Source organism: Acetobacter malorum (assembly GCF_001580615.1).
GTDB lineage: Bacteria > Pseudomonadota > Alphaproteobacteria > Acetobacterales > Acetobacteraceae > Acetobacter > Acetobacter malorum.
Genome location: NZ_LHZC01000049.1, coordinates 57,672 through 115,342, shown reverse-complemented (window position 1 = coordinate 115,342; position 57,671 = coordinate 57,672). Strand labels below are relative to the sequence as shown.

Below are 57,671 nucleotides of genomic sequence, written 5' to 3'. Positions count from 1 at the left end.
TTGATTCTGAAAATCATCCTGAATGGTTTTTTCAATACTACTCTTCTTGTCCGCCAGACGTTGTTCAAGCCACACCAGAGCAGGATCTTTCTCCAGATCCAACCCTCTGGAGCGATGAACCAGACGGGCAACAAAGGCCGGGGTCAGGCTTTCTGGCTCAACGAGCGCCAGAACCTTCTGGATAGAGAGTTCTTCGTCTTTACGGGTTTTTTCAAGTCTGTCAGCAAAAAGATCAGCCGCTCGGCGACTGTTGTTATTGTTGATGATGGCATGAGCGGTCCGGCGCAGATTTTCAATCAGCACAATCCGCAAGGTCATGGGGACAGCCCAGAGTTCTCCGATTGTGAGAGGCGTAACGCTTTGATAGGCCAGCAGATAGCGGCAGAGAATATCCTGATGCAAGTGGCTGTCAGTGTGCGCGACAAGAGCCCATATCACGCCAAAAATTCGGGGTAACCCTTCAAACGGTCCGTTTGCCAGCTTGGGAAGGCGCGCATAATAACCGGGTGACAGGTCAAGGCTCGTTTCCCTGATCTGCATATCAATCAGCGCATAATTGTCGGCAAGCCATTGGGCGGCAGGTGTTAACTGTTTCCCGGCCTGGAGCGCTTCTGTAATAGCGACATCTGTTTTACGGAGAAAAACGCCATTTTCTGCCAGACGATGTTTTAAAGGATAACTGCTTGTCTTGCTTTTCTGAGTAATTGTCTGAGCAACGGCCAGACTACGGGCATGTGCCTCAAGGCGCTCAATGCCGAAAATTTCGCTTTTTACCGGAGCTCCATCGTTCTGCCAGTAAAAGGATGTATCGGGCTTGAAGAGACGCCGCCACAAAGATGAGCGGGCTGATTGGCCCGTTGCATGGCGAGGAAAATCCGTAGAGCCGTCCATGCTGTTGCTCCGTCTTAGCGCTGTGAAGAGGAAAAGATTTCTGCGTAATTGGGCTTCTGGTTTTAGAAGATTTTCTTGTAAACCCCTTTGCTGTTTGCGGCCGCCTAGGACGCAGTCCAGCGGAGGGGAGGCCGGAGAGTCATGGTTTTCTCCTTGATCGCTAGGTATCACAGAAGAACTAAAACACGTGTTTTCTATCGAAAAATGCCCATCTGCCTCCTGTCTTTTGCGAGGGAGGGGATGGCGCGCTACGACTATTAACGTAGGAGAGAGGAAATTGTTCCCCGCTCTCTGTGCGGGAAGATTACTTCAAATATGCCGGGTCGCCAGAGCCGACCTCAACTGTGGCAGGCTATAAACGGCTGTGTCTCTTTACCGCCCTTTGTTTTCTTTCTCTAAAAAAGCGTAAAGACGGGCGTGGTTGGAATGGGTGACGTTAAAGCGGAACCATTGTGAATCCGAGCGTTCCGGGCGGAACAGAGAGCCGGGTGCCAGCAGGATATCGTCCGCAGCGGCACGTTCTGCAACGGCATGTGTGGAGACGTCTTTCCCAAAGCGTGCCCATGCAAACAGGCCGCCCATAGGGCGGAGAGAGAGCGTCATGCCAACATTCACCAAAGACTGGCAGACAGTTTTCTGGGCCTGAAACAAGCGTTCTCTCAGGTCCGTCAAATGGTGTCCGTATTGGCCGGTTTTTATAATACTCAGAACCGTTGCTTCGTTTAACCCCGCGCTGGTCAGGCTGGCGGCCATTTTGTAGCGCAGGATACGCTTGCCAACCTCAGGCGCGCAGGCCAGATAGCCAACGCGCAGGCCGGGGGCAATGGTTTTTGAAAAACTGCTAATATGAATGATATTCTGGAGTTTATCGTATCGTGCGTGGCAGGGCTGGCTTTCGGGCGTTAAATCCAGAAAGATGTTGTCCTCAATAATGGCAACGCCATGTTGAACGGCGAGTGCGTGAATGGTCGCCACATTGTCGCTCGTCACACAACTGCCTGTCGGGTTGTGGAGTATGGAGGTTGTGACGAACAGTTTGGGCTGATGCGTCTTGACGGCCCGTTCGAACAACTCGGGGCTGGGACCGGCAGGAGTGCGGGCGATCCCGATGACTTTGAGGCCGAGACTTTGAAGAAGCGGATACAGGTTGCAGTACCCGGGGTCATCCACCAGCACGGTGTCATCTGGTTGTGTTAAGGCCCGCAGGACCAGTTCCAGTGCCTGACTGGCGCCATGCGTCAGAATAATGCCGTCTTCAACGCAGGGAATATCCCGTTTTGCTAAGAGCCGCCGAATGGAGCGACGGAGTTCGGTCAGGCCATAAGGGCTTCCATAGTCCAGCATGGAGGCCAGATTGGGGGATTGCTTAAGCGCTTTCAGCCCTTGTTTTACGGCATTGGTAAAAATGTAGGGCTGGGCCAGCCAGCCGCATCCGGCTTTGATGATGGGGGCGTTGTCCTCATACGCATGTTGCAAAAGCCAGAGTGAGTCGATTGGCGGGCGTTGTGTTGCCAGAAGCGGTGAGGCCTTGACGTAATAGCCACCTCGGTCGCGCACATCGAGCAGGCCGGCGGACACCAGCCGGGTATACGCATTGGCGACCGTAATGGGACTGACGTTGCAGAGTGCCGCCATGCGACGAATGGACGGAAGCCGCTCCTGTGCCAGAAGGGTGCCATTGTGGATCTGCTCGGTCATAGCCTCCACAAGTTGGGAAATGAGGGGTGTCGGCTGGCTTGGATCAAGCACAATGGAGGGGGAAACGGTCTTAACCATTAGAATGCAGTACAGTTTCTGAAAAATATGCGCAACTGTACATAGGACAGAAAGAAGGAAGCCGTTACTGTTTGTTATCGAAAACGCCTGTGCACTATGCTGGCGGTGATAAGAGGGACAGTAGTCGATGCCGAATGTGACGGGAAACTTTGACCCAGTTGCCACTGCGGAAAAGGGAACATACTGGCAGCCTTTTACGGCCAGCCGGGTGTTGCAGGCTAATCCGGTGCCCCGAACGCTGGTCTCCGCCAAAGGAGCGTATTATCAGACGCTTGATGGTAACAAGGTGTTTGATACGCTATCTGGCTTGTGGTGTACGCCTTTGGGGCATGGACACCCGCTGATTGCAGAGGCGGTCAAGGCGCAGGTTGAGAAGCTTGATTTCGCTCCGTGTTTTCAGTTGACGCATGAAGGCGCGCTGTCTCTGGCTCAGCGTATTGCCGACATGGCTCCGGACGGCATGAACCATGTGTTTTTTGCCAACTCCGGATCTGAAGCCGTCGATACAGCCCTGAAGGTGGCTTTGGGCTATCACCGGCTTAAAGGCGCAGGCAACCGCTTCCGCATGATCGGACGTGAGCGTGGGTATCACGGCGTCGGGTTTGGCGGCATGTCGGTGGGGGGGATTCTCTCCAATCGGAAAATGTTTGCTGCGGGCATGATGCCGGGTGTTGACCATCTGCGTCATACCTATGAGCCCAAGCATATGGCGTTTACGCGTGGGCAGCCCACATGGGGTACGCATCGGGCAGAAGATCTGGTGCGGCTGGTGACGCTGCATGATGCCTCAACCATTGCCGCGGTGATTGTGGAGCCTATCCAGGGCTCAACGGGCGTGATTGTACCGCCGCTTGGCTATCTGGAGCGGCTGCGCGAGATCTGCACCCAGCACGGTATTCTGCTGATTTTTGATGAAGTGATTACCGGCTTTGGGCGTATGGGCGCGCCTTTTGCGGCGCAGCGTTTTGGGGTGAAGCCGGATATCATCACATTTGCTAAGGCAGTGACCAATGGCGTTGTGCCAATGGGCGGCGTGATTGTGACGGATGAAATTTACAAGACCTTCATGACAGGCCCGCAGAGCGCCATCGAATTCTGCCACGGCTATACCTATTCCGGTCATCCACTTGCTGCTGCCGTGGGGCATGTGGTGCTGGACGTTATGGAGAGTGAAGGACTGTTTGAGCGTGCCCGTGCGCTGGAACCGGTGCTGGAAGATGCTGCCCATAGCCTGAAAGGCCTGAAAAATATTGCAGATATTCGCAATATCGGCCTGACGGCTGCGGTTGAACTGGAACCCGCAGAAGCCGGAGCCGGGGTGCGTGGCACAGCGGTGTTTGAAGAAGGGCTGCGGCAGGGGCTTCTACTGCGGGTTACGGGAGATATCATTTCTTTTGGACCTCCCTTCATCTCCACAGAGCAGGAGTTGAAAGACATGATGCTCACACTCCGGAACGTGATTGAAGCCGTTGGTTGAGTTTTGCGTTTTTACGAAGTCTTTCTGAAAAAAGGATTGTTTTTTATGCCTCTTCTGCATTTTCATATTGTCAAAGGTAGCCGGAACGCGACCGAAATTCGTGAACTGCTGGATTCCGCTCACGCAGCTATGCTGGAAGCCTTCAAAGTGCCGGAGCGTGACCGGTATCAGCTCGTTTCCGAGCACGATAAAACCCACATGATTATTGAAGATACGGGGCTGGATATTCCCCGGACCGATAAGGTGGTGCTGCTTCAGGTTGTGTCGCGTCCACGCTCAAAGGAGCAGATTACTGAGTTTTATCGCCTTCTGGCAGAAAAGCTGGAGAAAGACTGTGGCCTGAAGCCGGCTGATCTCATGGTGTCCATTGTGCAGAATTCTGACGAACACTGGAGCTTTGGTCTGGGCCGCGCACAGTTTCTGACAGGCGACCTCTGACATCAAACATCAGCCATTATGTTTCTATAAATATAGTTCGTGATGGCTGATGCACTCTCGCTCGAACTTTAAGAAATTAAAATGGATTTTCGGCAGGAGATAAGGAGAGGGAGGCGTAATAAGGCTGCTGACGCATGTGTGTATTAGATCTCTCTAACAAAATATCGTCTGAAAAGACTGATGCGTGCATTTTTAGTGCGCTCTCTGGCTGAAAATGGGGTAGCCTGTCTGGCAGATATCCAACACACTCGCAGTAAGGCCGGGCTCGCATGAGGTTTGATCTCAAAATCAATAGTGTATTACGCGAGGTCGATGTGCCGCCGGATATGCCGGTGCTCTGGGTGCTGCGCGATATTCTTGGTCTGACGGGCACAAAATATGGGTGCGGTGTTGCACAGTGCGGGGCGTGCACGGTGCATCTGGATGGGCAGCCTGTAAGAGCCTGCTTGCTGACAGTTGCCGCCGCTGCCGGGCATGACATTCTGACCATTGAGGCAGTTGAACACACAGAAACCGGCGCAAAAGTGCAGCAGGCCTGGCTGGATGAGGAAGTCATTCAGTGTGGCTATTGCCAGTCCGGGCAGATTATGGCTGCAACGGCTTTGTTGCAGCAGACCCCGCAGCCAACCGATGCGGATATTGATGAGGCTATGGCCGGCAATATCTGCCGTTGCGGAACCTATGTGCGTATCCGTAAAGCCATTCATAAAGCCGCCTCCCATGACGCGTAAAAATTTGTCCACATCCCGTCGGGCTTTACTGGGAGCAGCGTTGAGTGGTGGCGGTGGATTTCTTTTGTCCGCCTTTCTGCCGGGGCTGCCGCTGTTAAAAGCTTCCCATGCGCAGGACACAGCGACAGGTGTTGTGTTCCGGCCTAACGCGTTCATTCGGATTACGCCGCAGGGCAGTGTGACGCTGATTATGCGTTATGCAGAAATGGGGCAGGGGATCTACACCGGTATTTCCATGCTGCTGGCAGAAGAGCTGGGCGTGACGCTGGATCAGGTGTCTGTTGAGGCCGCTCCGGCTGACCCCGCCTATGTTGATAGCGTGGCAGGTGAAGAAGAAACGGGCGGATCATCCTCAACGCGGGATAGCTGGATCCCCCTGCGGGAAGCCGGAGCTGCGGCCCGCATGATGCTGGTTTCTGCTGCTGCGCAAATCTGGGGTGTGCCGGAAAATGCCTGTCAGGCAAGGGACGGTCGGGTTTTCCATTCAGCGAGTGGGCGCAGTCTGTCTTATGGAGAGCTTGCGGGGGCAGCGACGCATCAGCCGGTGCCCGCAAAAGTGTCTCTTAAACCCGCTTCTGATTTTACTCTGATTGGGACAAGCCCCCGCAGGCTGGACACAAAAGCCAAAACAAATGGAAGCGCGAAGTTCGGTATCGATGCGCAGATACCGGGGATGAAGATCGGGTGTATCATTGCCTGTCCGGTCAAGGGTGGCCATTTAAGCGGGTATAATCGGGCTGCAGCACTGGCTGTTCCGGGTGTCGTGGATGTGGTGACATTGCCGGATGCCATTGCCGTCATAGGTGAGCATATGTGGGCGGCCATCAAGGGGATGGAAGCGGCCTTTCCGCAGTGGGAGTATGGCCCAAACGCGACAACCTCCACTGCTGATATTCTAGCCCAAATGAAAAAGGCTTCAGAACAGTCTGGTGTTGTGGCCGTCAAAAACGGCAATGCGCAGGAGGCTCTGAAGCAGGCGCACACGCGGATTGATGCTGTTTATGAGCTTCCGTTTCTGGCGCATGCGCCGCTGGAGCCGATTAATACAACCCTGCACATCAGGCCAGACGGAGCGGATGTCTGGGTAGGGACGCAGGTGCCCGGGCGGGCGCGGCAGGAAGTGGCCGATGCAACGGGTTTACGTCCGGAGAGTATTGCTGTGCATAATCACCTGATTGGGGGTGGGTTCGGTCGAAGGCTGGATTCCAATTCCATCGGTCAGGCCGCTCGTTTTGCAAAACAGGTGCCTTATCCTGTGAAGCTGATCTGGACGCGGGAAGAGGATATAACGCAGGATCAGTTCCGCCCCTATTATTATGATCGGATTTCTGCAGGGCTGACGCAGGATGGTGCGATTAGTGGATGGCATCATCGCACGACAGGCTCATCCGTCACGGCGCGCTGGTATCCGGAGGGGATGCAAAACGGGCTGGACCCGGATGCTGTGGAGGGTGCCGCCCAAACCCCGTATGCCATGCCGGATCAACTGGTTGAATTTGTCCGTGATGAGCCTGACGCGGTGACGACGCTCTGGTGGCGTGGGGTCGGCCCAACACATAACGTGTTTGTTGTTGAGAGCATGATTGATGAACTGGCGCATCAATCCGGGCAGGATCCGCTGGCGCTCCGTAAAAAGCTGGCGGCTCACCAGCCCCGCGCGCTGAAAGTGCTGAACGAAGTGGAAAAGGAGTCCGGTTGGGGCAAGGCGCTCCCGGCTGGGCACGGGATGGGCATTGCGCTCCATTATTCTTTTCAGACATGGGCGGCCACTGTGCTCGAAGTCGCTGTTGAGAAAAATGGGCAGATCCGTCTTGTTCAGGCACATACGGCTGTGGATTGCGGGCCGATTGTTTTTCCCGATGGCATTGTGGCGCAAATTCAGGGCGGCCTGATTTTTGGGCTGACCATGGCGCTCTATAATGAAATCACGTTGAAAGACGGACGGGTTGAGCAAACTAACTTTCACAATTATCGCATGATGCGTCTGAATGAGGCGCCGGATATTCAGGTGCATCTGGTATCCGACCCTGATGCGGAAATTGGCGGAATTGGGGAGGTGGGCACTGTTGCAGCGGCTCCTGCGCTGGCAAATGCCCTTTTTGCCGCAACTGGGAAACGCCTGCGCAGTATTCCCTTTGCCAAACAGCTTGGCGGAGAAAAGGCATGATGTCGCTTCGCTCTTTAAAACATGTTCTGCTCGGGGCGGTAGCCGTCACGCTGAGTTTCTATAGTGGCATGGCGTTGGCTGACAGTGCTCCAGGAACTCAGGCCGATACGCGGCCCGAGCTCATCAAGCGTGGCGAGTATCTTTTCCGGGCGGCGGATTGTGCGGCCTGTCACGTGGCCCCTAAAGGCGGAAGTCTGACGGGCGGCCGGTCTTTCGTGTTGCCTTTTGGTACGGTTTTTGCCGTCAATATTACGCCAGACAAGCAAACCGGGATTGGCAATTATACGGATGCCGAGTGGCTTAAAATGTTGCGGGAAGGCGTAGGGCGCGGAGGAAAACATCTTTACCCCGTCATGCCTTATACGGCTTATACGCTGCTGAGTGATGCAGATGCACTGGCCATCAAGGCCTATTTGTTTAGTGTGGCGCCTGAGAATGCACCTGCTCCACAAAACAGGTTGCATTTTCCATTTAACCAGCGCTGGGGCATGATCGTCTGGAACTGGCTGAATAACCCGAACAAACGCTTCCAGCCTGATACGGCTCAGTCCGAACAATGGAACCGGGGGGCTTATCTGACGGAAGCGTTAGGCCATTGCAGCCAGTGCCACACCCCTCGCACCATAACATACGGCCTGAGTAGCAAAGCCTATGCCGGGGCTGTGCAGGTTGGCTGGCGCGCCTATAATCTGACATCAGACAAGCAGCACGGTTTGGGAGCCTGGACAGACGAACAACTGACGTCCTACCTCTCAACCGGTAAAGCCAGCGGCAAAGGTGCGGCGTCAGGCCCGATGGCGGAAGCTGTGGAACATGGTCTGCGCTATATGACGCAGGCTGATATTGCGGCCATGGTTACGTATTTGCGCAGTCTGCCGCCTATTGCAGAAGGGCCGGTTGCGCAGGCTATGCCGCCTGAGGCAGACCACGCTTTGAGTGATGTTGCACGCAGAGGGCAGGGGCTCTTTGCCCAGGCCTGTGCAGGGTGCCATTTGCCGGATGGACGCGGCCGACAGTCTGAATGGGCCGCTCTTGCCGGGGCACATAGCGTGTCAGATCCTGCTGCGGATAATCTGGTGCAGGTTTTGCGCAACGGCACGGCGCTTGAAACGGGGCAGGGACGCGTTTTTATGCCAGGTTTTTCAAAAGCCTATACAGAAGAAGAGCTTGCGGCCATTGCCTCTTACGTGCTGGCCCATTTTGGCAACACGCAGACAGATATCAAACCATCTGCTTTTAAAAACTAGGGGGCGTTGCAGCACTGACAATGTGGCAGGGTTCCTTGCTAATGTTGCGAAAGCGGTGGGGCAGATTGCTGTCAAAATAATAAGCGTCGCCGGGGCCGAGAATGGCGCGCTGGTCCGCAACTGTGACTTCTATTTCCCCACTGATGACCACGCCGCCTTCTTCCCCTGTATGGTGCAGCATGGTTTTACCGGTATCCGTACGGGGGGCGTAGACTTCATCCAGCATTTGCAAGGCGCGACCATTCAGGTTCGTGCCAATCTGGCGGTAGGAAATCCCCTTGCCGCCAATCTCCCGCAGTTCAGATGCGCGATAGAAAAGCTTACGCTCTTCCAGATGCTCAAACGCGAAAAATTCCGATAAATTCATTGGCAGAGCATGAACAATCTGACGCAGCAATCCGACTGAAGGATTGATGGCGTTGGATTCAATCAGTGAGATTGTGCCATTGGCAACGCCACATCGCCGCGCCAGTTCTCGCTGGGACAGGCCGCGTTGCGTGCGTAAAGCGTAAAGTGTGCCGCCAACATCCATGACATTTGATTCTTTCGCTGCTCTCTATTTTTTAATCGTAATGAAAAACCAAGGGCTCTGGCAAGGGCGGGACGTCGGAGACACACGATATCTTTAGCGTTCTGTTGGTGTTTGAAGTGTTTTTTATAATGAACACATGGTGTGGCAACTGTTGAAGGGTGCGGAGATTAAAAAAACCCACAAAACTGTTGCGATAAGGCATTGTTCTCCATATCATCACATAAAAGAAACGTTTCTTGTGAGGTCCGTAAGATACTGCTGATACCGAATCTGTTTTGTATCTGTGCAAGAAAGTTCACATCACGAGGCGAACGGCGCAGAGGTTTTCCGGGCAGCTTTAAGTCTTATGTCTCCATAGAACTCGGGCTCATCTGAACGCAGAAAAGCGTTTTAACGCGTGCCTTTTTCGGCATTTTAAAGTGGAAGAAACAGACGTGAGCAGAAAAACGAAACTCGCAGAGATGGTCACTTCCCGCCGCAAACTGCCTCTTCGATGTGCATTGTCCCTCTCGGCCTTAACAATGCCTGCGCTTCTTGCCCCCGATAGTGCAAAGGCCGCGGCAGGGCAGCTTTCTGCTCCTGTATCCACACAGGCGCATCATGTTGCCCGCAGAAAGCCTGCGGTGCGGACTGCATCGGGGACCTCCCGAAAGGCGTCCGGGCGCGTGGCGCCTGCTGTTCGGCATCGTGATCATGGCCCTGTACAAGGCGGGAGTGAGGCGCTGGAAGTCAGTTCGCACCGCAGTGTCTCACGGGGGGCGGATAACGTTGTCTCCAAAGCCATCATGGAGCAGTTCACGCCGGGGACATCTGTGCTGAAAGCGGTTGATCGCCTGCCGGGTGTGAGCTTCAGTTCCACAGATCCAATGGGGCTGGATCTGTGGGGCTCCAGCATTTACGTGCGCGGCTTTTTTATGGATCAGCTGGGTGCAACTCTGGATGGCATTCCGCTTAACGATATGACGTATCAGAGCACTAACGGATACAACATTGTTCAGGCGGCTATTTCAGACGATATTGAGCGCACAATTGTGTCCGAAGGGCCGGGCGGTGTTGCTGTTCCCTCGACCTCCACGCTGGGTGGAACGATGCAGTTTGAGACCGGGGACCCGAAAGACCAGCTGGGCGGCAAGATCTCTCAGGGCTTTGGGAGCTATAGCTCTTATCGCACGTATGCGCGTTTCGACAGTGGTAAGCTGAATAGTACCGGTACCAAGTTCATGACGGCCTATTCCCGGTCTGATGAAGGATTGTGGGCTGGTGGCGGGTCCCAGTTTCAGCAGCAGGTTGATGCCAAGCTGGTGCAGCCGATTGGCAATAACAGTGTCATGAAAGCCTTTTTCAACTGGAGTGATCTGCAGGAATGGGGATATTGGGATACCTCTCTGGCCATGCTGGATGGTCTGGGCTGGCGCACCCCGCATCTCTACCCCAATTACGGACTGGCCTATAACTACGCTGCGGGCAACGTCACGCTTCCGACGACGGATGCGATTAATGCCAATGGTGACTCTCCGTATCTTTATGACGGCGGTCAGCATGAAGTTGACTATACGGGCGGCCTGAATTTTGACCTTGAACTAACGGATGCGCTGCGGTGGCGTACGACGCTGTATGGCACCAGTCAGACTGGTTATTACACGTATTCCGATGCAACCGTACCGTCTGAAGGCACCGGCGCACCACTTTCGGAAGAAGTGTGGCAGAACCGTCAGGAACGGTATGGCTTTACGACAAGCTTTCTCTATAAAATTGCTAATCATACCATTGATACAGGCGTCTGGTATGAAAACAACAATCAGGATGCCGGGCTTTTCTGGTATAATGAACCAGCTTTGGGGGAAGGGGCACCGCTTAAAACTGTTGGGCCGTATAATGTGTATGGCCGTGCCTTCCGGCAGGGGTATGGGTTTAGCTGGCGTACCAACAACTTCACCTATCATTTGCAGGATACCTGGCGGCCCATTACCAACCTGCGGATTACTGCCGGGTTCAAATCCATGCTGGCAACGACGGCGGGTGGCGCAAATTACAATAACTCGGACTATACCGGCGTAGATGCGCTTCCTAACGGCGGCATGACGGCAGCAAGTGCCTTCCTCCCGCATGTTGGGGCGAGTTATCGCTTCCTGAAGAACCATGAATTCTACTTTGATCTGGCCGAAAACATGCGGACTTATCAGGTTACGGCAAATGGTGTCGGGCAGTCTCCATGGTCTGTGCAGGATCAGGATACGTTCCGCAGGTTGCAGCGTAACCTCTCACCAGAAAAGGACTGGGTCTATGCGGTGGGATATCGGTATACAGACAAGCTGATTCAGGCCAGTCTGGCAGGGTATCATGCGGATGCCAGAAACCGTTTGCAGACGGCAACGGAAGGCACAATTCTGGCACCGGTCAATACTGTGGTACCCACAACGGTGCATACCAACGGTGTTGATGCAGCAGTGACCCTTACACCGATCAAGGGATTGGCGATCTATAATAGCGTGAGCTACAACCACTCCACATATGGCGGGAATATTAATACGTCAGAGGGTGTTTATTACACAAAAGGGAAGAAAATCGTTAACTTCCCGCAGTTTATGTATAAGGCCAATCTGTCTTATCGCTGGAAGGGGCTCGAAACACATTTTGACGTGCATTATTATTCAAGGCGTTACTTCAGCTATGTGAATGATACCTCAGTGCCCGGATACTGGCTGGCAAGCACAGGTGCGCGCTATAATTTCGGTAAAGTTGGTTTTGCGAAAAACCTTTCTGTCGACTTTAACGTCTATAACCTCTTTAACTCCAAATATATCTCCATGATGGGCCAGAACGGCAACCCGATGTCGGGGGATTATCAGTCTCTTGAGCGTGGCGCAGTGCGTGAATTCTTTGGAACGGTCAGCGCGGAGTTCTGACCTTACAATTCTGTCTATCCTGCACACGTCATACACTGAGGTCAGAATGCCAGCACGCATCACACGTCGAGATTTTGTTGGGGGGATATTGGTTTCCACCGCGCTGAGTGGGGGTGTGAAGGGATTTTCGGCTTCCGCGCAGGCGGCGTCCGCAGAGGGTTTTGTGCCTCCCCCTTTGCGCACGGGTTTGCGGGGGAGCCATCCCGGGGCGTTTGAAGCAGCTCACGCGTTGCGGGATGGCACCCTTCAGGAAAAAAATATCAAAGAGACCGATGAAGTTTATGATCTTGTTGTGGTGGGCGGTGGACTGAGTGGTCTGGCCGCAGCGCATTTTTATCGCAAATATGCCGGGCCTGACAAAACTGTTCTGATTATTGAAAATCATGATGATTTTGGTGGCCATGCCAAGAGGAATGAGTTTTCTGTTGATGGACACAGACTTGTTCTCAACGGTGGCACGCTGGAGATGGAAGCGCCGGAACGCTATAACCAGTGGGCGACGATGATCCTGTCCGACATTAGTGTGAATATAGACGCGTATAAAAAGGAAAATCTTAAAACAAACCACCTATATGAGCAGATGGGGCTGCGTTCAGGGCTGTTTTTCAATCAGGAAATCTGGCCACATGATTATCTGATGCCTAAAAGCAAAGAAAATGCCGCTTCGCAATGGCGCTATATTTCAGAAGAGGCATTGAAAAATGCACCGCTCTCTGAAAAAGCCCGGCAGGATCTTGTCAGGATTGTCTCCCCAACGCAGCCTGATTATATGACAGGCCAAAGCGCTCCTGAAAAAAAGAAGTCGCTGGCAACCCTCTCTTACAAAGAGTATCTGCTGACTATTGCCAAGGTTGATCCCACAGCCGTCGCCATATTTCAAAAAACAGGCGCAGGTATTTTTTGCGTTGGGGGTGATGCTCTGCCCGCGCTGTTTGCGTGGGTCATGGGGTATCCGGGTTTTTCCGGTCTGGGGCTGGGGGATGTGCCAGATGGCCTGCTGTCGGATTTGCAGGGTGGCCAGCATGGGCGGCAGAAAGATTCCGAAGAGACTGTTCACTTTCCTGATGGCAATGCGACATTGGCTCGGCTTTTGGTCTCACATCTGGTGCCGGGGGCGACAAAAGCGCGGTCTCAGGATGATATGGGTCTTGCCGGGTTTGCTTATGAAAAACTCGACCAGCCAAACCAGCCTGTTCGGATCCGGTTAGGCACGCTGGCGCTGCATGTTGCGCATGATGGTGCGCCGGAGACGGCACAAACAGTTTCAGTTCTCTGTGCCCCTGCCGGAGAGGCCGCTCCGGCGCAGATCAGCAAAGTGCAGGGGCGGCAGGTGGTGCTGGCTTGCTGGAATATGATTATTCCCTACATGGTGCCCAGCCTGCCTGCTCCGCAAAAAGAAGCTCTGGCTTATGGTGTTAAAGGGCCGATTGCTTACGTCAATGTTGCCTTAAAAAACTGGCGTGCATTTAAAAAACTGGGCGTGGCAGAAATTTCCTGTCCCGGAATGTTTTTTGAAGAGGTGCAACTGGCGGAACCGATGTCTCTCGGCGGACTGAAAGCCCCCATGGACCCGGAAAAGCCGATTGTCGTCCGGATGATCAAGACATTCGGGATGCCCGGTCTTTCCAAGCGTGAGCAATATCGGGCCGGACGCAGCGTGCTCTTGGGACTGACGTTTGAACAGTTTGAAAAAGAAATCCGCAGCCAGTTACAGCGTATTCTAGGGCCGGGCGGCTTTGATGCCACGCGGGATATTGCAGCCATAACAGTCAATCGCTGGCCTCATGGTTATGCGTATACGTATAATAGTCTGTACGAGCCACTGGACTGGGTTTTTACAGAAACGTCTGAGCGGCCCTGCGTTAAGGCGCGTCAGCCTTTTGGCCGGATTGCTATTGCAAATTCGGATGCCGGGGCCAGCCCGCATACCGATGCCGCGTTTGAACAGGCGCACCGTGCTGTTGTAGAACTGCTGGAGCGGCAGACGTTCCCGTTTGTTTCAGCAATGCCGGGGGGAAGTACTCTGTGACGGCGCAATCTTCTGGCCCACAGTTGGCTAAAAGCCTGAGGCCGCGTCATATCACCATGATTTCTCTTGGTGGTGTGATTGGCGCGGGGCTTTTTATTGGGTCCTCTGGGGCTATCCTGACGGCAGGGCCGAGTGTCCTGATTTCTTATCTCCTCTCCGGCCTGATGGTTTTTCTGGTCAACATCATGCTGCGGGATATTGCCTTGCATGCGCCGGGGCATGGGTCTTTTGTCAGCCAGATCCGCCATGCGCTGGGGTCATTGCCCGGTTTTGTGGCCGGATGGGTTTACTGGATGGTATGGGTGACAACGCTTGGTGTGGAAGTGATCGCTTCGGCGTCTCTCATCGCGCCGTATGTGCCTGTGCCGTATGCGGTGATTGAAATTGTCATTCTCGCTGTTATGACAGCCATTAATCTGATGTCTGTCAGAAATTATGGTGAATGTGAGTATTGGTTTGCGCTGATCAAGGTTGCGGCCATTTGTCTGTTTGTTGTGATCGGCTGTGTGTTGCTGGGCGGCCATTCTGTGCCGGTTGCAGACAATTTTCTGGGACATGGTGGCTTTATGCCGATGGGGGATTTTGCCTTTCTGGCTGCGGTGCCTACTGTTCTGTTTTCCATGACGGGCAGCGAGATTGCGACCATTGCTGCTTTGGAATCAGATAACCCGGACCGCAATATTGCCCGGATTACGCGCACGGTCGCACTGCGTTTGCTGGTCTTTTATCTGACGTCAATCACCTTAATTCTATGCCTGCTGCCTTGGTCGGACACTGTGCGTGGGATTTCTCCGTTCCTGATGACGCTTGAGCGCTTCCATGTGCCCTATGCCAGTGTGGTGATGACGCTGGTCATTCTGTCCGCAACATTATCCACGCTCAATTCCGGTTTATACGCGACATCGCGCGTGGTGTATGAAATGGCCCGCAGGGGGGATGCGCCACGCGCCTTGCAGGTCATGGCACCACAGGCGCATCTGCCGCGCCGGGCTGTGCTGGCCAGTGCTGCTGTGGCGTTGCTGGTTTCTGCCACGGCCGTGCTCTCTCCGGGGGTGGTGTTTGCCTTTCTGGTTGCCACAACCGGGGCATTTATCATGGTCTATAATATCCTCATTGTCTGCGCGCGGCTGCGGTTGTATCGGCCGGGCGCATGGAAGGGCTGGCTGGCAATCGTCATGCTCGTGGGGGTTCTGCTTTCCATGCTTGGTGCACCGGAAACACGGCATGAGCTGGCTGTTGGGGCGGTCGCTCTGTGCCTTGTTACGCTGGGTGGCTGGATAAAACTTCGTTCCGGTGGCGTTGCATCCGGAGCCAGAGAATGACACTCTTTTTCTCCCTGCGCAGTCCTGCTGCGTATTCATCTGCTCTATCAGCCAAGGGGTTTGATTTTATGCGCTATTCCACAGCTCTCCGGTCCGGCACGGCGGCTCTTGTGCTGGGTCTTGTGGCACTGGGAGCGTCTTCCGTGGCGTCCCTTAAAGCGTGGGCAGATGAGCCGGTTGTGCAGGAAGAAGAAAGCGACATTATCAAGCTTTCCCCGGTCACGCCGCATCGTATTCTGGTGCAGGATACTGCGGGCACCCATGCCAAGGACGGCCGTATTTACGTTGTGGATGCGGACAAGGGCAAACTGCTTGGCATGGTGCAGGCGGCCTATAACGGCAACGTTGTGCAGGACCCCAAAGGTCGGGCGTTTTATGTGGCGGAGACGGTTTGGTCACGTGGTAATCGCGGGGATCGTCTTGACCTTCTGCCCGCGTATGATCCGCAGACGCTGACTATTACGAATGATGAAGTGCTGCCGGGCAGGGCGCTGGTCACGCCCAAGAAAAACGATCTTGCCATTAGTCAGGATGGCGGGCGCGTGTATGTGTTTTCCATGGTGCCGACCAACGCGGTGCATGTTGTGGATACGGCGACGCATAAGGTTAGCCAGACGGTTGATCTGCCCGGTTGTGCACTGGCCTATCCGTGGGGGAATAACGGGTTTACGTCCATCTGTGCGGATGGTGGCCTTGCCAATGTCAGCCTGACGGACGGTAAAGCGGACGTTGCACATACCAAGCCGTTTTTTGATCCGGAAAAGGACGCTGTTTTTGAGCACAGCCCAACCCGGCGGTCTGATGGCAAAACGTGGTTTATTTCCTATAGCGGCCTTGTTTATCCCACCGCTCTTTCTGCCGACAGCAAGGTGGAAGCACCCTGGTCTATTCAGGAAGCGGATGGCATGAAAAAAGCACCGGCTGCTGAAGCACCTTTTGCTAAAACATGGCGTCCGGGCGGCTGGCAGCTCTCTGCTCTCCATTACGCCAGCGGACACCTGTTTGTGCTGATGCATGAAGGTACGTTCTGGACCCATAAAAAAGCGGGCACGGAAATCTGGGAGCTGGATACCGCAACGCATAAACTGGTGCGCCGTATTCCGCTGCCTGTGCCCGCCACGATGGTGGGGGTCACGCAGGATGACAAACCGCTCCTGTTTACCAACGACAATGAGGGTGATTTGTTTATCTGGGACATGAAAAGCGGCAAGCAACTGCACAAAATGCCCCATCTGGGTGATGACCTGTACTTCACCGTCGCGCTGGGTGAATGAGCGTGCATAACCTTTTACTTCAGATGCTGGGGGCGTTGGGCAGCGGGGCGTTTGGTGCGCTGTTCCTGTTCACGGGCATTGGAAAAGCGACTGACAGCGCCCGTTTTGCCTCGGATATTGCGGCTTATCGCCTGTTGCCGCTGGATGCAGCATTTCCGGCTGCCTACGCCATTATTGTGACGGAAACCCTGCTTGGCATCTGGCTGTTTTCTGGTGCAGCTACGCTGGCGGCCGGACTGGTCTCGGCAGTGCTGCTGCTGGTGTTTGCAGGTGCCATGGGGATTAACGTGGCGCGGGGCCGCACGCATCTGTCCTGCGGGTGCATCCCGGGGGTGGATGCGCGTTTGTCATGGGCTTCCGTGTTCCGCAATGTGGCGCTGGTCGTGCTGGTTTTTCTGGTTGGGCTGTGCGGTCAGCCGGAGTTTGGCCTGCTGTGTGTTGAAGGCTTGCTCATGGGGGTTTCCCTTCTGCTTCTGTGTGTGGCAACGGCGTCTCTTACTGGCGCGGAGGCGGTGAGCTGATGCTGATTATTCTCACAGTATCAACCTTATTGCTGATCGTCTTTACGCTGGGGCTGGCGTTGGGTGTGTTTGTGCTGGCCCGCCAGATTGGTGTGCTGCATGAGCGGCTGGCTCCCATTGGCGTGCAGCCGGTTCTGTCCGGCTTGCAGGCCGGGCAGGCGCTGCCACAGGTCACCGCCCGCACGCTGGCCGATGCGCCGGTTGCCATTGGGGGCGCCAGTGCGTCTGGCCGCGCCATGATGCTGATGTTTGTCTCGGCTGACTGCCCCGTCTGTAAGCGTGCTCTGCCTGTGGCGCGTGCTGTGGCGCAGGAGCATGGGCTTGATCTGGTGCTGATAGGCGAGGGCGATGTTGCCGCCCTTTCTGCCATGGCGCAGCGGACGCCGCTGGGTGGTGTGCCGCTGCTGGTCAGCATGGAACTGCTTTTGCTGATGCAGATTGGCCGTCTGCCGACTTTGGTGGTGCTTGACCCCCGTGGTGTCATTACGGCGCGGGACGTTGCCAGCAGCCGCCGCGAAATTGAATCTTTGGTTGCTACGTTGCCGCAGGCACGTCCGGCCCAAATGAAGGAGACCTCTCATGTCGCAGTCTGATGTGTCCGCACGTTCCGGCACGCGCGCTGAAAAAGACGGCATGGCACACAGCCTGCTGGACCGCACGATTGAGCGTTTGACCCGCCACGTTGCGGGCCATAGTTCCCGCCGCGGCCTGCTTGGGCGCGTTGGGGCGTGGGTGACGTTCGGGGCTTTGATCCCCACTTTGCCGGTTGAGCGTGCATCTGCCGCGCAGACCGCCAAGCCCAAATTCAAGGCCCCCACACCATTTGCGGCTGATGCCCAGACGACGGACCCCACGGCCTGCAATTACTGGCGCTATTGCGCGATTGACGGGTTCCTGTGTGCGTCCTGCGGCGGGGGTGTTCATAGCTGCCCACCGGGGACGAGCCCGTCACCCACCTCATGGATTGGCACCTGCTTTAATCCCGGGGACGGGCAGTCCTACCTTGTTGCGTATCGTGACTGTTGCGGACAGGATGCGTGCAGCCAGCCCATGTGCGTGGGCACGGAGGGTGACCAGCCGAGCTACCGGCCTCAGGCCAATAATGATATCATCTGGTGCTTTGGTACAGGCGCACTGATCTATAATTGTTCGACTTCTGTTATTGTTGGGAATGCATCATGATTAAACACGGTTTACGTCTTCTGGCTGGTGTTCTTGCAGCGGCTCCGGTTCTGGCGGGTTCTGCCCACGCAGCCTCTGACGGGCTGACGGTTTACAACACCAACTGTTCCGTATGCCATCAGGCTGGCGGGGCCGGGATGCCGGGCCAGTTTCCTGTTTTGAAAAACCGGATTGATAAAATTGCCGCGACCCCTGAAGGCAAGAAGTATCTGGCAGATGTTGTGCTGAACGGTCTGCACGGCCCTATTCAGGCCGGGGGCGCTGCCTATGCCGGGTTTATGCCGTCTCTCAAGGCTCTTTCTGATGACGATATTGCGGCTGTGCTGACCTACGTTGCGTCTCTGGGTGACACCTCACCGGCTCCGACCTTTACGGCTGATGATGTGAAGGCAGCCCGCGCGACCCCCAAAAAAGGCTCAGAAATTCAGGCCGAACGGAATGCGCTGAATGCTGCACACCCTATTCCGTAATGTTGTAGGGGTTCGCACGCTGCGGCCTGCCAGACGCATGCTTTGTCTGGCAGGGGCGGTGTCCGCGTTTCTGCTGTGGGCTGATAGAGCGCCCACAGCGGAGGCTGCGATGCTGGACCATGCCACCACAAACTATCTGACCCATTGTGGTGGCTGCCACGGGATTGAGGGCGTTTCAGCCCGCACATTTGTGCCGATTTTGCGAGACCACGTGGGCACATTTGCCTGCTCTGCGGAGGGGCGGGCGTATATCGGGCGGGTGCCCGGTGTTTCCATGTCCCTGATCCGGGATGATCAGGAACTGGCGGATGTCATGAATTTTGTGCTGTTCCGCATGGGCGGGGCAAGCACACCGGCGGGCACCAAACCGTTTACAGCGGCTGAAATTCATACCTTTAGGGCACAGCCCATTGCCTCAACGGATCTTCTGGCCTTGCGCGCCGAGGTGCTGGCCCGCGCAGCCGCACAGTGCCCCCGTTAAGAGGGCGAAAGAGCATGCGGGTGGGCTTCCAGAAAAGACTGAATGGAGCTGTGGCCCGTTTCCATAACGCTCAGCAGGCTTTCCAGATGCTCACGGTTGTTGACCAGCCCGCGCGCTTCTACCGTGCCATCCGGGGCCAGAAGCACCGCAAAGGGAACACGGTCAACGCCCAGCAGGCGGCCGATGTTGGCGGAATTGACCATCTCCCGCCGGGTGATGCCAAGGGTAGCGACCGCCTCTTCCTGCGCCTGCGGGGTGTCATCCCCCACAAACAGCAGGTCAAGTTTTTCACGAACGCAGAAATCACGCGTGATGGAAACCATTTTTTGCGAAATCGGGCAGGTGCCGGAAACAAAAAGCAGCAGCAATTTTCTGCCATTGGGACGCTGGCCACCGATGATGACGTTCTGCCCGTCCAGCGTTGTCTGGGGATGAGCATCCAGCCGGGAGGCCGTGGGGTTGACCGGAGCCAGCGCGCCAAGGGGCGCAATTTTGCGGTAAAGCGCTTTAACCTGTTTGAGCAGCAGCAGGGCGACAGCGGCAGTCAGCACCATGATGATCCACAGTGTGCCCTGCGCCAGTATCAGAGCCTTCATATCCATCAGTTCCCGGTTGTTTGCATGACTATTGCAACAAATAGCCTGATGGTCGATCAAAATATCATCCTTTAAGGAACGAGCACGCCATGTCTCATGCTTTGCAATTTTATTATAACGGCCAGTGGGTTAACCCGGTTGGCACCCGCACGCTGGATGTTATTAATCCTGCAACGGAAGAGGTGTGCAGCACGATCGCCCTTGGGGAAGCTGAGGATGTAAACCGCGCCGTGGCGGCTGCCCGCAAGGCCTTTCCGGCATGGTCCGTCACCACGCGGGAAGAGCGGCTGGCTGTGCTGGAGCGTATTCTTGTTGTCTACAAAAAGCGTTCTGAAGATATGGCGCAGGCAATTTCTCAGGAAATGGGCTCTCCCATTGCCCGGGCGCGGGATAGCCAGACATGGGCTGGTATGGCGCATCTGGAAGAAATGATTTCAGCCCTTAAAACCTACGTGTTTGACGAAATGCGGGGTGATATTCTGATCACCCGCGAGGCTGTTGGGGTTGCGGGGCTTATTACACCGTGGAACTGGCCGATGAACCAGATTATGTGCAAGGTTGCGCCGGCGCTGGCCGCAGGGTGCACGGTGGTGATGAAGCCCAGTGAAGTTGCACCGCTCAGTGCGCTGGTCTTTACGGAAATTCTGGATGAGGCAGGCCTGCCGCCGGGTGTTTATAACATGGTGAATGGCGATGGCCCCGGCGTGGGGGAGGCCATTGCCAGCCACCCGGATGTGGATATGGTTTCCATTACCGGTTCGACCCGTGCCGGGATTGCCGTTGCAAAACTGGCAGCGGAAACGGTCAAGCGTGTGCATCAGGAACTTGGTGGGAAATCACCAAACATCATTCTGCCTGATGCAGATTTTGAAGATGCTGTAACGCGGGGCGTTAAAGGCTGCTTTAGCAACTCCGGCCAGTCCTGTGATGCACCAACGCGTATGCTGGTGCCGCGTGCACAGATGCAACAGGCTATGCAGATTGCCAAAACGGCAGCTGAGTCCTTCAAAATGGGTTCTCCGGCGGATGAAACTACGCAGCTTGGCCCGGTTGTGAGTGCCGTGCAGTATGACCGGATTCAGAAACTAATTGCCAAAGGTATTGAAGAAGGGGCGACGCTTGTAACAGGAGGCCTTGGGAAACCGGACGGTTTGGAAACAGGGTATTACGTCAAGCCCACCGTGTTTGGGAATGTTGCGCCGGATATGAGCATCTCACGCGAGGAAATTTTCGGGCCGGTTCTGTCTATTCTGGCCTATGATGATGAAGAGCAGGCCATTCAGATTGCCAATGACACGCCTTATGGTCTGGGCGCCTACGTTCAGTCTGGTGACCTGAAGCACGCCAGAGCCGTGGCGCGCCGCCTGCGGGCGGGGAACGTGAATATCAACGGGGCAGCATGGACCGTGGCGGCACCATTTGGTGGCTATGGTCAGTCCGGCAACGGGCGTGAATGCAGTTCATTCGGATTGACAGACTTTCTGGAAATTAAAGCCATTATTGGATACGGCGAGGACGCATGAACACGGTAGCCAGCCTTTATGCAGCAGATGGCGGGAGCGTTCCGGCGTACCCGCCTCTTGATGGCGCACAGCGTGCCGATGTTGTTATTATCGGGGCTGGCCTGACCGGGCTTTCGGCAGCGCTGCACCTTGCTGAAAAAGGGGTAAAGGTGTTTGTGCTGGAGGCCGAACAGCCCGGCTGGGGGGCTTCCGGGCGAAACGGGGGGCAGGTGAACCCCGGCCTTAAGCCTCTTCCCTCGCAAGTGGAGCAGGATTTCGGGCCGGTTTATGGCCCGGCTCTTGTGGACGCAGCCTGGAACGCGCCCAATCTGGTTTTTGATCTGATTGAGCGGCATGGCATTGCGTGCGCGGCCCTGCGTGGCGGAACGGTTAGAGCCGCCACGGCACCCGCGCAACTCGCACCTTTGCGGCAACTGACAGACGAGTGCCTGAAGCGCGGCTGGCCGGTTCAATGGCTGGAGCCTGCGGACATGCAGGCACGGTCCGGCAATGCTCTGTATTGCGGCGGGATGCTGGATGCACGCGGAGGCCAACTTGACCCTCTGGCTTATACGCGCGGCCTTGCGCAGGCTGCGACTAAAGCCGGGGCGAGCTTGTATGGGGGAACGCGGGTCACCTCTTTTGGCCGCGAGGGGGATGCGTGGCAGGTGCAGACGGCGCAGGGTTCTGTGCGTGCCGATAAGCTGCTGTTCGCGACCAATGGCTATACAGACAAAGCGTGGGACGCTCTGCGGCGGTCTGTGGTCCCGGTCTATAGCGGTATTGTCGCCAGCGCTCCGCTGCCAGAGGAGTATGCGGCCCGGATTTTGGCGCAGCACGAAGTTTTGTATGAACTGGGCCAGATTACCACATATTACCGTGTGGATGCCCAGCGCCGGTTGCTGATGGGTGGGCGATCCTATTCTCATCATCTACAGGGCCCATCGGCTTTCCCGTATCTGATGCAGCGGGCGCTAACGCTCTGGCCGGAGTTGGCCGATATCAGCTGGACCCATGGCTGGAACGGGCAGTTGGGTATTACGTTGGATCATTATCCGCACTGGCATGAGCCGGAACCCGGTTTGCTAGCCTGTGTGGGTTATAACGGGCGTGGCGTGGCCATGGCGACGGTTATGGGGCAGCACATCGCGCACTACGTGACGGGGCAGGGCACGCCGCTGTTCCCGCCAACCCCGATCAAACCCATAGCCGGGCATTTTGGGTGGAAAATGGGCGTGGCAGGGCGCATCTTGTGGGGCCGTCTGGCGGATCGGCTCGGGCGCGTCTGAAACACGGTGAGGGCTGGGTGTCCAGTCCGCGCCTTGAAAAAGTCTGACTGGGCCCATAGGGAGAAAAGCGGGATGCTCCAGTGCTCTCTTAAGACAAACGTCAAAAAGGGGAGCAGCCGCAGCCCGCTGAACTCAGGATGACAATGCCCGTTTCACTTCTTGCCTGCATGATCGTCAGCGCCAACCATTATCACATCCCTCCGCGCGTTTTGCCGGTGATCCAGAAAGTGGAAGGGGGTGTGACAGGGATGGTGCATCCAAACGGCGATGGCAGTGCGGATCTCGGCCTGATGCAGATCAACACGCGTTGGGTGCAGCCATTGGCTGATATCCGTCATCTCTCTGTGCCTGCAACAGCAACGCGCCTGATTTCTGATCCCTGTTTTAATGTGGCGGCCTCAGCGCTCATCATGCGGACCTATATTGATGAGGCGCATGGAGATGTGATGCGGGCTATCGGGTATTATCATTCCCACACGCCCACGCTGAGTGCTGCTTACAGGCGGAAGGTGCTGAGCATGGCCTCATCCATGTTTGCCGCCAATAAGTGACGGGGCGTGCTTCCGCACGTTCCAGCCAGCAAATTCCGCTTTAGGGCGTGCATTTTTCAAACACTTTGCGGGAGACACGGAACAGTGTTTCCCGCAGCCAGCGATGGACCGGGTCCGTATCCCGCCGGGGGTGCCAGGCCTGAAAAGCCTCAACGCTAGGCAGGGAGAGCGGGAATTCAAAAGAGGCCAGTCCCAGAGCCTCCAGCGAGATATGGTTGATGACAAGGCCGGGCAGGGGAAGGATGAGGTCTGTCTCCTTCATACTTTCCACCATGCAATGATAGGTGGGAACCACCATGGCAATCCGCCGTGTCAGGCCGTACTGGTTTTGCAGCATCCAGTCGATGGGGCCGCGTGCCCGGCCCCTGCGGGAGACGCTGATATAATCGTACAGCACCATGCTTTGAGGCGTAATGGGCGTGGCAAGAATGGGGTGATCCTTCCGCACAAGGCCCTGCATGTGGTCTCGCAGGACAGTCTGGCGGCGGATTTCGGGCTTCATCAGGTCGGTTGCGCCAAGATAGAGGTCAATGCCGCCATCCCGTAACGGGTCAGAGGCCGCGGCATCCAGCTCCGGGGCCCATATCACTTCACAGCGCGGGCATTCCTCCTTGAGGGCTTTCAGAAGAGGCAGGGCGAGGGCGGCCACCACCAGATCATTCGCGCGGATGGTGAAAGTCGGGGCCATGTTGGCCAGATTGGCGAGGGCGCGCGTTTCCAGCAGGCTGTCTGCATTGCGGACCAGATCCTGCACCTGACTGAGCACCCCGGTCGCAAAAGCGGAAGGGATCATGCGCCGACCCGCCTGCACCAGAATGGGGTCTGCAAAGGCAGTGCGGAGCTTGGCCAGCTGGCGGCTCATGGCGGGCTCACTGACCTTCATGCGGCGGGCCGCACGGGATACGCTCTCTTCTTCAGTCAGCACCTGAAGGTAACGCAGCAGATCGAGATCGTAGCCTTTCATCCTTCCAGAAATAGATTTTGTCTGGCGGATTGACCAGAAATTATTCTTCCGAAAATCGAAGTCGTCGCTTTCCACAAATGAGGGTTGTCGGCAGACAGGTGCTCAGGATGATGTGGGGCTATGAACAACGTCGCCCCTCCACAGGCGGTCGGTGAGCCAGTCGTTCACGCCTCGCCACCGCAGCCGTCCTATATTCCGCCTTTTGGCCTGCGGACTGTTATTGGCTGCCTCGGCATGCTGCTGGCGGTGCATATTGCTGGCTTTAATGAACATGTGACTGAAATCGGCCTGTCCGACATTCGGGGCGCGATGCATATCGGGCACGATGAGGGGACGTGGGTCATCTCCATTTATGAGGCGTTCAATATTGCCGCCATGGCCTTCACGCCATGGTTTTATATGACGTTCTCCATCTACCGCTTTTCCATTTTCATGACGGCGGTCATGGCGACCCTGTCTATCCCCGCACCGTTCATGCCGGATGTGACTTCTCTTTGTATTTTAAGGGCTTTTCAGGGGATGGCGGGGGGCTGCCTGCCGCCTGTGCTCATGACCGTGATGCTCAAATATCTGCCACCGCAGATCCGTGTGTTCGGTATTGGCGGCTATGCCATGAGCGCAACCTTCGGCCCTAATCTTGGCCTGCCGCTGGAAGCGTTCTGGTTTGAGCATGTCGGCTGGCACTGGCTGTATTGGGAGATTATCCCGCTTGCGGTGATTGCCGTGGGCATGATGGCGTATGGCCTGCCGCGTGACCCCATGCATTTTGAGCGGTTTGAGAAGTTCAACTGGCTCGGGCTGATTGTGGGCGTGCCGGCCATCTGCTCGCTGGTGACGGTGCTGTATCAGGGAGACCGGCTCGACTGGTTCCGCTCACCCCTCATCACCAATCTGACCTTCTGGGGCATGGCGGCCTTTATCGTGTTCGTCATTAACGAAGCCTATCACCCCAGCCCTTATTTTCGCATCCAGTACTGGCGGTCCCGCAATATTCAGGCGTCGCTGCTCTCGCTGGTCGGTATTCTGGCGATCTGCTCCATCATGGGAGAAATTCCCGCCCTGTATCTGGAATCTGTGCGCGGCTATCGGCCTATTCAGGCGGCTCCTGTCTCACTGGTGGTAGCGTTGCCGCAGCTGATTATGCTGCCGTTGATTGCGGCCATCTGTAACCGCCGCAAGGTAGACTGCCGCTTTGTGCTGGCCGGGGGCATGCTGTGTCTTGCGGCCTCAGCCTGGCTTGGCACATGGCTGACGGTGGACTGGGTGCGGGACAATTTCTATCCGCTCCAAATCCTGCAGGTGTTCGGCCAGCCGATGACGGTGATCCCGACCCTGATGCTGGCGACCATGGCCATGGGGCCTGCGGATGGGCCGTTCATCTCTGGCATGGTGAACATGCTCAAAGGGCTGGCCAATGCGGTGGCCTATGCGCTGTTCGCTGCACTCAGCCGCCGGCGTGAGCAGTATCATTCCACTATGTTGCTGGACCATCACGGCACGCATGCTCTGGCTTTGCAGGGCATGGGGAACCCCATCACGCAGCAGCTTTCCGGCACCTCGCCCGATAGCGGGCATGTGGCCCGGAACTCCCTGCAGATCTTTCATACCTATGTGCATGAGCAGTCTCTCGTGCTCGCACTCAACGATATCTACGCGCTGCTGATTGTCGTCTGCCTTGGCTATGCGGTGATGAACCTGCTGCTGCCGCATCGCGTCTATCCGCCTCGTGCGCCGTCTCCCAATACTCCCGCTCGTTAAACCGGAACTCTGAACATGATTTACAAAAAACCTCTGCTTTACGCAGGCTGTGCCGCAGGTGTTCTTGCCCTTATTGCGTGGGGCGGGGCGCGTTGGGTCAATGGAGATGGTGTGAACCAGTACACCAATGATGCCTATGTGACGGCGGATTTCCCAACGGTTGCGCCCAAGGTGTCCGGGCGCATTGATCGCGTTATTGCGCAGGACAACGAGCAGGTCCATGCGGGCGAAGAACTCGCCCATATTGAGGACGATGATTACCGCGCAGCCCTGGATGTGGCGAAGGGGAACAGGCTGGCCGCACAGGGGGATGTGACCAACCTTGAGGCCGAACTGGCGCGGCAGGATTCCGTTATTGCGGAAGCGCGGGCGGCTGTGCAGGCGGATCAGGCCAACCTGATGTTTGCCCGGCAGAATGCGGTGCGATACCGCAACCTCTCTTCCGGCGGGGCGGGCACTATTGAGCAAAAGCAGTCTTCAGAAGCGCATGAGAAGGAAGCCGAAGCTGCCATTGCGCGCGATCAGGCCGGGGTAGACGCCGCCATCCGTCAGGTGGCTGTGCTGAAGGGCCAGCTTGAACGGGCGCGCGGTGTGCTGGTGCGCGCGCAGGGGGATGAGAAGCAGGCCGACCTGAACCTCTCCTACTGCACCATTCCGGCCCCCATGGATGGCGTGGTGGGTGAACGTGGCGTGCGCGTGGGGAATTATGTGCATCCGGGCACGGGTATTCTGGCCGTTGTGCCGACTCATGCGGCCTATGTGCTGGCCAACTTTCAGGAAACGCAGCTGATCAGAGTTCAGGCCGGGCAGCGGGCGACCATCTGGGTGGATACGTTCCCCGGCCATCCGCTCAAGGCGCATGTGGACTCACTCGCTCCGGCAACTGGCGTGGCCTTTGCCCCCATTCAGCCAGACAATGCCACGGGCAACTTTACCAAGGTGGTGCAGCGTATTCCGGTCAAACTGACCTTTGATGCGGACCAGCCGCTGGCGGCCAGAGTGCGGGTTGGGATGTCGGTCGAAGCTACTATCGATACATCTTCAAAGCCGGAAGGGCCGCATGCCAATGACGCTCGCTATGTCTGGCAGTAACGCCATGAAGCGCTTTCTTCTCGCCGGGTTTTCCATGGTGGCTCTTGCGGGCTGCACGGTCGGGCCGACTTATCACAAGCCGCAGGTCAAAGCGCCTGCCGCATGGCGGGATACGCAGCCGCCTGCGGAAAGCCGCGTCACCACAGCATCTACCGATCCGCAGTGGTGGAAACTGTTCAATGATCCTGCTTTGACGAAGCTGGAAAACGAGGTCGCATCCTCCAATCTGGACCTGAAAGCCGCCAGCCTGCGCCTGATGCAAAGTCAGGCGGAGCGGCGCATAGCCAGTGCCGCGCAGATGCCGCATTTGGAAGCCAATGCCTCCTATGCGCGGGAGCGGGCCAGCACGAATGGCGTGCTGGGGCTGCTGGGCACCATGGAGCGGGAGCAGGCGGGCTCCATTGCTTCAGGCTCACAGGGCTTTGGCCCGACGGCGCTCCCGGGAAGCGTGGGCAATCCCTCCTTCAATCTGCCGCAATACGGGATGAATGCCTCGTGGGAAGTGGATTTCTGGGGGCATGTCCGGCGTCAGGTGGAAGCAGCGACAGCTGCGACGCAGGAAACTGAGGAAATGCGGCGCGATACGCTGGTCTCCCTGATGGCGGAGACGGCGCAGGACTATATCGACCTGCGGGCTACGCAAACGCAGGTGGGTATTCTTGAGCACAATATCGACGTAGCAAACAACAGCGTTCGGCTGACCAGCCTGCGGTTCCAGCAGGGGGCGGCAACGCGGCTGGATGTGGCGGAGGCGACAGGCCAGCTTCACACCTTCACCTCGCGCCTCGCACCTCTTAAAGCGCAGGAAACGCATATGCTGAATGCGCTGAGTTTCCTTGTGGCGCGGGAGCCGGGGGCGCTGGATGCCGAACTGGGCAAGCCTTCCGGTATTCCGTCCGTGCCTGCGGTTGTGCCGGTCGGTCTGCCGTCTGAACTGGCGGAGCGTCGGCCTGATATCCGCATGGCGGCAGACCATCTGCATGCCGCTACCGCAGCGATTGGCGTGGCGATTGCGGACTTTTTTCCGCGTGTGACGCTCTCTGGCAGTCTGGATATTCAGGCGCTTCAGTTCAGCGGGCTTGGGTCATGGGCCTCGCGCCAGTATGGCTTTGGGCCGACGGCGACCCTGCCGCTTTTTGAAGGTGGACGCCTGACCGGTCAGCTGCATCTGCGTAAGGCACAGCAGAAGGAGGCGGCCACCCTGTTCCAGCGCACGGTGCTGAAAGCCTGGCAGGAAATTGATGACGCTATGGCCGACTTTACCGCCGCCCAGAGACGGCGCGACGAGCTGGCGGAAGCTGTGCATGAGAACGAGATTGCTGTGGAAACGGCCAAAGCTCAGTATGTACAGGGGGCGTCTGACTTCCTGAATGTGCTGACGTTGCAGAACGCGCTGCTCTCCTCACAGAGTGCTTTGGCCACAGCCACGGCGCAGGTGGCCGGGTCTGTCACGCATCTGTATCGCGCTGTTGGCGGAGGGTGGCAGGATCTCTACCCAGAGAAGACGCCAGCCAGAACGCCGGGCTGAGGGATACGTCATGATAACAGTGAGACGGGCCGCGACCCTTGGTTCCACACAGTCTGATACGCTGACGCTCCAGTGCCATTTTGCTTTTGCGGATTATCAGGACCCTGCGCATCAGCATGACGGACGGTTGCGGGTTCTCAATCAGGGCACGTTGCGTCCCTCAGAGGTGTATCATCTGGGGCCGGAAGCTGCGGTTGATGTGGTGACATGGGTGCAGGCAGGGAGCCTGACGGCGCAGGTTGATGACTTTGCACCGGAGGACATTCAGGCTGACGGATTACATCTGATCAGCACGGGCTCGGGTTGCCAGAAACTGGCATGGCAAGCCGGGCCGGAGGGCGTGTCTTTTCTCCAGTTCTGGTTTTTGCCGGATACGGATGAAGGGATGCCCCGGCAGGAAAGCCGTCTCAGTTTTCCGCAGGGGGAAGATGGCGGCTTTAGAATTCTGGCGTCTGGTTTCCCTGAAGATGATCCCGAAGAGCGTGAGGTTATTACAGACGGCGCGCCGGTAGCTCTGAGTGCGGGCGCGCGCCTGCTGCATGCCATTATACCGGCGGGAGAGGGGGCGGCTTACAGCACCAGTGTAAACCGTGACCTGTATCTGCTGGTGGTGTCGGGTGTTGTAAGCGTAGCCGATGCAGTGCTGGAAGCGGGGGATGCGGCAGCTGTGAGCGATGTCAGAGATCTGACGGTGATGGCGCAGGAGCAGGCTGTTGTTTTGCTGACGGATGTTGCTTCGACCTGACTGGGGCGGCGCAGAGTGCGCCGTTGGTCAGGTCGCGGCTGTTAGGGTGCTTTCCCGAAACAGGCCTTGCTCCGTGCGATTTTGCCGGAACCGATAACGCTGATGATCAGGAAAAGCGTCGTTTCACAGAACGCCAGCATCCACAAGGGAAGCGACTGCCCGGCAAACCCGACCACAAGCAGCAGACCCAGGCCGACCATCTGGCTGGACGCCAGCCTACGTGTGGCTACCCAGCGGTAGGCGGTGCTGGCCAGAAGGTAGAGGGCCGGACCAAGCGTCATGACCAGGGCGGGAGCCCCTTTGGCCTCCTCAACCGGATTTTCCAGCAGCATATCCATGGCGACGGCGGTGACGATAATTCCGCCTATCAGAATGACATGCAGATAATGGAAATAGGCCCCCATTCGGCCCGGATCGGAGGAGCTGTTGATGGCGTGTTCGGCTTCCTCGCTGGAGGTTTCAAAATACAGCCACCACATGGCGAGGGTGCAAAGAAAGCTTGCGCCAAACCCGCCAAACTCAATCCATGACCAATGCTCACTTTCCGCAAGGGAAAGACCGGAGGCCATGATGGTTTCCCCAAGGGCGACAATCACAAACAACTGGCAGCGTTCTACAATATGACTGCCTGAAATGGTCCAGTCCGACGTGTGGGAGCGCCCCAGCCCCGGCAGCCAGAACCCGAACATGGGAGAAAAATATTCGCACGCGACGCCGGCGGCCCATAACGGCACACGGGCTTCCGGTGAGGCCAGACCGCCAGCAATCCAGAAGCAGGCGGCAATGACGCCCCAGCCCAGAATGCGGCGGTAATTGGGGGCGAGAGGGTGAGTGGCCGGGAGGCTGAACACAATAAATGCGGAGCGCCCGACCTGCATGAGGGTGTAACACAGCGCGAAGGCCAGCCCGCGCGCCCCAAAAGCCTCCGGGGCCGCAGCACCGCAGACAAGAGCCAGCGCCATTGTGAGAAACAGCACGCCGCGCAGGGCGGGCACGCGCGGGTCAAACCAGTTGGTCACCCAACCGGTATATTGCCAGCCCAGCCATGCCGCGAACCACAGGATGAGGGTTTGCAGGCCGCCCAGAGGCGTTAGATGATGCAGCAGCCCATGACTGATCTGGGTGACAAGAAACACATAAACCAGATCAAAAAACAGTTCCTCATTCATCACGCGGGTATTGTCTGCTCCCGGCTGGCGCATGAGGGGATGAGATGAGGCATCCTGTGCAGTCATGAAGAACTCCGTTGAGAGGGGGGTGCCTTGAACGCTTCTGCGGCAAACCCGCGTTGCGTAGCACATTCCTGTGCCAGAAAATCAAGCAGGGCGCGCACGGCAGGCACAAGCCCACGTCGGGATGGAAAAACTGCGTGGATAATGCCTGCGCGGGGCTGCCAGCCGGGGAGAACCTGCACAAGGCGTCCGGCCTCAATATCCTGCCAGATCATCATGGTCGGGAGCTGCACAATCCCGCTGCCAATAAGAGCGGCTTCCCGCAGGACGGCCATATCATCCGTGGCAAGGCGGGGTTCATGGAAAACCGTGGCGGTCTGCCCCTGCTGATTTTCCAGAAGCCAGGAATGGGTGCCGGGATGGGTTTTGAAGTCCAGACTGGGCAGGCCGTTCAGATCAGCCGGTGAGGCAAGGGGCTGAGGTACCAGAGAGGGTGCGGCAATCAGGCATTGCGTGCTGGTGTCGAGCGTCCGCATGACGAGGTCAGACGGGGCGAGGGGTGGAAAGCGGACGCGGATGGCGAGGTCAAACCCTTCCTTCAGCACATCCACCTGCCGGTTAGTGCTTTCAAGCTGAAGGGTGACGGCGGGGTAGCGCAGCATGAAACGGGCCAGCAGTGCGCCGAACTGAAAAGTCAGAAGTGCCACAGGGCAGCTCAGCCGGATTTGTCCGCAGGGTTCGGCCTGAAGCTGGGCGACGGATTGCTCGGCAGTATCGGCGGCGGCCAGCATGGTCAGGCAGTGTTCGTAAAACCGATGCCCGGTTTCCGTTACGTTGAAATGGCGGGAAGAACGTTGGATGAGGCGCGTATGCAGGCGGTCTTCCAGCAGGCGGACCCGTCGGCTGAGGAGGGATTTCTGGAGGCCCGTTGCCCGCGCCGCCGCGGAAAAGCCGCCGTGTTTGACGACCTGCGCAAAATATTCAAAGTCGTTGAGGTCTCTCATCGTCCTGCCTGTGGAACGCATTGTTCGATTGAGCGCTCTTCCTGCGACAATAAGAGAAACGCATATTCCTTATCAAGCACAGAGGCACAGGCCTCCGGCAATCAGACAGGATGATAACAATGCAAAAGAAAATTCTTGGCACGTATGGGAATGATCGGGGCCACTGGGTGGGGGATGGTTTTCCCGTTCGCTCACTGTTTTCTTACAGTCAGTTTGGCACGCATCTCAGCCCGTTTCTGCTGCTCGATTATGCCGGGCCGCATGAATTCAAACCCACCGACGCCCGGCGGGGCGTAGGGGAGCATCCGCACAAGGGGTTCGAGACCGTGACCATTGTTTACGATGGAGAGGTTGAACACCGGGATTCCTCTGGCGGCGGTGGCATTATCGGGCCGGGTGATGTTCAGTGGATGACGGCAGGCAATGGCGTCCAGCATGAGGAATTCCATTCCCCGGCCTATGCCAAAACCGGCGGCAGCTTTCGCATGGTGCAGCTGTGGGTGAACCTGCCTGCAAAAGACAAAGGTGTGCCTGCGGCGTACCAGACCATCCTTGCGGGGAATATCCCGACGATACCGTTGGCTCACGATGCCGGGCATCTGCGGATTATTGCCGGGGATTATGAGGGAACCCATGGGCCAGCCCGCATCTTTTCTCCACTAAACGTGTGGGATGGTGTGCTGCATGAAGGGGCGCAGGTCACGCTGGATCTGCCCAAAGGGCACAACGCGGCCATTGTTTCTCTGGAGGGGCATCTGATTCTGAACGGGACGCAGGAACTCGGTGCCGCGCAGTTCGCTTTGTTGGGGCATGAAGGGGCTGCGGTGACGTTGCAGGCCTCCAGAGCGTCCAGTTTTCTGGTGTTGACGGGAGAACCGCTGAATGAGCCGATTGCAGGATACGGGCCCTTTGTCATGAATACGCAGGAGGAGATCCGGCAGGCGATTGAGGATTTCAATGGCGGACGGTTTGGCGGCATTCACGCCTGATAAGTCAGAAAAGATCAAAAAGGAAAAAGTTGATGACGCAGCCAGCACCACTTCATTTTGTCACGCTTTTGGGGAGCCTGCGTAAAGGGTCACTCAACGGTATTCTGGCCCGGACATTGCCCGAACTGGCTCCGGAAGGCATTACCATTACGTCTCTGGGGTCCGTAGGGGACTTTCCGCATTATGATCAGGATGTGCAGGAGCAGGGTTTTCCTGCGCCTGTGCTGGCCATGGCCGAACAGATCCGAGCGGCGGATGGGCTGATTATTGTGACGCCTGAATATAACTATTCCGTCCCCGGTGGTTTGAAAAACGCGCTGGACTGGCTTTCCCGCGTGACGCCGCAGCCTTTGGCGGGCAAGCCGGTGGCTGTGCAGACGGTCTCCCCGGGCGGGATTGGCGGGGCGCGGGCGCAATATCACCTGCGGCAAAGTCTGGTTTTTCTGGATGCTTTTGTTCTGAACAAGCCTGAAGTAATGATCGGGCAGGCGATGAGTAAATTTGATACGGAGCGGCTGGAACTGACAGACCAGCCAACCCGGGCTTATCTGACACGCCAGATTGCCGCTCTGGCTGATCTGGCGCGTAAAATTGCGCCGCATAAGCCTGAAAGCGTATGAAAAAATCAGGCTGGATACTTTTGGGTATCCAGCCTGAGAGGCCCCAGAACTTTACTTTGACGCGGGCTGAGAAACAGGCGTTCCCGTTTCAGGGTCAAGCAGGAGAGGCGTGAGGCGCGGCGGTGCGGTGAAGTCGAACAGATCGTTGATATCGTGGGCCACGGCATCAAACGAGCCGCCGCCAAGGCGCTGACCGTTCAGCCAGTTATCCTCGATAAAACGGGGAATGGAGCTTTGGGTGATCTGAACATGGCTGACAGCATTGCTCCGTGCCCACGGCGAGATAAGGATAAACGGGATACGCGTGCCCGGCCCGCAACGTCCATTGACGGGTTTGCCTTCAACCCCGGCAAACGCCGTACCGGTTCCGCAGCGACCGGGACCATTCAACTGGTCAGCATCGGCATCAAAAGACCCGTGCTGAGGTTTGATGAAGGCGTGGTCATACCAGCCGTCTGAATCATCATAGGCAATAAGGATGGCGGTATCGCGCCATTCCGGCTGCTGTTGCAGCATGTTGACCAGCGGGACGATGCCCTGCTGTTCATCCAGCGGGTCGGAATAGCCAGCGTGTCCATCCTGATAGGCAGGCAGTTTGATGAACGAGACCGCCGGAAGACGATGCGCTGCGACCACAGCTTTGAAGTCTTCCAGATCATATTCATGGTTGGCAGGATCACGCGTTTTGCCATCTTCACTCAGCGTATGGCCAATGGCGGCGAGTGAGCTGGGGCGTGCGTGGGTTGGGTTTGCCGTACTGGCGTAATACTGGAACCAGTTATGGTGCGGAATGTAATCAGTGATGTTTTCATGAACGACGGGGGAGAAGGTGGCGCGTTTGCAGCCTGTCGTGCCATCACTATTTTTGGTTTCCAGTTTGAAGCCGCCCATAAAGCCGCCCCAGGACACATTGCCAGCCGTCAGCAGGTCACCGATATTCTTGCCGCTCATCATGACCTGATTATTTTTGAGGGAGCAGACGTCTCCTGCCGGATCAATATCGTTGATCATGGTCCAGCCGCCCTGACCATCAGCAAGGAAGGGAGAGACGGCCTCCTTGGTTGAGGGTTTCTGGGTGGTGGCAATAATTTTCATGCCATTCGTCTGGCCAGAGACAGCCTCCAGCGCACCCGGGGTGGAGGGGCCGTAGGTATCCGTATAAGCCGCGTCGCTCATGGCAAAACGCTGGGCGTAATTCCACAAGGCGGTGACGGTATTACCGTCAAAATAGCCCATGACCTGCCCACGGGTGGCAAATGCACCAGCGCCTCCGGAGGTGCCGCGCCCTGTGTAGCGGGGGAAGAGGTCGGCGTGGCCATCATGATAGGCCATCTGTTCGGCCGTATAGAGATGGTTCTGGTCTGCTGTGCTGGCCTGTGTGCGGTCTAGCCGGAACGGGAGAGACGCATTTTTTCCGTTCTCCGGGTTTGTATTCGGGTTTGTTTCCAGCAAATGCGCACTGAGCAGGGTGTTGGCGTGCGGCGTGTGCGGAGAAGCTTTGAAAGCAGGTTCCCCCGCCGGATTGGCTGCGACCGGATAGGTGCCAAAGTAATGGTCGAACGCGACGTTTTCCTGATAGATCACGACCAGATGCTTGATGGGCGTTTTGGTCGTGGTGTCAGGCTCGGCTGCCCATGCGGAAGAAGCGAGTGTTAGCAGCGATGTGCTCAGGCACAAAAAGCTGCAAAAATTTTTGAACATGGACATCCCTGCAAAATAGGCTTCAAAACAAGGCCTATAGCATAAAGGCGCTTCCATGATGAACAACAGAAAAAGAAGCGATTTCTATAAAATTTAGAATTTTTGCAATGAAAATAAGGTCTTAAGAAATGAGAGAGATAAAGGTTGGGAGGATGAATTTCAAAAAACTTTAACATTACTTCGGGGCAATAAAATAACGCTTGAAGGCTTTTATACTGTCTTATGCCGGAGGTCTCAGAGGGTGGCCGCATGGTAAGCCTGCAGGACTATCGAGCCCGAGACAGGGCAGGCGGGCGGTTCATTAAACCCTGTTTCAGCCAGCAGTTTCTCTTGGGGCTTTTAAGCAAGGGTAATTAGGTCATCGTAAGACGCCAGACTGGGCCGGGTAGCTTCATTAAAATTCAGATTACCGGGCAGTCTGGCGTCAGTCTTACGGAGGCTGGTGATGTCGTTACGTCAAGGCATGTGAGGGACGAAAGGGACGCGCCTTTTTGCCGTCTGGCGCTGTGTTACTTTTGCACCTGCAACAGCTCTTTTCCTGCCAGATAGATGGCGGAAAAGCCGCAAACAAGCCCTTCAAAGCCCGCAATGGTGGTGAAAATAGGCTGCCCCGTGAATTCTCCAGCTGCGAGTAGCAGGAAGAGAATAACAAGTGTTGCAAAAATAACCTGTAGTTCTTTGGAGGCTTTGAGGGTGGCCATAAAAAGGATGGCGGTAAAAATACCCCATATAAGCAGATAGCTGCCAATGAGGGCGGGAGAGGACGCAGCGATAACCCCAAAATGGGGAAGAACAATGAGCAGAACAAAGGAAATCCAGAACGCACCGTAGGATGTAAAGGCCGTCAGTCCGAATGTGTTTCCGTTGAAAAACTCCAGGATCCCGGCAAAAATCTGTGCGGCACCGCCGAAAACGAGGCCCATGGCCAGAATGGCTGATCCCATGGAAACCAGCCCGGCATTATGAAGGTTGAGGAGAACCGTCGTCATGCCAAATCCCATCAGGCCCAGTGGACCCGGATTGGCGTAGAATTTTTCGTTATTCACCGGATTTATTCCCGTTACTTATTATTGTTATGCCTGATCCTATGGCTGCGTGATGCTGAAAGATATTAAAATCGGATTGAGTGCCGATCACATTCTGGATGGCTCACAAATCGGTCATCATCCGCAGAACTCAGGGTGAACTGGACCACATTCGGCCCGAAGTGGCTGAGAGACGGCGGGAAGGATGCGCAGGCCGGACTGACGCAATGGAACGCTGAGTTTGTCGGAGCCTTGGGAGCGTTAGTTTTGCGCGCCTCTTTTGAGAAAACCGCAGAAGGTTGTTTTCCGGGAAAGGTGTTGCACACAAAGGGGTGCCTCATGAAACCCGAGGTCTCATGAATAAAAAGAAGGATTAATTTTGCGGAGAAAGACTGTGTGAAAAGGCAGGCTCCCGCCAAGGAGCCTGCCGGTAAGCGTGATCAGGCCGGAGCGTCGATATCGACGATGTTGATCAGCTTGTGGTTGACGAATTCCTTGATGCCAAGGCCAACCAGCTCGCGGCCGAAACCGGAGCGCTTCACACCGCCGAAGGGCAGGTCTGCCTTGGGGATCAGCGGGTGGTTGATGTTGACCATGCCGGTGTGGATCTTGGCGGCAACACGGGCACCACGGGCTTCGTCTTTGGTGAAGACAGCGCCGCCGAGGCCGTAGGGAGAGTCATTGGCAATGCGGATGGCGTCTGCTTCGTCCTTGGCGCGGTAAAGCTGCGTCACGGGGCCGAAGAATTCCCAGTGACGGGCTTCGTTCTCACCGTCCAGACCGGTCATCAGCAGCGGGCGGAAGAAGGTGCCTTTTTCCGGAACTTCCTGACCGATCGCTTCAACTTTGGCACCATGCTTGATGGCTTCTTCAACCTGACGGTGCAGATCTTCAACCGCAGCGCGGGAGCAGAGCGGAGCCAGCGTGGTGGACGGGTCCATCGGGTCGCCAGCCTTCAGTTCGGCAACGCCTTTTTTGTACAGGTCCAGGAAGCGGTCATAAATCGCATCGGCCACAATCAGACGCTTGGCGGACACACAGACCTGGCCAGCGTTCCAGTGGCGACCCATGACGGCCCATTTGACGGCTTTTTCAACGTCAGCGTCATCCAGAACGATGAACGCATCCGCGCCACCCAGTTCCATCATGGATTTTTTCAGGGCTTTACCAGCAACGCCAGCAATGATGGAGCCAGCACCTTCAGACCCCGTCAGCGCTACACCGCAAACGCGGGGGTCTTCCAGGATCATAGCCGTGTGAGAGCGGGCGGTGTACAGGTTGCGGAACAGGCCTTTGGGCAGCCCGGCTTCGATCATCAGATCTTCACAGGAGGCAGCGCACTGCGGCAGGTTGGACGCATGCTTGAGCAGCACAGCGTTACCAGCAGAAAGCTGCGGTGCGATGATGCGGACGACCTGATAGAACGGGAAGTTCCACGGCTCAACAGCAAACACGATACCAAGCGGCTCATGCACCAGCGTGGCCTTGCCTGTTGCCGGGTCGGCTACAGGCAGGGATTCCGGCTTCAGAAGCTCTTCGGAATATTTTGCGTAATATTCAAAAATTTCGGCTGAAAGAATGACTTCGGCTTTGGATTCAGCAAAAGTCTTGCCCATTTCAAGCGTGCCCAGGCGAGCATACTTGTCAATGTCACGCCGCAGAATAGCGGCGGCGGCGTTCATAATACGCGCACGTTCAGCAAAAGACGTGTCACGCCATTTTTCAAAGGCGGCGTGGGCTTCAGAAAGGGCAGTCTGAACTTCCTGATCCGTGGCTTCAGGAAAAGTGGCAAGCACTTCCTCTGTATAAGGGTTCGTTGTCGCGTAAGCCATTAGTACCTCATAAAAACTCAAAAACAGGAAAAGGAGAGCGATCCCGCCGCTGCGGTATCCGATCAGGACAAGCAGAGTGAGACACGCTGCATCATCGCCAACCCTTAGGCCTGAGAAAAATATAGACCGGTCACTTTCTGGCAGAAAGGGGGTGGGCTTCTGCAAAACTCATGAAAGGGCCGCAAAGGGAGGCTTTGCTCACGTTTGCGGCATAGTAACCGGCTGGGGCCTATCTATATATGGATTGATACAGAAATGGTCAATCTATAAATAATATGGAATTTTTGATAACAGTTAATCTTGTTGGGTATGGAAATAACGGGATGATTGGAATGATATCATAAATTCGTGATAACAATGACATTATTTTAACCGGGTAACGATGTCCGAATTTTTGACGTTTTCATGATTTATAAATTCATGGCGCTTTATTTACATGGTATTTGTAATTTTGTTCTTTAAAAACCGCTTTTATCAGGTTTGCTTAGACGAGCCTTGGCGGATGCTTTGTCAGGGACAGTAGAATAAAAAGAAATCGATCCATTCGTTTTTTTTATCTGACCCAAAGGGCAGATCATGTCGATTTTTCTCTCATCCGGGACAGAAATGCCAAGATTGGGAGGATGAAAGAGATGTTCTCTGTCTTTCCCGGGCCTGTCTGGCGACCCCAGGCAGGTGGTTTTTTTTCAGTCTCCGGACTGCATTCCGGAGAGGAAGGCTGTAGCACCCCGGACATTCCCTGCGGCCATGCAGCCGGAGAGGCGGGCTGTTTCATCAATATCCAGCAGCGGGTTGCGCGCCATGTAAAGGAGGGATTCAAGCCCCATTGTCAGAAGCGTGGCGGCAATAAAGCTCAGCCGGTCGGGTGAGATGGATTTAACCGGCATCAGGCGCAGGATGTTCTGTTTGAGGTCTTCCAGCATGTCCCGCGTTTCCTTCATGGTGAACAGGCGGGCGCGAATGTGGTGCTGGTTAAGTTCAAAAAAGCGGGGTGCGCCGTTAATGCTGATCAGTTCGCGCAGAACGGCCTCATGGCTTCTGGTAAGCATCATTTCCAGAGTATCCGTGGGGCAACGCGATTGCTGGACAATGTTCTTAACGCGGTCAGCAACTTTGATCAGCAGAATATCAAAGATTTTTTCTTTAGTTTTGTAATAATTATAGAAGCTGCCGGGGGAGACATTGCTCAGGGAGACAATGTCCCGCACCGTTGCCGCATCCAGCCCGATGGTTGAAAACACACTCCACGCCGCACGCTCAAAAGCCTCCTCCTTGAAGGTTCTGGTCATTTCTCTCTTCTTGGAGGTCCGGTAGGCCTTCCGTTTGACCGGGGCTTCTACGGGAACGTCCTGGGTAGAGGGCTGCTGGTTAGTGCTCAACTCTTTTTAGGCTCCTTCAGGCCTTTTCAGGCTGGGTAACGGGGTGGGTATTATTCAATCCTTGAATAATCTTTGTGTTCCAATGTCCTACGGAAAGCAAGCGCGCCGGTTATGACGGAGACTGGCTGTTCCAGCCGCCACCCAGAGCGCGCGCAAGCTGAATGGTGCTCAAAGCCTGCCGCGTTTGCGCGCTTACCAGATCATCCTGCGCGGCAATCTTCTTGATACGCGTTGTCAGCACGTCCTGCATGGTAAACTGGCCACCTTCATACAATCCACGGGCCTGCGAGGCCGCCTGTGTGAGTGCGCTGACCTCTGCTGTCAGGCTGGTGATATTCTGGTCTGCACTGCTCCGGCTTTCATACGCATCTTCCACCTCCGCCAGAGCCGTCAGGACAGTCTGGTCATAGGTGGCAAGAGCCTGATGCAACTGGGCGTTGGACGCCCGGATTTTGGCCTGTATCCGCCCGGCGGTGAAAATGGGCAGGTAAGCGTTAACCGCCATCAGGCCACCGGAGCCGGAGACGCCGGGAATGCCGTCAAACCGCAAGCGGCCATCCCCGCCGAAAAACTCCAGCCCGAAGCGGGGCAGGAGGTCAGTCTTGGTGCTGATCAGCCGTTGCAGATTGGCTTCCAGAACATGCTTTTCCAGCCGGACATCTGGCCGGCGTTCCAGAACGGTGGAGGGCAGTGTGGTCGCTGGTGGGGCCGGAACGCGATACTGGGCCGGAGTAGAGAGGTCCGGGGCCTGTTCGGGCGGCTGGCCGGAGAGAACGGCGAGCCGGTGGCGGCAGGCATCCAGAGAGGAGACCAGCATGGGGCGTTGCGCCTGCGCCTGCGCAATCTGGCCGCGGATGGTTTCCAGATCCGCCTGCGTAGTCTGCCCGGCATCAAAGCGGGCCGTGGCGTAGCGCAGAAGGGACTGAAGTGTGCTGACGGACTGGTCCAGCAGCACAATGCGCTGTTGCAGGCCGCGTGCCGTTACGTAATTGGCCGCAACATCCGCGGCAATCGCCATATGGGTGCCGTGCAGCATCTCTTCTGATGCCAGCGCCATCTGCTTTGCGCCGCGTTTTCTGGCCAGATTGCCGCCCCAGATATCCGGCTCCCACGCCATGGCGATGCCCGCAAGGTGCCCATCTGTTGCGGGGTCCTGAATATTTGGCGCTGCCATTTTCATCAGCGGTGGAACAGGGTGCCGCCAGTCCATCCCTCCGCCCATCATGCCTGCTGTGGCCCCAATGGTCGGATACAGGGCGGATTTAGCCATCTGCGTATAGGCGCGGGATTCCTGCACGCGGGCCTGCGCTACCCGGATATCCGGGTTAGCCGCCAGAGCCTGCTGCACAAGCTGGTTCAGCAGCGGGTCCTGCCAGGCGGTCCACCACGCGGTGAGGTCTGTGGCCTGCGTGGAGACAGGAGCGGCAGTGAATTGGGTGGGCACAGCGACCTGCGAGGCAGGCATCTCGGTCTTGAAAGGGGAGCAGGCGACCACACCCGAGCACAGGAGCGTGGTGAGCAGCAGGCGGGCGGAAGGTGCTGAAAAAGACATCGGCATTCAGTCCTGACGGGCAAGCATGGAGCGGAAGCGGAGCAGCGCCATGGCAAGAAAAAGAGTGGAAGAGAACACAATGGCCAGCAGCGAGGGCCAGATACTCTCAAGGCCAGCACCGCGATACAGGATGGATTGTGAGATTTTCACGAACTGGGTCGTGGGGAAAAACCGCACGAGGGACTGCACAAGGTCCGGCATGCTTTCAACCGGGGTGGCCGCGCCGGAAAGCAGATAGGCCACGGCATACACCGGCACCACCAGCAGCCCGAACTGCGGCATGTTGGGCGCAATGGTGGCCAGCATCATGCCCAGAGACGTGACGGAAAAAAGATACAGAATGAGGCAGGCGGCAAACAGAAGCGGGCTACCCGCAATGGGCACCCCAAGCCACAAATGCACCGTCAGCCAGAGGGAGAGCAGGCTGGCAACAAGGATGACCGCGCCATTGGCCAGAATTTTGCCCACAGCAATCTGACTGGCGGAGACGGGCAGCACCAGCAGATGCTCAATGGTGCCGTGTTCCCGTTCACGGATAACAGCAGCGCCGACCAGAACAATAGAAAGAACCGTTGCGTTGGTGACGACCTGCATGACGGAGGTGAACCATGCGGATTCACTATTGGGGTTGAAGCGGATACGGCTTTCCCCGTGGAAGGGCATCAGCTTGCTCAGGTTGGGTGAATGTAGCTGAGCCTGCACTTCCCCCATAAAAATCTTCTGCAAATAGACAGCGCCTAGCCCAGCCTGTGTCATGGCGGTGGCGTCAATCAGTTCCTGTATATCCGGGGTGCGGCCTGCCAGTGTGTCCGCCTCAAAGCGGGGTGGAATATCAATTACAAAGTTATAGGTGCCGTTATCCATGCCGGCCTTGCTGTTGGCGCGGTCCGTGAGGGTTGGCGGCTTGAAATAAGGTGGCAGCACCACGGAGCGGAGCTGGCGGGAGAGGGCGGAATGATCCTCATCAATAAACGCCACGGTAGCGTTGGAGACGTCAATCTTCACGCCATGCGCCACCAGCACAATGGCGAAGGAGAAGGAAAAGACAATCAGCCCTATCAGGACGAAGTCCCGCATCAGGCTGTAGAATTCCTTGCGGCACAGCAGGCCGACATTCATGACCCAGCGCAGCATTATGAATCCTGCTTCTTAAGGAAAAGGCGTGCGCCCAGCATGTAAACTGCCGCAAATGTTCCCAGAGCGGCATACATGGAGAGGAAGGACGTGACCCCCAGCCCCTTTGTAAAGCTGCCCAGACAGATGAGCTGGAACCATGAGGCCGGGAACGTCTCGGCAAGGTAGTAGGTCACACCTGTAAGAGTAGAAATAGGATAGAGCAGGCCAGAGAAGTTGGCGGACATGATCAGGCAGATAATGGCCGTGCCAAAAATGGCGGCCACCTGAGAGCTGACGAAGGTTGAAATCAGCAGCCCCAGTCCGGTGCAGGCCAGAATATAGAGCAGCGCCCCGATGGTCAGACCAATGAAGGACCCTTTGAGCGGCACGCCCAGCACAGTGACCGACAACACGACCAGCACCAGATAGGCAATGATGGCCAGCGCCACATAAGGCAGTTGCTTGCCCACCAGATACTGCCCGGAACTGGCCGGGGAGGCATACAGGTTCATGATGGAGCCAATCTCCTTCTCCCGCACCACGCCAAGCGCTGTCAGCATGGTGGGGATGAGGATCAGGGCGAGCATGATGGTGCCCGGTGTCATGGCGTAAATGCTGCGGAATTCCTGATTATAGACAAAGCGCGGCACAATATTCACGGGTGTCAGATGCGCCATAGCGGAGGGTGGCAGAGTTTTCTGCATGCTGGCGGCGTAGGTCAGCAGCACGGCATCCACATAGGCGCGGACGTTGGCGCTGAGGAACGGCATTGCGCCATCAATCACTACGCCGACTGTCGGGTTACGGCCTGCGGCCAGATCCCGCCCGAAGCCATCGGGGATATCCAGCCCGAGGGCGACCTGACCCTGCCGAATACGGGTTTCCACAGTCTCCCGGTCTGGAGAATAGGCGGTCTCATGGAAATAGTGCGACCCGCGGAACTGTTCGACAAGTTCCCGGCTGGCGTGGGTGTGGTCGTAATCCGCTACGGTGTAGCGAATGGTGTTGATGTCAAACGAGACGCTATAGGCCGAAATGAGCAGCAGGATGGTCGGGCCAAGGATGGCGAACATCAGGCGCAGGCGGTCGCGCGTCAGTTCCACGGCCTCTCGCCGGGCAAAAGCCCAGCAGCGTGAAAACCAGCGGATGTAGGGTGGAATTTTGCTGGCCGGAGCAGTGCTGGCCGGAGCCTGTTGCTGTGGCGTGCTGGCGGCGTTGACGCTATTACCGGCATGCTCGAGAAACGCGATGAACGCATCTTCCAGCGTGGCAGCGTGGGCTTCCTGAATGATCTCATCCGGTGTGCCCATGGCCAGAACCTTACCCTTGTCCATCAGGGAAATGCGGTCACACCGCGCGGCTTCATTCATGAAGTGGGTGGACACAAAAATGGTCACATGCTGGTCACGCGAGAGGGCGACGAGATGTTTCCAGAACATGTCCCGCGCAGCCGGGTCCACGCCGGAGGTGGGCTCATCCAGAATGAGAATGTCCGGCGTGTTGATGCAGGCAGCGGCAAGCTGAAGGCGTTGACGGATGCCGAGCGGTAGGCCGGTGGGGCGGCTGTCGGCCTGTTCCTCCAGCTTGAAGCTTGAAAGCATTTCTGCGACGCGCTTTTTGGCCTCCGCCACGGGCAGGCGGAACAGCTCAGCCTGAAGCATCAGGTTCTGTCGGACAGTCAGTTCTTCATACAGCGAGAAGCCCTGAGACATGTAGCCAATGCGCATGCGCGTGGACATGTCGCCCGGTGTGACCTTGCGGCCAAACAGGGTGGCCGTACCACTGGTAATGTCCAGCAGGCCGGTCAGCATCTTCATGGTGGTGGACTTCCCGCAGCCATTGGAGCCAAGGAAGCCGAAAATCTCGCCGCGTTTGATGCGGAAGCTGACGTTATCAACCGCTTTGAAGGAGCCGAACTGGCGGATCAGATTTTCCGCATCGATAACAGGCGGCCTGCCATCATCCTGATAAGGCGGGATGGTGAAGTCGGAAATTTCCTTCTGGTCCGCTTCCGGCAGCATGGAGGTATAGGCGGCCTCCACCGTCGTGGTGCCGGTCTGCTTTTTGACGTCTGCTGTGGGGGCCGAGGCCAGAATGCGCCCGTCATTCATGGCGACCAGCCAGGAAAAGCGCTCGGCTTCATCCATATAGGCGGTGGAGACAATTACGGTCATGGAGGGCCGCTCGGCGCGCATCTGGTCCACCAGCGCCCAGAACTGGCGGCGGGAGAGCGGGTCCACACCGGTGGTCGGTTCATCCAGAATAAGCAGATCTGGGTTATGGACCAGAGAGCAGCACAGGCTGACCTTCTGCTTCATGCCACCCGAGAGCTGGCCTGCGGGCCGGTTGGGGAAGGGGGCAAGGCCGGTTGAGTCTAGCAGGTGCGTGATGCGATTGGCGCGGGTGGTGGCATCCAGCGCGAACAGGCGACCAAAGAAGTCGATATTCTCGCGCACGGACAGGGTTGGATAGAGGTTTTTCCCTAAGCCCTGCGGCATGAAGGCGAGGCGGGTGAGAAACGCCTCGCGCTCGGCCTTGTTGCTGACATCCACGCCCAGCGTGTGGATGCTGCCGGTTTGCAGGTGCCGTACGCCGGCAATCAGCCCCAGCAAGGTGGATTTGCCCACGCCATCCGGCCCGACAAAGGCAATGGTCTGCCCGGCGGGGAGGGTGAGTGAAACATCATGCAGAACGTCGCGGCCATTATAGGCATGGCGCACGCCCTCTACGCGGATTTCAGACGGAGGGGCGCTCATTACTCAGCGCCGCTCCGCTGAGCTGCCTGAGGCCATGCTGCATCCGGGTTCTGCCTGATATAGCCTTCACCCGTCATGCCCGCTTTCAGAAGAGCGCCAAGATGCTGCTGCTCTTCCGGTGTGACGCGTAGTTTGACACGATAGACGAGTTGCTCACGTTCTGTCGCCGTTTCCACATATTTGGGGGTGAACTGGGCCTGACTATCAATAAAGGAGACGGTGGCCAGCACCGGAGAAGCCACGCCGTCAAACTTGATGCGGGCTTCATCCCCGACCTTGAGCGTGCTCATGGCGGCAGTGGGGAAGAAGAGGGTCATATACGGGTCAACCGGGTCCAGCATGGAATACACGCGGCCGCCCGGTGCCAGCACGCTGCCGGGTTCTACAATGCGATATTCAATGCGGCCCGCGACGGGCGCGCGGATTGTCATATCATCCAGAACAGTCTGGATCTGCCGGACCTGTGCGGCAGCGCCTTCGTTTGCGTGGAGGGCTTCCTGCACGCCTTGTGTCGCGGCGCGGACGGCAGCCTGAGCGGACTCAAACTGCGTGCGCCGCTGCGTGACTTCCATGTCAGAAACAAGGTTCTGCCGCCGCATGATTTGTGCGTGACGCAGCTCATCCTGCGCGAGGCGAAGAGACGCCTGATGCGCAGCCAGCTCCGCTGTGGCGCGGTCTGCCGCACTGCGGGCTCGGCTCTGTTGCGCTGCGGCCTGATCATACTGGCTTTGCACTGTGGCGGCATCTTCCTGCGCCAGAACCTGATTGGCCGCGACGGTATCGCCCTCATGCACCATAAGTTTCGTGACCCGGCCGGGATATTTCACGGCCACATCCACGAGGGTAAATTCCAGCCGCCCGTTTCCGTAAAGGATGCCATCGGGCACGCTTTCGGCCAGCTGGTGACGGTGCCATGCAAAGGCTCCCCCTGCGATCACAAGAAGGGAGGCAACAATAATCGTGATTTTTACAGGAGCTTTCACAACAAACCTTGTATGGCAAAAAGCAGATGGGTGATGAAGAGGTGTGATTTATGGAGGCGGCACTATGCTTAATTTATGACGGAAACGTCAAGTTATTATTCAGAACCTGACTGAGCGCCATACGGAACCGTTTGAGTCTGGATTAGTGCCGGTTTCATGCGGAAATTTGACTTTTTCCTTGGCGCAATAATCCAGATCAATGAATCCATAAAAATTCATCATTTTTCATAAACTTGTAAAGTTGACAGAGTGTTCGGGTTTTATATGGTGGCATCCTGAATGACGTGTCGGGCCTGCCTGCTGCAGTTTTGCGCAGTGTCTTAAATTTCGTGCCGCACGCGACGGGGGAATGACAATGCCTATGAAGCTCCACGATATGACGCAGATTATGCAGGACACTGCGCGGCGCGGTGTGGGAAGCCGACGGTGGCAACAGCCGGTTTACGAGCATTTCCTGCCACCCTGTAATCAGGCCTGCCCGGCAGGTGAGGATATTCAGGGCTGGCTTTCCCACGCGCAGGCCGGAGCGTATGAGCAGGCCTGGCGTGCGCTGGTGGCCAACAACCCCATGCCTGCCGTGCATGGGCGCGCCTGTTACCACCCGTGTGAGAGTGGGTGTAACCGTGGCTCACTGGACGAGTCAGTCTCCATCCATGCGGTTGAGCGGTTTCTGGGTGATGAAGCGCTTAAAAATGGCTGGACGTTTGAAGCGGCCCCGTCCACCGGCAAGAAGGTTCTGATTGTCGGGGCGGGTCCTGCTGGTTTGTCCTGCGCCTATCATCTGGCGCGGCAGGGGCACGCTGTTGAGGTGCGGGATGCCGCCGCGGAACCCGGCGGGATGATGATGCACGGTATTCCGGCGTATCGCCTGCCGCGCACAGAATTGCAGCAGGAAATTGCCCGGATTGCCGCTATGCCCGGCGTGACGCTGACATGCGGCGTGAAGGTGGAGGATCTGGCAAAAGCCAAGGCTGATGGCGGGTTTGATGCAGTTTTTGTGGCCGTGGGCGCGCAACTCGCCAACCACCTGAATGTGCCAACCGGGGACGGGAAGCGTCTGGTGGATGCCGTCAGTTTGCTGGATGATGTCAGTGAGCAGAAAAAACCGCAGTTGGGCCGGGTGGTGGCTGTTGTGGGCGGTGGCAACGTGGCGATGGATGCCGCGCGCACAGCTCAGCGCCTTGGTGCGCAGGATGTGGTGATCGTCTTCCGTTACGATAAGGACCACATGGAAGCCCTGCCGGGTGAGGCTGCTGAAGCCTTTGCCGAGGGTGTGAAAATCCGCTGGCTGAACGTGGTGGATCACTTTGGGGCGGACGGGATTACCGTTGAAAACGTGACCATGAATGCGGATGGCAGCGTCACGCCAACAGGCGAGACCACCACGCTGGCTGCGGACTCTGTTGTGATGGCCGTGGGGCAGCATAGTGATCTGTCACTGCTGGCGACGACGCCCAAAATCACCGTGCAGAAAAACGATACGGTCGCTGTGGACGCCACCACGCTGATGACCGGTGAGGCCGGGATTTTTGCTGGCGGTGACTGCATTGGCGGCGCCCGGACCATGACAACGGCGACGGGCCACGGGAAACGCGCGGCCCACGCCATTCATGCCTATCTGAATGGCGAGACCTACGTGCACCCGGCCAGCCATACGGTGGTGAGCTTCGACATGCTGCATCTGCCGGACTACCGGAATGCGCCGCGCCGCACGCAGCAGGAACGCCCGCTTACCGACCGCAGCACGTTTGATGAAGTGACAGCAGGGCTGAGTGAGCGGGAGGCCCGCTATGAGGCTGGCCGCTGCCTGTCCTGCGGTAACTGCTTTGAATGCGACAACTGTTTTGCCGCCTGCCCGGAGCAGGCCATTACCCGGCTGGGGCGCGGGAAGGGGTATGAGGTCTCTCTGGATCTCTGCACAGGGTGTGCACTGTGCGCCGCCCAGTGCCCCTGCCACGCCATAGAAATGCAGCCCGAACCACAGGACGAACACGCGACCACCGGCAGCCTTGGAGAACCCATTGCGCCGGTCGATTTCAAAGTGCGCGCGTGAGAAGGGGAAGCGTCATGACCGATCAAAGTGTGACCATGGATGGCAACACCGCTGTTGCCCATATTGCCTACCGCGTAAACGAAGTCTGCGCCATTTACCCCATCACGCCATCCTCCACCATGGCGGAACTGGCTGATGCGTGGTCGGATCAGGGGCTCCGCAATATCTGGGGCAGTGTTCCCGTGGTGCAGGAAATGCAGGCGGAAGGCGGGGCTGCCGGGTGCGTGCATGGCTCACTGCAAACCGGCGCGCTGACCACTACCTTTACGGCCTCACAGGGCCTGATGCTGATGATCCCCAACATGTTCAAGATTGCGGGGGAACTCACCTCGACAGTCTTTCATGTCGCCGCGCGAGCGCTGGCTGCCGGGGCGTCCTCCATTTTTGGGGACCATCAGGATATCATGGCCGTGCGTACCACGGGGTTTGCCATTCTGGGGGCCAGCACCGTGCAGGAAGGGCATGATCTGGCGTTGATCACGCAGGCCTCCACGCTGGCGGCGCGCGTTCCGTTTATTCACTTCACGGACGGGTTCCGCACATCGCACGAATATAACGGCCTGCATCTGGTGCCGGATGAAACCATCCGCGCCATGATTGATGACAAGCTGGTGCTGGCTCACCGCAAACGGGGGCTGAGCCCGGAAAATCCGTTTATCCGTGGCACATGGCATAACCCGGATACGTATTTCCAGAGCCGTGAATCCGTAAACCCGTTTTATGAGCGCGTGCCGGATATCGTGCAGTCCGCCATGGACCACTTTGCCTCCCTCACAGGCCGCCAGTATCAGCTGTTCCGCTACGAGGGCGCTCCTGATGCCGAGCGCGTTGTGGTGTGTATGGGCTCGGGCGCGGAAGTGGTGCGGGAGACGGCCAAATGGCTGTGCCAGCAGGGGCAGAAGGTTGGCGTTTTGCAGGTGCGTCTGTTCCGCCCGTTCTCGGCAAAGCATTTTCTGGAGGCACTCCCCAAAAGCGTTAAATCCATTGCCGTGCTGGACCGCACCAAGGAGCCCGGTGCCCCCATGGAGCCGCTGCATGCGGACGTGGTGGGCGTGCTGGCCGAAGGGGTGGGGGAAGGAGCCTTCCCGCATATGCCGCGCGTGATTGGTGGACGGTATGGCCTGTCCTCCAAAGATTTCAACCCGGCCATGGCGCGGGCGGTGTTTGATGAACTGGCCAAGCCGTCCCCCAAGAACCGCTTTACCGTCGGTATTCTGGATGATGTGGGGCAGACCAGCCTGACCTATGATGAGAACTTTGATATTGAACCGGAAGGCACGGTGCGTTGCCTGTTCTATGGTCTGGGGGCCGATGGCACGGTGGGGGCCAACAAGAACAGTGTTAAGATCCTGAGTGAAAAACCCGGCTGGTTTGCGCAGGCCTATTTTGATTATGACTCCCATAAATCCGGTGGCCAGACGGCCTCGCATGTTCGGTTTGGCAAAAGCCCGATCAATGCGCCGTATCTGATCCGCCATGCCGATTTTATTGCCTGTCACAAGTTTGATTTCCTGTTCCGGCGCGATGTGCTGGGGGCAGCGAATGACGGCATTTCCTTCCTGTTGAACAGCCCGTATTCCGCAGAGGAGGTCTGGGACCATCTCCCCAGAAAAGTGCAGGATCAGATTGTTTCCAAAAAGCTACGGTTCTTCGTTATCGATGCGTCTGATGTTGCGCTCAAGCTGGGTCTCGGCCCGCGGGTGAACACCATTCTGCAAACCTGCTTCTTCCATCTGTCCAATGTGTTGCCTGCGGATGAAGCAATTGCAGAAATCAAGAAAGCCATTCAGAAATCTTACGGGGCGAAGGGGGATGCTGTTGTCCAGCTGAACTTCCGCGCTGTGGATGCAGCTCTTGCTGCCCTGCATGAAGTCAAGGTGCCGGCACAGGCCACCGGCACCGTGCCGATGCCGCCGGTTGTGCCCGAGACTGCTCCGCTGTTTGTCAAACAGGTGACGGGTGAGATCATGGCCGGGCGAGGGGACCTGATTCCGGTCAGTCATATGCCGGTTGATGGCACCTTCCCCGGTGGCACCACGCAGTATGAAAAACGGAATATTGCGGTGGAAGTGCCGGTGTGGGACCCGGATGCCTGCCTGCAATGTGGGCAGTGCAGCATTGTCTGCCCGCATAGTGTGATCCGCGCGAAAATGTATGATGTGGAGGATCTGGAAGGGGCTCCGGCATCTTTCAAAACAGCTGAGATCAATGCACGGGGTTATCCGGACTCTCGCTTTACCCTCCAGTTTTATGTGGAAGACTGCACCGGCTGTGGTGTGTGCGTGGAAAACTGCCCGGCTATTGTGCCGGAAACAGAAAAACGCGCCATCAATATGGAAGAAAAACTGCCTATTCTTGAACAGGAACGCCAGAATATCGCATTTTTTGAAAAACTTCCGGATATGGACCGGGCCAGCATTAACGAAGCCAATGTCCGAGGCGTGCAGTTCCTTGAGCCGTTGTTTGAGTTTAGCGGGGCCTGCGCAGGGTGTGGTGAGGCACCGTATCTGAAGCTGGTTTCTCAGCTGTTTGGTGACAGGCTCCAGATTGCTAACGCCACGGGCTGTTCCGCCATTTTTGCGGGTAATACGCCGGCCCATGCATGGAAAGCCAATGCGGAAGGGCGCGGGGTGGCATGGTCCAACTCGCTGTTTGAAGATAATGCCGAGTTTGGTTTGGGTTTCCGTATTGCAGCGGATGAACAGACGGCTCTGGCGCGCCAGCTTGTGCAGAAACAGTCCGCTCTGGTGGGTGAGGATCTGGCCAAGGCTCTGTTGAGTGCTTCCATGCATACGGAGGCGGATTTTGCAGAGCAGCGGAAACGGGTGGCAGCACTCAAGCAGAAGCTAGAGGGCGTGGATGCGCCCGATGCCATCATGCTGCTTTCCGTAGCGGATTTCCTCATTCGCCGGTCTGTCTGGATTATCGGTGGAGACGGCTGGGCGTATGACATTGATTCCGGCGGTCTGGACCATGTGCTGGCACAGGGCCGGAATGTGAACGTGCTGGTGCTGGATACGGAAGTGTATTCCAACACGGGCGGTCAGTCCTCCAAAGCCACGCCGCTGGGGGCCTCTGCCAAGTTTGCGGCGGCCGGTAAACGCTCTCCGCGGAAAGATCTGGCGATGCAGGCTATCTCCTACGGGAACGTTTACGTGGCGCAGATTGCCATGGGGGCGAACCCGGAGCAGGCGGTTATCGCCATGCGGGAGGCCGAGGCGTATGACGGGCCGTCCATCATCCTGGCTTATTCCCAGTGTATTGCTCACGGCATTGATATGCGCACAGGCATGAAGCAGGCCGCGCGGGCCGTTGCCTCCGGTTACTGGCCGCTGTTCCGGTTTGACCCGACCATGCGCAAAAACGGGCTGAACCCGTTCCGGCTGGATTCAACCCGGCCCCGTATCCCGCTGGAAGACTATGCCTATCAGGAACTGCGCTACAAAACGCTTACCCGGACGCATCCGGAAGCAGCGGCGCATATGCTGCATCAGGCGCAGGCGGCGTTAAATGAGCGCTACCGTCTGTATGAGGATCTGGCCGCCCGTGACGGCAGCCGCTTCTTGCCGCATTGGGAAGATGTGAACTGAAAACCGCAGGGTCTCAAAGAACCGGGGAACTAAAGAGCATGAACCTTGAAACACAGTATCTGGGCCTTTCCCTGCGGCACCCCATTGTGGCGTCCGCATCACCTCTGACGGTCGATCTGGATCACATTCTGCGTGTGGCGGATGCCGGGGCGGCGGCTATTGTCATGGCCTCCATTTTTGAGGAGGAGATTGCCGCGCAGGAGGTGCATGACGCCGCCCTGTTTGAAACGGGGGAGGATAGTCATCCGGACGTCAACGGCGGGTATTTTCCCGCCGTGCCGCAGGCGACGGTCCTGGATGGACGGCTTTCCGTGCTGCGGCGTGCTGCGGAACAGGCTGGCGTGCCGGTGATTGCCAGCCTGAATGGCTGCACGCAGGCGGGTTGGGTGCATTTTGCCCGCAAGCTGGAACAGGCAGGGGCTGCGGCCATTGAGCTGAACTTCTGGCATATTGCTGCTAATCCCGATGAGACGGGGGCGGAGGTCGAGGAGCGGTTTATTGCCATCCTCAAGGCCGTAAAGACCGAAGTCAGTATTCCTGTCAGCGTCAAACTGCCGCCGTTTTTCAGCGCCCCCGGCAATATGGCCAAACGGTTGGTGGAAGCCGGGGCCTCCGGGCTGGTGCTATTCAACCGGTTTTATGAGCCGGGTCTGGACCTGCATCCCGTAGCCCCGGAAGCCGATGCACAACTCAGCACGTCTTATGAGCTGCGGCTGCCGTTGATCTGGACGGGCCTGCTGTCCCGCAGGCTTCAGACCAGCTTTGCGGTCTCTGGCGGCGTCAATTCTGGTGAGGACGTGGTGCGCTGCCTGCTGGCCGGTGCGGATGTGGCAATGGCGACCTCCGCTCTGCTGCGGCATGGCTCCGGCTTTCTCTCCACCATGCTGGCAGAGATGCAGGCATGGATGGAAGCGCGCTCTGTGGAGAGTGTGGCGGCCTTTAAAGGGCAGCTGGCGGCCCATGGGACAGCGCAGGCGGCTGAGACGTTCCTGCGGGACCAGTATCGGCGTATTTTGTCTTCCACTCCGGCTTTCGGGCAATAACGTAGTATGTCTCAACAGGAAAATCAGACCATGGCGTCCTCTTCTGCTGCTTCCGTAACTCCAGCGCAGCAGTATGTGCAGGATAGTGCGGATATGCCCGCAGTTTCCGGCCCCAAAAGCCATCAGGCTTTTGAAAATCTGATTGAGCGGGCCAGACAGCTCCCCGGTAAGGTGAGTATCGGTATTGTCTGGCCGTGTGAGCAGCATGCGCTGGAAGGGGCTATGGATGCGGCGCAGCAGAATATTCTGGAACCCGTTCTGATCGGCCCGCGCGCTCTGATTACTGACGTGGCGCAGAGTTGCGGGATTGATCTGGGGGGTGCGACCATTGTGGATGTCGCCACCCCGCAGGAGGCTGCGGCGCAGGCCGTCGCACTCGTCAAATCCGGGCAGGTGCATGCCCTGATGAAAGGCAGCCTGCACACAGATGTGTTGATGCATGCCGTCGTCTCACCAGAGAGTGGGTTGCGCACGGCCCGGCGGGTGAGCCATGTCTTTCTGCTCGCAGTGCCTGCTTATGATGATCTTATTTTTGTGACGGATGCCGCTATCAATATCTTCCCGGACCTTACCATCAAGCGCGATATTGTGCAGAACGCGATTGATCTGCACCGGGGCCTTGGGCTTGGCGAGCCACGGGTGGCGATGCTGTCTGCTGTGGAAACCGTGAACCCCAAAATTCCCGGCACGGTGGATGCTGCCGCCCTGTGTAAAATGGCGGAGCGTGGGCAGATTGAAGGTGGTGTTCTGGATGGCCCGCTGGCCATGGATAATGCCGTGAGCGCAGAGGCCGCCAAAATTAAAGGCATTACCTCGCCGGTAGCAGGGCGGGCGCAAATTCTTGTGACACCCGATCTGGAAGCAGGCAACATGCTGGCCAAGAACATGATCTTTCTGGCTGGGGCGGACTCAGCCGGGGTGGTGCTGGGGGCCAGTGTGCCGGTGTTGCTGACCAGCCGGGCGGATAGTGTGCAGGCGCGGCTGGCGTCCATTGCTGTGGGCGCACTGTATGCGCGGCACCTGCATCCGGAAAGCGCTCCTGCGGCGTGAAGCAAGTTCAGGATACAAGAAGAGCCAGAGAGAAGGACGGATCAATGCAGGACGTGATTATTGTTTTTAACAGTGGCTCTTCCAGTCTGAAATTTACCGTTTACGACAAGGCCGACAGCCAGAAGGCGACGGTTCTGCTCAACGGGGAAATTGAGCAAAACCCCAAGGGTGCGCGCTTCCATGCCAAAAATCATGATGGCGTTGTTCTGGCGCAGGAAGAGTGGCCGGAAACCGGATTGGCGATTTTTGACCATCTGTTCCACTGGCTGGAGCAGTTTGCTCAGAAGGGCCGGGTGGTTGCGGCCGGGCACCGGGTTGTACATGGCGGGGCCGATTTTCTGGAACCTGTGAAAATCACGCCGGAAATTCTGAACAAGCTGGACCAGCTCACCCCGTTTGACCCGCTGCATCAGCAGGCCACGCTGGCCCCGGCCAAAGCCATTGCGCAGCGGCGGCCAGACCTTTTGCAGGTCGCGTGTTTTGATACGACCTTCCACAGCACCATCCCCAAAGTGGCGCGGCTTCTGCCGCTGCCGCGCCGGTATGAGGAACAGGGCGTAGTGCGCTATGGCTTTCACGGCATTTCCTACAGCTATATCGGCCAGCGCCTTGCGCAGATTGACCCGCAGCTTGCCACAGGGCGGACCATTATTGCCCATCTTGGGAGTGGGGCCAGCCTGTGTGCTTTGAAGGATGGCAAAAGCCTTGAAACCACAATGGGCTTTTCCGCACTGGATGGCCTGATGATGGGCACACGCTGCGGCGCGATTGATCCGGGCGTGCTGCTCTACATGGTGCAGGAAGAAAAGGCCGACTGGCGGACGCTGGTGCAGACGCTTTACCATGAGTCCGGCCTGCTCGGCGTTTCCGGTGTTTCACCTGACATGCGAGTGCTGCGTGAAATGCTGGCAAAGGACGCGAGTTCGGCTCAAAGCGTGCAGATTGCCGAAGCGCTAAGTCTGTTTGTGTATCGTATCCGTCAGGAAATCGGTGCGTTGATAGCGGTGATGGGTGGTCTGGACGGGCTGGTCTTTACCGCAGGTATTGGCGAGCATGATGCCGCACTCCGGCAGGATGTCTGTCAGGCTTTGAGCTGGGCAGGCGTCACGCTGGATGAGGCCGCCAACCAGCGTCATGACGCCATTATCAGCACGCCCGACAGCCGGGTGCGGGTGCGCGTGGAACCGACTGACGAGGAGCGCGAGATCTATCTGAGCGTTCTTAAATTTCTCTAAACGGCGGGGAGCTTTACTCCCCTTGGAGCGTTTAGAAAGACGTGCTGACGGTGCCGAAAAATTCGCGCACAGCCCCGCGTTCCATGGACTGATAATCCCCCACGGCGGGGTTATCATTCTGGCCCATCATGGAAATATATTTGTTGTTAAACAGGTTATAGACATTGAAGCTGGCCGTGACGTTTTTCAGAACGCTCATGTCCCCAAAGCGGTATTCAAGACCCGCATTGGCCACCCAGTAGCCCGGCACGGAGGTGTCGTTCATAAAGCTGTAGTAACGGCGGCCAAAATAGTTGGCGTCAAAATGCGCGGTCGCACCTTTCCATGTGTAGGACAGGGCCGTTTTATACATCCACGCCGGATAATTGACGATATTTTTGCCTGACAGACCGTAATACCCGCCGACGGTGTCCACGTTCCGGTCATACGTGCCCTTGTTGTAGCTCAGGGTGTTCGTAAAGCTCAGGCCTCGGATGGGGGTGAGGGTAATAGCCCCGTTCGCACCCGTCATGGAGATGTGGCCGAAGTCGATCACCTGAGAGACCGGGTTGGTCAGAGAGCCCACAGCAGCAGCCAGCAGCGGATGGATCAGGCTGGCGTGATAGATAGTCGCATTCGCCTGCAGGTAGCGGGAGGTATAGCGATAGCCGCCCAGATAAACCCAGGCTTTGGACGGTTCTGCCGCCCGTTTCTGCGCCTGAAAAGTAGCCTGATCCTGCACGGAGTAAATGGAGTTGCCCACGCCAAAGGCGGAGACTTCATAAGCCCGCATGTTCTCGGCCACGTCCACGTAGAACTCGTGGTGGTCGTTGAGGTGCCAGTCCAGATTGATGTGGGGCAGGAAGGCCTGAGAGGCCGTCAGAGAGCCATTGGGTAGCGCATCGGCACCCGTCCAGTCGGCATTGTTGTAGTTTGCACCGCCAGCGGTTGTTGCCACCATGGATTTAAACCCGGCATGCAGTGTAAGGCCCGGTGTCAGCTGCACACTGTCCTGCAGGTGGAACTGCATAACATTGGTGGTCCACTGGAAGTTATAGCCCTGCATAAAGGCGCGGCCATACACATTATAAGGCCCGACAGCCTTGAGCGGCGCGCCCTCCCCAAGCAGGGGCTGCTGGTAATTGAACAGGCCCGCCTGCTGGTTGTTGTTTTCATACCAGACGCCGCCTTCAATCGTGTGGCGGCCCCATTTATAGCGCAGGCTGGTATCAATCCCGTAGCGTTCCTGCCGGTTCTGCCAGACTTCTTCCGAGAACGGTGCGCCGTTGGGAGAGGGATCTTCTGAATCCGTGTAGCTGTAATAGCCGGTCTGGCTGTGGCCGTAGACGGTGGTGTTCCACGTCAGGCGGTCTGTCAGGGCGAGGTCAAAATGCAGGCCGCCCATAAAGTTGGTTTCAGACTGGCCGCCGTCGTACATGGCGATGTCTGCGCCGTTAATGCCGGGCACAGTGTTGTATCCCGGCGGCACAGGGCGGGTGCCATTGGCAATGCCGTAAGCCTGCGCATAGTTGGGGTACAGGTGCGGTGTGCGCCAGCCGAGGTTTTTCAGGATGCCGATGGACGTATCCGGGTAGTTCCACTGCGCCAGAGTGGACCAGTTGAAGAAGGCGGACATGCGGCTGCGGTTGCCAATGGGCTGCACCAGTTTGGCGTCGACCTGCTGCATGAACTGGTCCCCCTTGCCCATCCACATGCCTTCATCCGTGCGGGCATAGGAGGTGTAAAAGCGGGTGCCGGTATCATTCAGCTTGCCGGAATCCAGCCGAACATAAGTGCGGTAGGAATTATAGCTGCCAAAAGACTGGCTGACCTTGCCGCCGCGCTTTTCAGACGGGTCAGACGAGCCGATCTGAATAGTGCCGCCCAGCGTATTGGTGGAGGGCAGTTCAACCGACCCGGCACCCTGTGACATGCGCATGGACTGGATATCATCCGGGATGATGGAGGATGCGAGGCTCATCCCGCTGACGGACTGATAGGTCTGGTCGTTCAGAGGAACGCCATCCACCGTCACACCCAGTTGGTTCATGAAGAACCCGCGCACGTAGAGGTTAGCGCCGAAGCTGTCGATGCCGAACGGGTCCGTGGAGGAAAAGCTTACACCCGGCATCCGGTCCAGCATCTTGTAAGGGCTGGTGCCCGGCACAAACTGCCGCATGATGGCTTTGGTGACAGCCTGTTCCGCATCACGCCCCGTCAGCTGACGGCCTGTGACGGACACACTTTCTGTGCCGCGTGATTCCAGATCCGCCGGTTTGCTGTGATGGCTGGCGGTGGGCCGGGTTGTGGCCTTCGGAGTGGTCTGGGTTTGTGCCGCTGCGGGCTTGTGCGCGGAAACCGGCTGCGCATGGCGGGCTGCATGCTTGTGCTGCGGCGTAGTTTCAGCGGCCAGAGCCGGGCGTTCTATGGCAAACAGTGCGATAGAGGACAAAAGCAGATGTTTGGTGCGCACTTGCGGTCAGCACTCCGGAGGGTGAGGCGGGTCAAAGAGAAGCGGTCTCTTAACCGTTCAACCTCCAGATATGCAAAGGCTTCAAAGAGGGGTGTGATGTTTTTGTGACATTTTTAGGCAGTTTTTGCTCATATCTGTTGCACAAACACCGCGGTTTAGGAGGTTCAGGTAAGGGAACCCCGTTCTTCCTGCTGCCCGCTTTTTTTGAGCAGAAGCAGGGCAAACAGATACACCAGCAGGCCACCGATGGAGAGCAGCGCTCCGCCAATGCCCAGAGAGCCATACCCGAACTGGTGCGCCAGCAGCACACTGCCCAGAGACGCTCCAAGCGCGTTGGCAATGTTGAAGGCTGAATGGTTGAGGGAGGCGGCAAGCGTCTGAGCCTCGCCTGCAAAATCCATCAGCCGTGTCTGAAGTGCCGGACCAAGACCGTTCACAAACGTGGGGATCAGGAAGACAATCAGCATCAGGGCAATGTTGCTGTGCAGGACGGTTGAAAAGGTGAACATGATGACCGCACTGCCGGCAAGAGCGATGATGGCGGCCAGATTGATGTTCCGGTCCACCAGCCAGGCCCCAGCGTTCGCGCCGACCAGCATGCCCGCACCCCAGATAACCATATAGACCATGGTTTGCCATTCCGGCACGTG

At 57.2% G+C, this 57,671-nt stretch carries 45 protein-coding genes (2 of these 45 cut by a window edge); 28 read left to right on the top strand and 17 right to left on the bottom strand.

From position 1 onward, the window contains the following. Window positions 1–891, bottom strand: partial view of a GH36-type glycosyl hydrolase domain-containing protein gene (locus tag AD930_RS08515; RefSeq protein ID WP_082781778.1) — the 5' end (the start) only. 7,668 nt of this gene lie to the left of the window's left edge; only the first 891 of its 8,559 coding nucleotides appear in the window; it begins with the start codon at window positions 889–891; its stop codon lies off the left edge, out of view. A 372-nt stretch (window positions 892–1,263) separates the two neighbouring features. After that, window positions 1,264–2,667, bottom strand: a complete 1,404-nt coding sequence (locus tag AD930_RS08510) for an aminotransferase-like domain-containing protein (RefSeq protein ID WP_061505889.1) — start codon at window positions 2,665–2,667, stop codon at window positions 1,264–1,266. A gap of 127 nt (window positions 2,668–2,794) precedes the next feature. On the opposite strand from AD930_RS08510, the gene AD930_RS08505 reads away from it, so the two are divergent. From AD930_RS08505 to AD930_RS08485, 5 genes are all read left to right on the top strand, one after another. After that, window positions 2,795–4,144, top strand: coding sequence for an aspartate aminotransferase family protein (locus AD930_RS08505; protein WP_061505888.1), 1,350 nt, complete (start codon window positions 2,795–2,797; stop codon window positions 4,142–4,144). A gap of 45 nt (window positions 4,145–4,189) precedes the next feature. Continuing rightward, the gene (locus AD930_RS08500) at window positions 4,190–4,582 is read left to right on the top strand and encodes a tautomerase family protein (protein WP_043551044.1); all 393 of its coding nucleotides are present in this window, start codon (window positions 4,190–4,192) and stop codon (window positions 4,580–4,582) included. 269 nt (window positions 4,583–4,851) lie between these two features. Then, entirely contained in the window at window positions 4,852–5,313 is a 462-nt protein-coding gene (locus AD930_RS08495; RefSeq protein WP_043551042.1) for a (2Fe-2S)-binding protein, read from the top strand. Then, window positions 5,303–7,480: a xanthine dehydrogenase family protein molybdopterin-binding subunit gene (locus AD930_RS08490; RefSeq protein WP_061505887.1), complete on the top strand. Its 2,178-nt coding sequence runs from the start codon at window positions 5,303–5,305 to the stop codon at window positions 7,478–7,480. Before AD930_RS08495 ends, AD930_RS08490 begins: the two co-directional genes overlap by 11 nt. Then, complete coding sequence (locus AD930_RS08485) at window positions 7,477–8,727, top strand: cytochrome c (RefSeq protein ID WP_244150540.1); 1,251 nt, start codon at window positions 7,477–7,479, stop codon at window positions 8,725–8,727. Before AD930_RS08490 ends, AD930_RS08485 begins: the two co-directional genes overlap by 4 nt. Here the strand turns inward: AD930_RS08485 and AD930_RS08480 are convergent. Then, the gene (locus AD930_RS08480) at window positions 8,717–9,259 is read right to left on the bottom strand and encodes a cupin domain-containing protein (RefSeq protein WP_061505886.1); all 543 of its coding nucleotides are present in this window, start codon (window positions 9,257–9,259) and stop codon (window positions 8,717–8,719) included. The genes AD930_RS08485 and AD930_RS08480 overlap by 11 nt on opposite strands. A 461-nt stretch (window positions 9,260–9,720) precedes the next feature. Here AD930_RS08480 and AD930_RS08475 point away from each other — a divergent pair, with 461 nt between their 5' ends. From AD930_RS08475 to AD930_RS18295, 9 genes are all read left to right on the top strand, one after another. Further along, entirely contained in the window at window positions 9,721–12,165 is a 2,445-nt protein-coding gene (locus tag AD930_RS08475) for a TonB-dependent receptor (protein ID WP_061505885.1), read from the top strand. A gap of 46 nt (window positions 12,166–12,211) precedes the next feature. Then, window positions 12,212–14,194 carry a flavin monoamine oxidase family protein gene (locus AD930_RS08470; protein WP_061505884.1) on the top strand — a complete coding sequence of 661 codons (1,983 nt, stop codon included), beginning with the start codon at window positions 12,212–12,214 and terminating at the stop codon, window positions 14,192–14,194. 56 nt (window positions 14,195–14,250) lie between these two features. After that, window positions 14,251–15,516, top strand: coding sequence for an amino acid permease (locus AD930_RS08465; protein WP_061505883.1), 1,266 nt, complete (start codon window positions 14,251–14,253; stop codon window positions 15,514–15,516). Window positions 15,517–15,584: 68 nt separating this feature from the next. Beyond that, entirely contained in the window at window positions 15,585–16,790 is a 1,206-nt protein-coding gene (locus tag AD930_RS08460; protein ID WP_061505912.1) for an amine dehydrogenase large subunit, read from the top strand. A 2-nt stretch (window positions 16,791–16,792) separates the two neighbouring features. Continuing rightward, window positions 16,793–17,311 carry a MauE/DoxX family redox-associated membrane protein gene (locus AD930_RS08455; RefSeq protein WP_082781788.1) on the top strand — a complete coding sequence of 173 codons (519 nt, stop codon included), beginning with the start codon at window positions 16,793–16,795 and terminating at the stop codon, window positions 17,309–17,311. Continuing rightward, window positions 17,311–17,904 (top strand): redoxin family protein, encoded by a 594-nt coding sequence (locus AD930_RS08450; RefSeq protein WP_061505882.1) that lies wholly within the window; start codon window positions 17,311–17,313, stop codon window positions 17,902–17,904. The genes AD930_RS08455 and AD930_RS08450 overlap by 1 nt, the downstream gene beginning before the upstream one ends. 40 nt (window positions 17,905–17,944) lie before the next feature. Beyond that, on the top strand, window positions 17,945–18,493 hold the full coding sequence (gene mauA, locus AD930_RS08445) for a methylamine dehydrogenase (amicyanin) small subunit (RefSeq protein WP_061491964.1): 549 nt from the start codon (window positions 17,945–17,947) through the stop codon (window positions 18,491–18,493). Then, window positions 18,490–18,963, top strand: coding sequence for a c-type cytochrome (locus AD930_RS08440; protein WP_061505881.1), 474 nt, complete (start codon window positions 18,490–18,492; stop codon window positions 18,961–18,963). Before mauA ends, AD930_RS08440 begins: the two co-directional genes overlap by 4 nt. Beyond that, window positions 18,941–19,444 carry a c-type cytochrome gene (locus AD930_RS18295; RefSeq protein ID WP_061505880.1) on the top strand — a complete coding sequence of 168 codons (504 nt, stop codon included), beginning with the start codon at window positions 18,941–18,943 and terminating at the stop codon, window positions 19,442–19,444. Before AD930_RS08440 ends, AD930_RS18295 begins: the two co-directional genes overlap by 23 nt. Here the strand turns inward: AD930_RS18295 and AD930_RS08430 are convergent. Then, on the bottom strand, window positions 19,441–20,100 hold the full coding sequence (locus tag AD930_RS08430; protein ID WP_244150538.1) for a thioredoxin domain-containing protein: 660 nt from the start codon (window positions 20,098–20,100) through the stop codon (window positions 19,441–19,443). The two genes, AD930_RS18295 and AD930_RS08430, sit on opposite strands and share 4 nt — an antisense overlap. A gap of 29 nt (window positions 20,101–20,129) precedes the next feature. Here AD930_RS08430 and AD930_RS08425 point away from each other — a divergent pair, with 29 nt between their 5' ends. The 3 genes from AD930_RS08425 (at window position 20,130) to AD930_RS08415 (ending at window position 23,382) form a co-directional block, all read left to right on the top strand. Continuing rightward, window positions 20,130–21,563, top strand: a complete 1,434-nt coding sequence (locus AD930_RS08425; RefSeq protein ID WP_082781775.1) for an aldehyde dehydrogenase family protein — start codon at window positions 20,130–20,132, stop codon at window positions 21,561–21,563. After that, complete coding sequence (locus AD930_RS08420) at window positions 21,560–22,831, top strand: NAD(P)/FAD-dependent oxidoreductase (protein WP_061505879.1); 1,272 nt, start codon at window positions 21,560–21,562, stop codon at window positions 22,829–22,831. The genes AD930_RS08425 and AD930_RS08420 overlap by 4 nt, the downstream gene beginning before the upstream one ends. A 143-nt stretch (window positions 22,832–22,974) precedes the next feature. Further along, window positions 22,975–23,382: a lytic transglycosylase domain-containing protein gene (locus tag AD930_RS08415; protein WP_061505878.1), complete on the top strand. Its 408-nt coding sequence runs from the start codon at window positions 22,975–22,977 to the stop codon at window positions 23,380–23,382. A gap of 40 nt (window positions 23,383–23,422) precedes the next feature. Here AD930_RS08415 and AD930_RS08410 read toward each other — a convergent pair whose 3' ends face one another. Next, complete coding sequence (locus tag AD930_RS08410; protein ID WP_061505877.1) at window positions 23,423–24,346, bottom strand: LysR family transcriptional regulator; 924 nt, start codon at window positions 24,344–24,346, stop codon at window positions 23,423–23,425. A gap of 120 nt (window positions 24,347–24,466) precedes the next feature. Between AD930_RS08410 and AD930_RS08405 the strand changes: the two genes are divergently transcribed. The 4 genes from AD930_RS08405 to AD930_RS08390 are packed head-to-tail and all read left to right on the top strand — an operon-like array spanning window position 24,467 to window position 29,469. Next, window positions 24,467–26,104, top strand: a complete 1,638-nt coding sequence (locus tag AD930_RS08405; protein WP_061505876.1) for an MFS transporter — start codon at window positions 24,467–24,469, stop codon at window positions 26,102–26,104. Window positions 26,105–26,119: 15 nt separating this feature from the next. Then, complete coding sequence (locus AD930_RS08400) at window positions 26,120–27,196, top strand: HlyD family secretion protein (protein WP_061505875.1); 1,077 nt, start codon at window positions 26,120–26,122, stop codon at window positions 27,194–27,196. A gap of 4 nt (window positions 27,197–27,200) precedes the next feature. Continuing rightward, window positions 27,201–28,724 (top strand): efflux transporter outer membrane subunit, encoded by a 1,524-nt coding sequence (locus tag AD930_RS08395; protein WP_061505909.1) that lies wholly within the window; start codon window positions 27,201–27,203, stop codon window positions 28,722–28,724. Window positions 28,725–28,734: 10 nt separating this feature from the next. Continuing rightward, window positions 28,735–29,469 (top strand): pirin family protein, encoded by a 735-nt coding sequence (locus tag AD930_RS08390; protein WP_061505874.1) that lies wholly within the window; start codon window positions 28,735–28,737, stop codon window positions 29,467–29,469. A gap of 41 nt (window positions 29,470–29,510) precedes the next feature. Here AD930_RS08390 and AD930_RS08385 read toward each other — a convergent pair whose 3' ends face one another. Both AD930_RS08385 and AD930_RS08380 read right to left on the bottom strand, forming a co-directional pair. Next, entirely contained in the window at window positions 29,511–30,704 is a 1,194-nt protein-coding gene (locus tag AD930_RS08385; protein WP_061505873.1) for a low temperature requirement protein A, read from the bottom strand. Next, a complete protein-coding gene (locus AD930_RS08380) occupies window positions 30,701–31,645 on the bottom strand; it encodes a LysR substrate-binding domain-containing protein (protein WP_061505872.1) in 945 nt (314 codons plus the stop codon). Before AD930_RS08380 ends, AD930_RS08385 begins: the two co-directional genes overlap by 4 nt. A 119-nt stretch (window positions 31,646–31,764) precedes the next feature. Between AD930_RS08380 and AD930_RS08375 the strand changes: the two genes are divergently transcribed. After that, entirely contained in the window at window positions 31,765–32,634 is an 870-nt protein-coding gene (locus AD930_RS08375; RefSeq protein WP_061505871.1) for a pirin family protein, read from the top strand. A 32-nt stretch (window positions 32,635–32,666) separates the two neighbouring features. Further along, on the top strand, window positions 32,667–33,254 hold the full coding sequence (locus AD930_RS08370) for an NADPH-dependent FMN reductase (RefSeq protein ID WP_061505870.1): 588 nt from the start codon (window positions 32,667–32,669) through the stop codon (window positions 33,252–33,254). 51 nt (window positions 33,255–33,305) lie between these two features. On the opposite strand, the gene AD930_RS08365 is transcribed toward AD930_RS08370, so the two are convergent. From AD930_RS08365 to AD930_RS08325, 8 genes are all read right to left on the bottom strand, one after another. After that, window positions 33,306–34,955 (bottom strand): phospholipase C, encoded by a 1,650-nt coding sequence (locus AD930_RS08365; RefSeq protein WP_156476941.1) that lies wholly within the window; start codon window positions 34,953–34,955, stop codon window positions 33,306–33,308. A gap of 509 nt (window positions 34,956–35,464) precedes the next feature. Then, on the bottom strand, window positions 35,465–36,001 hold the full coding sequence (locus AD930_RS08360) for an acetate uptake transporter (RefSeq protein WP_061500223.1): 537 nt from the start codon (window positions 35,999–36,001) through the stop codon (window positions 35,465–35,467). 419 nt (window positions 36,002–36,420) lie between these two features. Continuing rightward, a complete protein-coding gene (locus tag AD930_RS08350) occupies window positions 36,421–37,812 on the bottom strand; it encodes an NAD-dependent succinate-semialdehyde dehydrogenase (protein ID WP_061505908.1) in 1,392 nt (463 codons plus the stop codon). A 686-nt stretch (window positions 37,813–38,498) separates the two neighbouring features. Then, window positions 38,499–39,191 (bottom strand): TetR/AcrR family transcriptional regulator, encoded by a 693-nt coding sequence (locus AD930_RS08345; protein ID WP_061505867.1) that lies wholly within the window; start codon window positions 39,189–39,191, stop codon window positions 38,499–38,501. A gap of 109 nt (window positions 39,192–39,300) precedes the next feature. After that, window positions 39,301–40,749: a TolC family protein gene (locus tag AD930_RS08340; protein WP_061505866.1), complete on the bottom strand. Its 1,449-nt coding sequence runs from the start codon at window positions 40,747–40,749 to the stop codon at window positions 39,301–39,303. After that, window positions 40,750–41,877, bottom strand: a complete 1,128-nt coding sequence (locus AD930_RS08335) for an ABC transporter permease (protein ID WP_061505865.1) — start codon at window positions 41,875–41,877, stop codon at window positions 40,750–40,752. Further along, a complete protein-coding gene (rbbA, locus tag AD930_RS08330; RefSeq protein WP_061505864.1) occupies window positions 41,877–44,615 on the bottom strand; it encodes a ribosome-associated ATPase/putative transporter RbbA in 2,739 nt (912 codons plus the stop codon). The genes AD930_RS08335 and rbbA overlap by 1 nt, the downstream gene beginning before the upstream one ends. Then, window positions 44,615–45,598, bottom strand: coding sequence for an HlyD family secretion protein (locus AD930_RS08325; protein WP_061505863.1), 984 nt, complete (start codon window positions 45,596–45,598; stop codon window positions 44,615–44,617). The genes rbbA and AD930_RS08325 overlap by 1 nt, the downstream gene beginning before the upstream one ends. Before the next feature lie 355 nt (window positions 45,599–45,953). Between AD930_RS08325 and AD930_RS08320 the strand changes: the two genes are divergently transcribed. Genes AD930_RS08320 through AD930_RS08300 form a run of 5 tightly spaced genes read left to right on the top strand, consistent with a single transcriptional unit; the run spans window position 45,954 to window position 54,569 of the window. Beyond that, window positions 45,954–47,651 (top strand): NAD(P)-binding protein, encoded by a 1,698-nt coding sequence (locus tag AD930_RS08320; RefSeq protein WP_061505862.1) that lies wholly within the window; start codon window positions 45,954–45,956, stop codon window positions 47,649–47,651. A gap of 14 nt (window positions 47,652–47,665) precedes the next feature. Next, on the top strand, window positions 47,666–51,241 hold the full coding sequence (gene nifJ, locus AD930_RS08315; RefSeq protein WP_061505861.1) for a pyruvate:ferredoxin (flavodoxin) oxidoreductase: 3,576 nt from the start codon (window positions 47,666–47,668) through the stop codon (window positions 51,239–51,241). Window positions 51,242–51,279: 38 nt separating this feature from the next. Continuing rightward, window positions 51,280–52,284, top strand: coding sequence for a dihydroorotate dehydrogenase-like protein (locus AD930_RS08310; protein WP_061505860.1), 1,005 nt, complete (start codon window positions 51,280–51,282; stop codon window positions 52,282–52,284). Between the two features lie 6 nt (window positions 52,285–52,290). After that, the gene (locus AD930_RS08305) at window positions 52,291–53,334 is read left to right on the top strand and encodes a bifunctional enoyl-CoA hydratase/phosphate acetyltransferase (RefSeq protein WP_082781774.1); all 1,044 of its coding nucleotides are present in this window, start codon (window positions 52,291–52,293) and stop codon (window positions 53,332–53,334) included. Between the two features lie 44 nt (window positions 53,335–53,378). Next, window positions 53,379–54,569, top strand: coding sequence for an acetate/propionate family kinase (locus AD930_RS08300; RefSeq protein WP_061505859.1), 1,191 nt, complete (start codon window positions 53,379–53,381; stop codon window positions 54,567–54,569). 31 nt (window positions 54,570–54,600) lie between these two features. Here the strand turns inward: AD930_RS08300 and AD930_RS08295 are convergent, their stop codons facing one another. Further along, on the bottom strand, window positions 54,601–57,021 hold the full coding sequence (locus tag AD930_RS08295; protein ID WP_061505858.1) for a TonB-dependent receptor: 2,421 nt from the start codon (window positions 57,019–57,021) through the stop codon (window positions 54,601–54,603). Between the two features lie 164 nt (window positions 57,022–57,185). After that, on the bottom strand, window positions 57,186–57,671 hold the final stretch of the coding sequence (locus AD930_RS08290; protein ID WP_043551010.1) for an MFS transporter. 750 nt of this gene lie beyond the right edge of the window; the window shows 486 of its 1,236 coding nt (coding positions 751–1,236); its start codon lies off the right edge, out of view; it ends in the stop codon at window positions 57,186–57,188.

Coding starts and splice junctions, on each gene's coding strand:
- AD930_RS08505 (WP_061505888.1), top strand. CDS start 2,795: ATGCCGAATGTGACGGGAAACTTTGACCCAGTTGCCACTGCGGAAAAG.
- AD930_RS08310 (WP_061505860.1), top strand. CDS start 51,280: ATGAACCTTGAAACACAGTATCTGGGCCTTTCCCTGCGGCACCCCATT.
- AD930_RS08420 (WP_061505879.1), top strand. CDS start 21,560: ATGAACACGGTAGCCAGCCTTTATGCAGCAGATGGCGGGAGCGTTCCG.
- AD930_RS08300 (WP_061505859.1), top strand. CDS start 53,379: ATGCAGGACGTGATTATTGTTTTTAACAGTGGCTCTTCCAGTCTGAAA.
- AD930_RS08340 (WP_061505866.1), bottom strand. CDS start 40,749: ATGCCGATGTCTTTTTCAGCACCTTCCGCCCGCCTGCTGCTCACCACG.
- AD930_RS08405 (WP_061505876.1), top strand. CDS start 24,467: ATGAACAACGTCGCCCCTCCACAGGCGGTCGGTGAGCCAGTCGTTCAC.
- AD930_RS08480 (WP_061505886.1), bottom strand. CDS start 9,259: ATGGATGTTGGCGGCACACTTTACGCTTTACGCACGCAACGCGGCCTG.
- AD930_RS08475 (WP_061505885.1), top strand. CDS start 9,721: ATGGTCACTTCCCGCCGCAAACTGCCTCTTCGATGTGCATTGTCCCTC.
- AD930_RS08410 (WP_061505877.1), bottom strand. CDS start 24,346: ATGAAAGGCTACGATCTCGATCTGCTGCGTTACCTTCAGGTGCTGACT.
- AD930_RS08335 (WP_061505865.1), bottom strand. CDS start 41,877: ATGCTGCGCTGGGTCATGAATGTCGGCCTGCTGTGCCGCAAGGAATTC.
- AD930_RS08380 (WP_061505872.1), bottom strand. CDS start 31,645: ATGAGAGACCTCAACGACTTTGAATATTTTGCGCAGGTCGTCAAACAC.
- AD930_RS08450 (WP_061505882.1), top strand. CDS start 17,311: ATGCTGATTATTCTCACAGTATCAACCTTATTGCTGATCGTCTTTACG.
- AD930_RS08375 (WP_061505871.1), top strand. CDS start 31,765: ATGCAAAAGAAAATTCTTGGCACGTATGGGAATGATCGGGGCCACTGG.
- AD930_RS08415 (WP_061505878.1), top strand. CDS start 22,975: ATGCCCGTTTCACTTCTTGCCTGCATGATCGTCAGCGCCAACCATTAT.
- nifJ (WP_061505861.1), top strand. CDS start 47,666: ATGACCGATCAAAGTGTGACCATGGATGGCAACACCGCTGTTGCCCAT.
- AD930_RS08350 (WP_061505908.1), bottom strand. CDS start 37,812: ATGGCTTACGCGACAACGAACCCTTATACAGAGGAAGTGCTTGCCACT.
- AD930_RS08365 (WP_156476941.1), bottom strand. CDS start 34,955: ATGTTCAAAAATTTTTGCAGCTTTTTGTGCCTGAGCACATCGCTGCTA.
- rbbA (WP_061505864.1), bottom strand. CDS start 44,615: ATGAGCGCCCCTCCGTCTGAAATCCGCGTAGAGGGCGTGCGCCATGCC.
- mauA (WP_061491964.1), top strand. CDS start 17,945: ATGGCACACAGCCTGCTGGACCGCACGATTGAGCGTTTGACCCGCCAC.
- AD930_RS08490 (WP_061505887.1), top strand. CDS start 5,303: ATGACGCGTAAAAATTTGTCCACATCCCGTCGGGCTTTACTGGGAGCA.
- AD930_RS08400 (WP_061505875.1), top strand. CDS start 26,120: ATGATTTACAAAAAACCTCTGCTTTACGCAGGCTGTGCCGCAGGTGTT.
- AD930_RS08495 (WP_043551042.1), top strand. CDS start 4,852: ATGAGGTTTGATCTCAAAATCAATAGTGTATTACGCGAGGTCGATGTG.
- AD930_RS08500 (WP_043551044.1), top strand. CDS start 4,190: ATGCCTCTTCTGCATTTTCATATTGTCAAAGGTAGCCGGAACGCGACC.
- AD930_RS08425 (WP_082781775.1), top strand. CDS start 20,130: ATGTCTCATGCTTTGCAATTTTATTATAACGGCCAGTGGGTTAACCCG.
- AD930_RS08320 (WP_061505862.1), top strand. CDS start 45,954: ATGCCTATGAAGCTCCACGATATGACGCAGATTATGCAGGACACTGCG.
- AD930_RS08440 (WP_061505881.1), top strand. CDS start 18,490: ATGATTAAACACGGTTTACGTCTTCTGGCTGGTGTTCTTGCAGCGGCT.
- AD930_RS08385 (WP_061505873.1), bottom strand. CDS start 30,704: ATGACTGCACAGGATGCCTCATCTCATCCCCTCATGCGCCAGCCGGGA.
- AD930_RS08305 (WP_082781774.1), top strand. CDS start 52,291: ATGTCTCAACAGGAAAATCAGACCATGGCGTCCTCTTCTGCTGCTTCC.
- AD930_RS18295 (WP_061505880.1), top strand. CDS start 18,941: ATGCTGCACACCCTATTCCGTAATGTTGTAGGGGTTCGCACGCTGCGG.
- AD930_RS08460 (WP_061505912.1), top strand. CDS start 15,585: ATGCGCTATTCCACAGCTCTCCGGTCCGGCACGGCGGCTCTTGTGCTG.
- AD930_RS08370 (WP_061505870.1), top strand. CDS start 32,667: ATGACGCAGCCAGCACCACTTCATTTTGTCACGCTTTTGGGGAGCCTG.
- AD930_RS08465 (WP_061505883.1), top strand. CDS start 14,251: ATGATTTCTCTTGGTGGTGTGATTGGCGCGGGGCTTTTTATTGGGTCC.
- AD930_RS08470 (WP_061505884.1), top strand. CDS start 12,212: ATGCCAGCACGCATCACACGTCGAGATTTTGTTGGGGGGATATTGGTT.
- AD930_RS08510 (WP_061505889.1), bottom strand. CDS start 2,667: ATGGTTAAGACCGTTTCCCCCTCCATTGTGCTTGATCCAAGCCAGCCG.
- AD930_RS08485 (WP_244150540.1), top strand. CDS start 7,477: ATGATGTCGCTTCGCTCTTTAAAACATGTTCTGCTCGGGGCGGTAGCC.
- AD930_RS08390 (WP_061505874.1), top strand. CDS start 28,735: ATGATAACAGTGAGACGGGCCGCGACCCTTGGTTCCACACAGTCTGAT.
- AD930_RS08395 (WP_061505909.1), top strand. CDS start 27,201: ATGAAGCGCTTTCTTCTCGCCGGGTTTTCCATGGTGGCTCTTGCGGGC.